Consider the following 57,671-nt stretch of genomic DNA (forward strand, 5'->3'; position numbering starts at 1 on the left):
CTCGTCCAGCAGCAGCAGGCGGGGCGGCGCAGCAGCGCCCGGGCGATCGCCACCCGCTGGCGCTCGCCGCCCGACAGCGCCGTCCCGCGGTGGCCGACCTCGGTGTCCAGCCCGTCGGGCAGCCGCTCCACCAGGGAGGACAGCCGGGTCAGCGCCACCACCCGGCGCAGCTCCTCCTCGCCCGCGCCGGGGGCGGCGTAGCAGAGGTTGTCCCGCAGGGTGCCCGCCATGATCGGCGCGTCCTGCTCCACGTAGCCGATCATGGAGCGCAGCCGCGCCAGCGGCAGGTCGCGCACGTCGACGCCGTCGACGGCGACCGTGCCCTCCGACGGCTCGTAGAACCGCTCGACCAGCGAGAACAGGGTGGTCTTGCCCGCTCCGGACGGGCCGACCAGCGCGGTCAGCCCTCCGGCGGGCACCTCCAGCGTCACGTCCCGCAGCACCGGCGGCCCCTCGCGGTAGCGGAACGTCACCCCGGTGAAGGACACCGAGGCGGGCCGTTCGGGCAGGCCCGCCCGGTGGGCCGGGCCGCTCCGCTCCACCGGAAGCCGCTCCACCTCCTCGATGCGGCGCATCGCGGCCAGCCCGCTCTGCACGCTGCTGACCCCCTGCGCCAACTGCGCGACGAAACCGGTCAGCCGGATCAGGTAGAGCAGGAACGCGACCAGCCCGGAGACGTCGAGCGCGCCGGTGGCCACGCGCGCGCCGCCCACGCCCAGCACCACCAGGAACGCCGCCTGGGAGGTCACCACCGCGGCGACGTCGGTCACCGCCGTCCACCCGGCGGCGCGCACCCCCTCGCGCCGGGCGCGGCGCACCGCCCTGCGCGCCGAGGCGGTCTCGCGCTGCTCGGCTCCGCTGGCCTTGACCGTGCGGAACGCCCCCAGGGAGCGCTCCAGGAGCGCGCCGACCTCGCCCACCGCGCGCTGGGACCGCTCGCTGGCCCTCCTGATCGGCGGCATCAGCAGGGCCGAGCCCGCGCCGATCACCCCGATCACCGCCAGGCACACCAGCAGCAGCGGCAGGTCGATCCACGCCATCAGCACGACCGAGCCGACCGCCACCAGCAGCGCGCTCGCGGAGTCCACCAGCGCCTGCCCGGCCGCCGAACGGATGTGGGTGGTGTCGGAGGTGACCCGGGAGAGCAGGTCGCCGGGCCGCAGCCGGTCCAGCTCGGGCACGCGCAGCAGCAGGATGTGGGAGACCAGGCGCTCGCGCGCCGCCGCGACCATGCTCTCGGCGGTGCGCTGCAACACGTAGGAGCTCATCCCGGCGACCAGTGCGCCGCCCACCACCAGCACGGTGAGCAGCGCCAGCAGCCGGCCCAGCGGGCCGTCCGCGGCGAGCGCGTCGACCACGGCCATGGCCACCAGGGGTTCGGCGAGGGTGCCGACGCCGCCGAGCAGGCCCAGCAGCGCGCCGTAGCAGACGGCCCGGCGGTGCGGCCACAGGTGCGCGGCCAGCAGGCGCAGCGATCGGGGGGCGGACAGGCGCACGGCGGGGTCAGTCGACGGTGATCAGGCGGCTGAAGTAGTCGTAGTCGACGCCCTCCTCGACCAGGCGCCCCTCGGCCTCCACCCAGGCGTGCCCGGCGAACGGCGGACGCCGGGGCACCCCCACGCACCACGTGGCCCAGGTGCCGCGCATCCGGCACAGCAGCGCCACCGCCAGGGACCGTTGCAGGCACGCCTCCAGGCCGGCGCAGCGCAGGCTGACCGCCAGCACCGCGTCGCGGGCCGCCTTGGCCTCCGGGTAGGTCGCGGGGCGCACCGTGCCCCGCAGCCGCCGCAGGGTGGCGCGGATGCGCTCGGGGGAGCGGCGGGCCAGCAGCCGGGCCAGCCCCACCGCGCAGCGCGCCGCCCACCGCTGTCCCAGGGAGAGCCGCACGTCGCTGCGTTGCAGCACCACGTACTCGCTCACCGCGTCACCATCCCGCTCTCCAGCATGCCGGCGACGAGCTCGGCCACGTCGCGTTCGGCGTCCGCGGAGGTGACTTCGTACTCGCTGACCAGGAACCGGACGACCTCGTCGGGCGAGTGCCCGTCGAGCAGCCGCTGGACGATCTGCGCCGCGGTGTCGTTGAGCTGCCAGTACTCGCCGTTGCGGCCGTCCAGCAGCACCAGGCCGTAGTCGGTCTCGGCCATCGAGACGTCCGGCCGCAGCCGGAACTCAGCTCCTGTTGTCTCCACCGTTTGCTCCCTGTAGGACGCGTTCGCGGGAACGCAGCCACAACTCGACGGTGAGGGTCAGTTCCATCCCCCAGTCCGGTCCGCGGTGCGAGTACGGCTGCATGAGCCGCTCCACCAGCGGCTCCGGATCGACCAGGCCCAGTTCGGCCAGTCGTGACTCCCGCCATATCTGGACGAGCCGGTCGCGCTGCCGGGCGAAGCCCTCCGCGGCGAGCGTGGTCCCGTCGGTCTTGGACCGGCGTTGCAGGAACTCCTCCGGGAGCACCCCGGCCATGGCCGCCTTCATGAGGGGTTTGAACTCGAACGGGGTCGTCCGGCCCTCGTGGCGCACCCGCAGGCAGGCCTCCATGACGCGGTCGTCGAGGAAGGGCGACTCCGCGCTGGGCAGGCCGATCCCGCCGACCTGGTGGATCAGCCGCAGGTCCCGGCCCGCGGAGCGGATCGAGGCCAGGTCGGCGTGCCTGCCCCGGGTGGGGGCCAGCGGCTCCAGGGACTCCGCCGCCGCGTCGAAGCGGGCCAGCACGCGCTCCCGGGCCTCGGCGGTCAGCCACGGGCCGCAGTGGGGCAGCACGTCCCAGCCGAAGTCGGCGTTGCGGGGCTCCTCCCCGGTGGCCACGCAGCGCCGGGTGGCGGCGAACCAGGCGCGCAGGTCGCGGCGGTCGGCGAGGGAGGCGACGGTCGTCGCCAGGGACAGGCCGAGCAGCAGGCGGTGGCCGCGCACCAGCGGCAGCGCGGTCAGCGGTCGGCTGCGCAGCAGGTCGTGGTAGAGGGAGGGGGTGCCGCTCAGCATCTGGTCGCCGCCCAGGCCGTCCATGTGCAGGCGGGAGCCGTGCTCCTGGGCCATCCGCAGCCTGCTCAGCACGCGCGGGGCGCTCATCACGGCCACCGACGGCTCGTCCAGCAGGGGCAGCTCCCCGTCCAGTCCGGCGTAGAAGCCGGGCAGGTCGTGGGAGGAGAACACCACGTGCTCCACCGACGGGAAGGAGCGCCGGGCGATCCGCGCCCAGCGCAGGTCGTCGTCGGTGTCCAGGTCGCTGTGGAGGGTCAGGGCGACGACCTTCGCCGAGCCGCGGGAGGCCAGCGCGCACAGCGGGGTGGAGTCCAGGCCGCCGGACAGGTCGGCGCTGACCACTCCGCCGCCGCGGGTGCGCGCGTCCACCGCCTCGGCCAGGGCCTCGCGCAGCAGGGGAGCCCCGGCGGCCACGTCCAGCTCGGCCTCGGGGGGACGCCACCACCGGACCACCCGGTGGCCGCCGCCGTGCAGGTCGAGGTCGAGGTAGTGCCCAGCGGGGACCGGTTCGACGCCGGGCCACACGGACGCCTCGTTGAGCGGGTACGGCAGGCCGTGGAACATCCGCAGCGCGAGGACGTCCGGGGCGGGGGAGACCCCCAGCAGGTCGGCCAGGACGTCGGAGCGGTCCGCGGCGATCCGGGCCGCACCGACGGCGGCGTGGAAGACCCGGCGCAGCCCGGAGGCGCTGCCCTGCACGCGTATCCGGCCGCCCGCCACCGCGACGAGGTGGAAGCTGCCGGGCAGGGCGCGGGCGAGCCGGTCGAGCCCGGACACGTCGTCGAGCCGGTCGAGCTCGGCACGCAGCCGGTCCGGGCTCGCAGCACAGCGTCCGATCACGGCGAGACGCCGCTGCCCCGACTCGACCAGCAGGAACTGGTCGTCCGGGAGCTCGCCCACGATCCAGGGCCGCCCCGAGGGGTGCGCGGCCCGCCGGTGGTGTTCCGGAAGGTGGTCGGCCGCACTCCCAAGAGCACCGACATCAGGGAGAACAGCGAAGTAGGGACTGGTGCGGCCGACCACGGACCCTCCGGTGAAGACAGTGACGGTGTGGGACGGGGATTACAGGTAGCGCGGGAAGATGAGGTAGATCTCCAGGCCCCATTTCCCCTGAATCCAGCCCGTGGACTCCTTGAAACCGCCCGCCTTGGCGATCTGCGGCCGGGTGTACTTCTTGCGCTGGGTCTTCTTTTCCTGCATCGTTCCCTCTTCTCGGAATCGAGGTATACGGATGAGCGCGCTGCGTAACTGCCTGCAGGTAGCACAAAGGCTAGGGGATTCTGTGACACATGGCAACAGGTGAGGTCAGAAAGGATTGGTATGACCAAACTTGACATAAATGAAGAAGGGAATCTGCTGTGCAGAAACGTTCAGAAATTGTGTTTCCGCTGGTGGAGGGCTGTCCCGGGGAAGGGGTCCGGCGGGGTGTCGGCCCCGGCGCGCCGCCGCGCCGGAGGGCTACGGTGGTCGGAGGAGTGCCGCGCCGGCTCCGGTCGCCGCCCGCCGCTGCGGCGCGGCCGAGGGGGCGGCGGGAGGGGCCCGGAAGCGGCCGCGACGCCGTCCGGAACGCGGGACAAAGGCCGTGTCGATGCGGGGAAGAAGGAATTTCGGACAAAAAGGGCAACCCCGGTTGTCCGCCCTGGGAATAGGTCGTCCGGCATTTGGGCGACGGGGCCGAAAAGAGGACCGCGGACCCTGGAGAACCGCGGCTCGGCTGAGCGGTAAGGCGGCCGGAAATCCCTTCGTCCGGGCGGGGCCGGGCTTTTGGCGCGCGGTGCGATTTCCTTGCGGGTGCGGCTCCGCCGCCCCGCGCCGCGGCGGCGGGGCCTCCGGGCAGGAGATACCCTCGGGGCGGAACGACCGAGAGGGGACGGGTGGGCCGGTCATGGGGCGCAAACTCGCCGTGGGGGCGGTGGTCTTCGGCGGCATCACACTGCTCGGGCTGCCGCTGGGGGTGCTGTGGTGGCTGCTGGCGCCGCGTCCCGAGGCGACCGTCACCTCCCAAGGGCTCGCCCGCTACCCGCTCTCCCAGAGCTGGTTCGCCGTCGACGGCTGGTACTCGGTCGTGATGCTGGCCGCCGGACTGGCCGTCGGCTACACCTGCTACCTCCTCCAGCAGCGGGCCTCCCAGCGCCACGGGCTGGACCTGCGGCTGCCCGCCCTGATCGGGGTCGTCACCGGGACCCTGGCGGGCTCCTGCGTCGCCTGGGGCGTGGGCGCGGGACTCGACCTGCGCGCCGCCGACGCCGCCCTGCTGCTGGCCCGCCCCGGCGACGTCGTCCGCACCGGGCTGACCCTGCGCTCCTACAGCGCGCTGCTGCTGTGGTCCTTCAGCGCGGTCCTGCAATACGGGCTGTTCGAGGCCCTCACCCTGTGGCAGGAGGAGCGGGCCGACCCCGGCGACGGCTCCTGAGCCGCCGCGGCCGCCGAGGGGAGGGCCCGCTCCGGGGAGGACCGGGCCGCCCGGTCAGTCGTCCCCCTCGTCGTCCTCGGCGAGGATGCGGTACACGCCCTGGCGCGCCTCGACCAGCAGCCGCTTGGCCCGCTCCACCTGGTCGGCGGTGCCCACCTGGGAGACCTGGGCCGCGGCGGCGGCCAGTTGGGCGGCCAGTTGGGCGAGCTCGGCGTGCGGGGCGTGCGCCTCCTCGTACTCCCGGGCCGCGCTCTCCCAGGGCGGGGTCAGCTCCTCGGCGTGCTCGGCGACGTAGGCCTGCCCCTCCTCGGTCAGCCGGTAGGGGCGGCGCCGCCCCCCCTCGCCGTCGGCGGCGGTGACCAGGCCCTCGTCCTCCAACTGTTGCAGCACCGGGTAGACCGAGCCAGGGCTGGGCCGCCAGGCGCCGCCGCTGCGCTCCTGGCTCTCCTTGATGATCTCGTAGCCGCTCATCGGCCGCTCCGCCAGCAGCAGCAGGATCCCGGCGCGCACGTCGCCGCGCCGGGCGCGCGGTCCGCGGCCGCCGAAGAAGCCGAACGGCCCGCCGGGGCCGCCGAACAGCGGTCCGCCGGGGTGGAGGCCCCAGGGGCCGTGCGGCGGCGGGAACGGCGGCCGGAACCCTCCGGGGCGGCGCGGACCGCGCGCGCTCGCCCGGTGCAGGAAGCGCCTCGGCCGGGGGAGGCGCCGGGCCCAGCCCGGTCCGCCGATCTTCCAGCCCAGGGGTATGAACGTGGTGGCCATCGGGTCTCCTCGAGAGGTCGGCGACTACAACCGAACGATCGACAATTTAACGATATATCGGATATCAGTCGGCGACAATACCCCGAGTGCTGCTTCCACGACGCCGCGGCCCCGCGCCGCCGGGTTTCAGGGGCGGCCGGAGGAGGGTCCCCCGCGGTCCCGGCCGCCGTGCTGCGCGGCCGACGGCAGCGGCAGGCGCTCGGCGCGCGCCCACTCGCCGCACGACCCGTCCCAGCCGAAGTCCCCGCCCACCCCCCGGTCCGCGCAGCCGAACGAGCGCCCGCACGCCGCGGCGAAGGCGGCCAGCCGCACCAGCCGGGGCGGGGCCGCCGGCGGCGCTCCTCTTGCCCGCAGCCCGCGGAACCCCAGCAGCGCGGTCGCCCGCAGCAGCGCCCCGTCGCCGCCGCACGTCTCCAGCTCCGCGCGGGCCTCGGCCAGCAGGACGTCCCCGGCCGCCGAGCGCGGCCCCAGCCGCCCCCCGGTGCCCCGGTAGACCGCGTAGGCCGCGAACCACCCCGCGAACAGCGCGGTGGCGGCCAGCAGCTCCGCGGCGAACCTCCCGGCCACCGCGCTCACCGCCACCACCAGCGCCGCCGCCCCCACCGCCCCCGCAAGACCGCCGGCCGCACGGTAGGCCGCGTGCAGCAGGAAGGGGTAGCCCAGCAGCAGGACCAGCAGCAGCGGTGCGGGGGAGCGGTCCGCCGAGGCCGACGACACCGTCCACCCCACCGCGAACCCCGCGCCCAGTACGCCCGTGACCCCCAGGGCCGCCTGGGAGAGCCACGCCGCCCGCCGCAGCGCCGTCACCCGGCGCAACCGGTCCGGGGCCAGGAACAGCCCCAGCCGGCGCAGCCGCCACAGCGTCGCGGTGACCGCGTCGCCGCACGCCGCCGTGGACGCCAGCCGGTCCACGGGCAGCGGTCGGTCGCTCACCAGGCGCGCGGCGAGCAGCCGCACGAACGGCGCGGCCGACAGCGGGGCGGGGGGCGCCTGCCGGGAGTCCGGGACGCGGGCGACCATGCCGGGGCCCCACGCCGTGATCCGTCCGGCGAGGAACAGCTCGGCCACCGCCACCTCCCCCATCCGCGTGCGGCCTCCGGCGAGCAGGGCCAGCGTGTAGGGGTCCAGGTCACCGGGGAGCACCGCGGGCCGCAGCGGACCGGCCGCGCGCACCCGCGAGTAACGGATCCGGGTCGCCGCATAGCAGAACGTGACGAGCAGGTAGAGCAGGGCCGTGCCCCACACCACCGCGGCGACCATCGCGGACTCCTCGCCTGTGCTGTGTCAACGGGATATTGATCACACTAGGTCGGTTTTCCGCGACGGGAAAGAGCCTGCGCCGCCCCCGCCGGGGACTCAGTCCACGGCACAGATCGGGGCGGTGTCGGCCCCGGTGAGCCGTACCAGGTCGGCGGGGTCCAGCTCCATCTGAAGACCGCGCCGGCCCGCCGACACGTACACGGTCTCGTGCTTCAGCGCCGAGGAGTCCACCACGGTCCGCAGTTTCCTGCGCTGCCCCAGCGGGCTGATGCCGCCGCGCACGTACCCGGTGGCCCGCTCGGCCCTGGCGGGGTCGGCCATCCGCGCCCGCTTGCCGCCCACGGCCGCCGCCAGCGCTTTGGGGTCGAGCCTGCCCGCCACCGGCACCACGCCCACCGTCAGCGTGCCGTCGACCTCGGCGACCAGGGTCTTGAAGATCCGCTCGGGCGACACCCCCAGCGCCGCCGCGGCCTCCTTGCCGTAGGAGTCCGTTCCGGCGACCTCGTAGCTGTGCAGGGTGAACGCCACACCGCCGCGCTCGGCCGCGACCGTGGCCGGAGTTCCCTTACCGCTCAACGCTGCTCGCTTCCCGTGACGTGGACCGGTCAGTTCAGATTGATCACCTGCTGCGGGAAGCGCCCCGCGGGCAGCAGGCGAAGCGCGGACAGCACCCGGTTCTCCCGCCGCAGCAGGTCGACGGCGAGCGCCAGGCGCTCGGCCGCGGAGGGGGCCTCCAGCAGCGCCTGCTTGTCGGGCATGTCCAGAACCAGGGCGTCGGCCACCGCGTAGGCGGCCTCCGGCGGCGTGTCGGGCAGCTCCGCGTCCTCTGCGGCCAGCACCCCGATGCGCTCCAGGCGCTCCAGGTACACCGCGAAGGACCGGGCCGCCCGCTCCCGCCAGACCTCGGCGTCCTCGCCGCTCTCCTCGGGCAGCGCGACGACCCGCGCCCGCAGGTAGGGCGTGTCCTTGTCCGGTTCGATCCACTCCACCACCCGGAACCGCTCCACCCCCGCGACCACCAGGTCCAGGCCGGAGTCGGAGCGGCGCTGCACCGCGCTGATCTCGGCCGTGCAGCCCACCTCGGCGATCTGGTGCGCCCCCCGCTCCCCGACCTCGTGGCCGAGCCGGATGCCCACCACCCCGAAGCGGCGGGGCTGGTCGGCGGGCAGCGCCATCAGGTCGTCCACCAGTCTCAGGTAGCGGTCCTCGAACACGCGCAGGGCCATGGTCAGGCCCGGGTAGAGGACCGAGCCGAGCGGAAAGAGCGGCAGCGCGGTGGACACCGTACAAGTATGCCCGCCGGCGGGGGAGCGGCGTCCCGCGGCGGCGGGCGGCCTCAGGACACGGCCGGTCCCGCCGTCTCCGGGGCCCCGGTCTCCGCGGCGCCCCCCGGGCTCAGGTCGCGGGCGACGAAGGTCTCCACGGCGAACAGGTCGCCGTTGGCGCGGTCCATGACCGTCAGCAGCGTCGACATCGTGGCGACCTCCTCCACCTGCTCCTTGAGGAACCACTGGAGGAACTGCTCGCCGGTGTAGTCGTGCTCCTCGCGCGCGGTCGCGGCCAGCCGGTGGAACTGGTCGGTGACCACGCGCTCCTGGCGCAGGGCGAGCGCGACCGGGTCGCGCGGGGTGTCGAAGTCGTTCTGCACCGCGTCGGTCCCCGGCACCGGGGCCGGGACGCCGCTGTCGAGCAGGAAGCGCAGGATCATCATCGCGTGGTCGCGCTCCTCCAGCGCCTGGCGGTAGAAGAACCCGGCCAGCCGGGGCAGGTCCCGGCCGTCGAACCACGCGGCCAGCGCCACGTACTGCTGCGAGGCGGTGAACTCGTGGCGGAGCTGGTCCGCCAGCAGTTGGTGGAACTTCGAGAGTCCCTGGTGGGACGTGTGGACGTCGATACTCATACCCCGCCGCTGACCGCACGGGCGCAAAGTATGCGGAAGAGAGGACGCGCCCGTCCACAGGCCTCGCGGCCCGGGGAGCCCCGCACGGGGCCGCCCCTACAATGAGGGGCGTGATCTCCCGAATCGATCTCCGAGGCAACCCCGCCGATCCGCGCGACTCGCTGCCGCGCGCCGAGACCGACGTCGCGTCCGCGGTCGAGAAGGTCCGTCCCATCTGCGAGGACGTGCGCAGACGCGGGGTCGAGGCGCTGATCGAACTGGGAGAGCGCTTCGACGGGGTGCGCCCCGCCCACCTCAGGGTCCCCGCCGAGGCCCTGAAGGCCGCGCTCGCCGAGCTCGACCCGGCCGTGCGCGCCGCCCTGGAGGAGTCGATCCGCCGCGCCCGCCTGGTCCACCGCGACCAGCGCCGCACCGACACCACCACCCGGGTCGTCCCCGGCGGCACCGTCACCGAGCGCTGGGTCCCCGTCGACCGGGTCGGCCTCTACGTGCCCGGCGGCCGCGCCGTCTACCCCTCCAGCGTCGTCATGAACGTCGTGCCCGCCCAGGAGGCCGGGGTCGGCTCCCTGGCCGTGGCCTCGCCGCCGCAGGCCGACTTCGGCGGACTGCCGCACCCCACCGTCCTGGCCGCCTGCGCCCTGCTCGGCGTCGACGAGGTCTACGCCGTGGGCGGCGCCCAGGCCGTCGCCATGTTCGCCTACGGGGCGGGCGAGTGCGCCCGCGCCGACATGGTCACCGGCCCCGGCAACATCTGGGTCGCCGCGGCCAAGCGCCTGCTCAAGGGCGTCATCGGCATCGACTCCGAGGCCGGCCCCACCGAGATCGCCGTCCTCGCCGACGACACCGCCAACCCCGGCTACGTCGCCGCCGACCTGATCAGCCAGGCCGAGCACGACGTCGTCGCCGCGTCGGTGCTGGTCACCCCCTCCGAGGAGCTCGCCGACCGCGTCGAGGCCGAGCTGGCCGAGCGGGTGCCCGCCACCAAGCACAGCGAGCGCATCGCCCAGGCCCTCTCCGGTCCCCAGTCCGGCATCGTCCTCGTCGAGGACCTCGACCACGGGCTGGCCGTCGTCAACGCCTACGCCCCCGAGCACCTGGAGGTCATGACCGCCGACGCCCGGGAGGTCGCCGCCCGGGTGCGCAACGCCGGGGCGATCTTCGTCGGCGACCACTCGCCGGTCTCCCTGGGCGACTACTGCGCGGGCTCCAACCACGTGCTGCCCACCGGCGGCTGCGCCTGCCACTCCTCGGGACTGAGCGTGCAGACCTTCCTGCGCGGCATCCACGTCGTCGAGTACGACCGCGCCGCCCTCGCCGACGTCGCCCACCACGTGGTGGCCCTCGCCCAGGCCGAGGACCTCCCCGCGCACGGCGAGGCCGTCACCGCACGCATCCCGCTGGAGGAGCAGGCGTGAGCGACCTCGGACACCCCGGCTTCGGCCTCGACGACCTGCCCCTCCGCGACGACCTGCGCGGACAGGCCCCCTACGGCGCCCCGCAGTTGACGGTGCGGGCCGTCCTCAACACCAACGAGAACCCCTACCCGCCGTCGCAGCGGCTGGCCGAGGCGATCGGCCGCGCCGTCGCCGAGGCCGCCACCGGGATCAACCGCTACCCCGACCGCGACGCCGTCGCCCTGCGCCAGGCGCTCGCCGACTACCTCGGCCACGGCCTGGACGCCGCCAACGTGTGGGCCGCCAACGGCTCCAACGAGGTCCTCCAGCAGATCCTCCAGGCGTTCGGCGGCCCCGGCCGCACCGCCGTGGGCTTCGAGCCGTCCTACTCCATGCACCCGATCATCGCGCGCGGCACCGCCACCCGCTGGGTGTCGGTGCCCCGCACCGCGCGCTTCGAGGTGGACGTCGACGACGCCGTGGTCGCGGTCAAGGAGCACCAGCCCGCGGTGGTCTTCCTGACCTCGCCCAACAACCCCACCGGCACCGCGCTGCCGCTGGAGACCGTCGAGGCGGTCGCCGCGGCCTCCCCCGGCGTCGTCGTGGTCGACGAGGCCTACGCCGAGTTCCGCCGCGAGGGCACCCCCAGCGCCCTGACCCTGCTGCCCGACCACCCCAACGTCATCGTCTCGCGTACCATGTCCAAGGCGTTCGCGCTGGCCGGGGCGAGGCTCGGCTACCTCGCCGCGCACCCGGCCGTCGTCGACGCCCTGCAACTGGTACGGCTGCCCTACCACCTGTCGGCCGTCACCCAGGCGGTGGCCCGCACCGCCCTGGAGTACGCCGACGAACTGCTGGGCGCGGTCGACGCGCTGCGCGCCGAACGCGACGCGCTCGTCGAGTGGCTGCGCGCCCACGGCTTCGAGGTCGCCGACTCCGACGCCAACTTCGTGCTGTTCGGCCGCTTCCCCGACCGTTCCGCGGTCTTCGCCGACCTGCTGGAGCGCGGGGTGCTCATCCGCGAGGTGGGGCCGCCCGAGTGGCTGCGCGTCACCGTCGGCACCCCCGAGGAGATGGCCGTCTTCCGCGACGCGCTGCTCGCGGCGACCGGCCGCGCCTGAGCACGGCCCCGCCACCCACCCCGACCCCGGCGGTCCACCGCCCCCGACGAGGAGAATCCAGACCATGAGCCGCACCGGCCGCGTCGAACGCACCACCAACGAGACCAAGGTCCTGGTCGAGATCGACCTCGACGGCACCGGAGCCGCCGACATCTCCACCGGCGTCGGCTTCTTCGACCACATGCTCCACCAGCTCGCCAAGCACGGCCTGTTCGACCTCACCGTGCGCACCGAGGGCGACCTGCACATCGACTCCCACCACACCATGGAGGACACCGCCCTCGCCCTCGGCGCGGCCTTCCGCGAGGCCCTCGGCGACAAGGCCGGCATCCGGCGCTTCGCCGACGCCAAGGTCCCCCTGGACGAGGCGCTCGCCGAGGTCACCGTCGACGTCTCGGGACGCCCCTACCTGGTGCACTCCGAACCCGAGGGCATGCCCCCGGTGATCGGCCGCGACTACGACACCACGATGACCCGGCACATCTTCGAGTCGTTCGTCGCCCAGGCCCGCATCGCCCTGCACGTCCACGTCCCCTACGGCCGCAACGCCCACCACATCGTGGAGTGCCAGTTCAAGGCGCTGGCCCGGGCCCTGCGCTTCGCCTGCGAGCGGGACCCCCGCGTCACCGGGATCCCCTCCACCAAGGGAGCGCTGTGAGCATCACGCTCCTCGGGGTGCTGCTGATCGGCCTCAGCGGACTGCTGGTCGGCGGCACCCTGGCGACGTGGAAGACCAACCGCGCCCTCGCCGCGGGCCTGGCCGCCTGCGCGGTCCTGGCCCTGGCCGCCGGGGTGCTGCGCCTCGGCTACCTCTGACCGCCCTCACAGGAAGGCACGCCCACCCGTGCAGCCACGTGTCGTCATCCTCGACTACGGATCGGGAAACCTGCGCTCCGCACAGCGGGCCGTGGAGCGAGTCGGCGCCCACGTCACCGTCACCGCCGACCCGCACGCCGCGCTGGAGGCCGACGGGCTCGTCGTGCCCGGGGTCGGCGCGTTCGAGGCCTGCATGAAGGGGCTGCGCTCCGTCAACGGCGACCGCGTCATCGGCAAGCGCCTGGCGGGCAACCGACCCGTGCTGGGCATCTGCGTGGGCATGCAGATCCTGTTCGAGCGGGGCGTCGAGCACGGCGTCACCACCCCCGGCTGCGGCGAGTGGCCCGGCACCGTGGAGCGGCTGGACGCCCCCGTCGTCCCGCACATGGGATGGAACACCGTGGACGTCCCCGAGGGCTCCGCCCTGTTCGCCGGGCTCGACCGCGACACCCGCTTCTACTTCGTCCACTCCTACGGGGTGCGCACCTGGGAGATGGCGGACACCAACCCGTACCTGAAGCCGCCGCTGGTCACCTGGTCCACCCACGGCTCCCCGTTCGTGGCGGCCGTGGAGAACGGCCCGCTGTGGGCCACCCAGTTCCACCCGGAGAAGTCCGGAGACGCGGGAGCCCACCTGCTCGCCAACTGGGTCGCGACCCTCTGACCGGCCCGCCGCCGGAGCGGCCCCGACGTTCTCCCCACCCGTGAAAGGTTCAATCCACATGGCGCCCACACTCGAACTCCTGCCCGCCGTCGACGTCTCGGGCGGCCAGGCCGTACAGCTCGTCCAGGGCAAGGCCGACACCGGGGGCCGCTACGGCGACCCGCTGAAGGCCGCCCTGGCCTGGCAGGACGCCGGAGCCGAGTGGATCCACCTGGTCGACCTGGACGCCGCCTTCGGCCGCGGCAACAACCGGGAGCTGCTGGCCTCCATCGTCGGCAGGCTCGACGTGAAGGTCGAGCTGTCCGGCGGCATCCGCGACGACGAGTCGCTGGCCGCGGCGCTGGCCACCGGCTGCCGCCGCGTCAACATCGGCACCGCCGCGCTGGAGAACCCCGAGTGGTGCGCCAGGATCATCGCCGAGCACGGCGACCGGATCGCCATCGGCCTGGACGTGCGCGGCACCACCCTGGCCGCGCGCGGCTGGACCCGCGACGGCGGCGACCTGTACGAGACGCTGGAGCGCCTGGAGGCCGCGGGCTGCGCCCGCTACGTCGTCACCGACGTCAACAAGGACGGCACGCTCAAGGGCCCCAACCTCGACCTGCTGCGCGACGTGTGCGCGCGCACCGACAAGCCGGTCGTGGCCAGCGGCGGCGTGTCCAGCCTGGACGACCTGCGGGCGCTGGCGTCCCTGGTCCCCGAGGGCGTGGAGGGCGCCATCATGGGCACCGCCCTGTACGAGGGCGCGTTCACCCTGGAGGAGGCCCTGGCCACGGTGCGCGAGGCCGCCCGATGAGCCTGGCGGTACGCGTCATCCCGTGCCTCGACGTCGACGGGGGACGGGTCGTCAAGGGCGTCAACTTCCAGAACCTGCGCGACGCGGGAGACCCCGTCGAACTGGCCCGGCGCTACGACGCCGAGGGCGCCGACGAACTCACCTTCCTGGACGTCACCGCCTCCAGCGGCAACCGCGAGACCACCTACGACGTGGTGCGCCGCACCGCCGAGCAGGTGTTCATCCCGCTCACCGTCGGCGGCGGCGTGCGCAGCACCGACGACGTCGACCGGCTGCTGCGCGCCGGGGCCGACAAGGTCAGCGTCAACACCGCCGCGGTCGCCCGCCCCGAGCTGATCCGCGAGATCGCCCAGCGCTTCGGCAACCAGGTGCTGGTCCTCTCCGCCGACGTGCGCCGCACCGTCGAGGGGACCACCACCCCCAGCGGGTTCGAGGTCACCACGCACGGCGGACGCCGGGGCACCGGCATCGACGCGATCGAGTGGGTCCGGCAGGCCGTGGAACTCGGCGCGGGCGAGATCCTGCTCAACTCCATGGACGCCGACGGCACCAAGGCCGGCTTCGACCTGGAGCTGATCCGCGCGGTGCGCGAAGCGGTGACCGTGCCGCTGGTCGCCAGCGGGGGAGCGGGCGCCGTGGAGCACTTCGCCCCGGCGGTGGACGCGGGCGCCGACGCGGTCCTGGCCGCCAGCGTGTTCCACTTCGGCGAGTTCACCATCAACGACGTCAAGGCGGACCTGCGCGCCAAGGGCCACCCGGTGCGCTGAGCCCGACGGTGCGGGCCCCGGCGCGCAGCACACGCCCCGCGCCGGGGCCCACACCGGACACGGCAGGGCGCCCGCGCAGCGGTCCCGGACCGAGCCGCCCCCCGCACCGTCCTGCGGCGGCCCGCCACGCTGACCGGAAGCGGACGTCCGGTGCGCTGCGGCGGCGGAATACCCGGGCCGTCCACAGCGCTGAACCGACCGGTGTCGTCCGGCAGGCCGCTGGGTACGGTGGGAAACCGTGCGTCCGTCGGGGGACGGCGCTGCTCACCGGCACAGCATCACAGGGGGACGAATGGCACAGGGGTCGGCCAGGCCCGGAATCGACTCTCGGATCCTCACCGAAGGGATGCGCGTCCTGTGGGTCGCGATCCGCACCGAACCGTGGGTCTTCACCGCGGCACTGGTCGGCGCACTGCTGTATGCGGCCGCCGCCGTCACCTCGGCCTCCGTCCTCGGCGCCGTGTCCGAACGGGTCATCCTGCCCGCCATCGCCGAGGGGCGCACCACCGCAGCCGCGGTGGCCGGGGCGGCGGCGGTGGTGTTCGGCGTCGGCGTGCTCCGCGCCCTGGGCCTGGGCGCGCGCCGCCTCTACGCCGGCCTCATGCAGTTCCGCATGCAGGCCCACTACCGGCGCGCGGTCGCCCGCAAGTACCTCCAGCTCCCGCTCTCCTGGCACCAGCGCCACCCCGCCGGGCAACTGCTGTCCAACGCCAACGCCGACGTCGAGGCCGCCTGGCAGCCGCTCGCCCCGCTGCCCATGGCCGTGGGCAGCGTCGCCATGCTGGTCATCGCCGCCGTCGCGATGCTCGTCACCGATCCGGTGCTGGCCCTGGTGGGCTTCGTGGTCTTCCCCGCCCTGGCCGCGGCCAACGTCGTGTTCCAGCGCCGGGTCTCCCCGGTCGCCGCCCGCGCCCAGGCGCTGCGCGCCCAGGTCAGCGAGGTCGCGCACGAGTCCTTCGACGGCGCGCTCGTGGTCAAGACCCTCGGCCGCGAGGACACCGAGACCGAGCGGTTCGCCCGCGCCGCCGACCGCCTGCGCGACGCCCAGATCAGGGTCGGCCGGATGCGCGCCGCGTTCGACCCGCTCCTGGAGGCGCTGCCCAACCTCGGCGTGCTGGCGGTGCTGCTCATCGGCCTGGTCCGCATCGACCTGGGCGCCGCCACCTCCGGCGAGGTCGTCCAGATCGCCTACCTGTTCACCCTGCTGTCGCTGCCGGTGCGCTCCTTCGGGTGGCTGCTCGGCGACCTGCCGCGCAGCGTGGTGGGGTGGCGGCGGGTCCGCGCGGTGCTCGACGCCGAGGGCGGCACCGACTACGGCGACGCCGTGCTCGACGGCGACCACGGACTGGCGGTCAGCGTCCGCGGCCTCAGCTTCTCCTACGCCGACACCTACACCGACCGGCGCGACGACACCGCCCCCGAGAGCGCCCGCGGCCTGGACGCCGCCGACGACGGGCCGACGGCGCGCACCACCGTGCTGCACGACGTCGACCTGGAGCTGTCCCCGGGACGGGTCACCGCCCTCGTCGGCCCCACCGGGGCGGGCAAGTCCACCCTCACCATGCTGCTGGCCCGCCTGGTCGACCCGGACAGCGGCCGGGTGCTCGTGGACGGGGTCGACGCCCGCGACTACGCCCACGGGGAGCTGGCCCGCGCCGTCGCCCTGGTGCCGCAGCACACCTTCATCTTCGACGACACCGTCCGCGGCAACGTCACCCTCGGCGCCGACGTCGACGACGCCGCCGTGTGGCAGGCGCTGCGCCTGGCCTGCGCCGACTCCTTCGTCGCCGCGCTCCCGCAGGGGCTCGACACCCGGCTGGGCGAGCGCGGCACCAGCCTGTCCGGCGGCCAGCGCCAGCGCCTCGCCCTGGCCCGCGCCCTGGTCCGCCGACCGCGGCTGCTCATCCTGGACGACGCCACCTCCGCGGTCGACCCCCAGGTCGAGGCACAGATCCTGGGCGGGCTGCGCGAGGCCGACCTCGCCGGGGCCACCGTCGTGGTCGTGGCCTACCGCAGGGCCACCATCGAACTCGCCGACGAGGTCGTCTACCTCGAACAGGGCACCGTGCGCGACCGGGGCACCCACGCCGAGCTGCTCGCGCGCTCCCCCGGGTACCACCGCCTCGTCACCGCCTACGAGCAGGCCGCTGCACAGCGCAGCGCCGAAGCCGCCGCCCGATCCGCCGACCAGGAGGCCGTCCGATGAGCGCCCCGGCACGCACCCGGGCCTCCCGCGCCGACGCCCGGGAGACCGCCGCCCCCGCCCTGCACCGCTCCACCGACTCGGCGTGGGCCACCCTGCGCCGCGGCCTGGCGCTGTCCCCCGAGTTCACCCGCGGACTGCCGGTGACCGTCGCGCTCGCCGTGGCCGCCACCTTCGGCAAGGTCGTGGTGCCGCTGGCGGTGCAGCAGATCATCGACAACGGGCTGCTCGCCGAGGGCGGCCCCGACATCGGCTTCGTCGTCGGCGCGGTCGCGCTGTGCGCCGCACTGGTCGCCCTCACCGCGCTGTGCTCCTACGTGATGAACACCCGCCTGTACCGGTCCACCGAGTCGGGCCTGGCCACCCTGCGCCGCAAGGCGTTCCGCCACGTCCACGACCTGTCGGTGCTCACCCAGAACAGCGAGCGCAAGGGCGCGCTGGTCTCCCGGGTCACCAGCGACGTCGACCAGATCAGCACCTTCATGCAGTGGGGCGGCATCCTGCTGATCGTCAGCACCGGGCAGGTGGCGATCGCCACCACGCTGATGGCCGTGTACTCCTGGCAGCTCACCCTGCTGGTGTGGGTGTGCTTCACGCCCCTGCTGTTCGGCGTGCGCCAATTGCAGAAACTGCTGTCCAGGGCCTACCTGAAGGTGCGGGAGCGCACCGGCGAGATGCTCGGCGTGGTCGGCGAGACCGTCGTCGGCGCCGCGGTCATCCGCGCCCACGGCACCGAGGAGCGCACCGCCAGGCGCGTCGACGCCACCGTCGTGGCCACCCGCGCCGCCCAGGTCAGGGCGCAGCGCCTGTCCATGGCGATCTCCCCGCTCGCCGAACTCGTCTCCGCGTTCACCTACGCGGTCGTCATCGTCGCCGGCGTGGCGCTGGGCGTGGCGGGTTCCCTCACCGCCGGGCAGTTGGTCGCCTTCCTGTTCCTCATCAACCTGTTCATCATGCCCATGACCATGGCCACGGAGATCTTCAACGAGGCCCAGAACGCGATCGCCGGATGGCGGCGGGTGCTGGGGGTCCTCGACACCGTGCCCGACATCGCCGACCCCGGCCCCGACGGCAAGCACCTGCCGCGCGGCCCCGTCACGATCCGCTTCGACCACGTCGGCTACGCCTACCCCGGCGGCCCCCGCGTCCTCGACGACATCGACGTGGACATCGCCCCCGGCCGCCGCGTCGCGGTGGTCGGGGAGACCGGCTCCGGCAAGACCACCTTCGTCAAGCTGCTCACCCGGCTCATGGACCCCGACGAGGGCACGGTGCTGCTCGACGGCGTCGACCTGCGCGAGGTGGCGTTCTCCTCGCTGCGCTCCCGGGTGGTCATGGTGCCCCAGGAGGGCTTCCTGTTCGACAGCACCCTCGGCGACAACATCCGCTTCGCCCGCCCCGAGGCCACCGACGAGCAGATCCGCGAGGCCGTCGCCGAACTGGGCCTGGGCGACTGGCTGGCCGGGCTGCCGCACGGCCTGGACACCCCGGTGGGCCAGCGCGGCGAGTCCCTGTCGGCCGGGGAGCGCCAGCTCGTGGCGCTGGTCCGCGCCTACGTGGCCGACCCCGACCTGCTCGTCCTGGACGAGGCCACCTCCGCGGTCGACCCGGCCACCGAGGTGCGCATCCAGCGCGCCCTGGACCGCCTCACCCGCGGCCGCACCTCCGTGGCGATCGCCCACCGGCTCTCCACCGCCGAGGCCGCCGACGAGGTGCTGGTCTTCGACCGCGGCCGCATCGTGCAGCGCGGCACCCACCGCGACCTGGTCGCGCGCCCGGGCGTCTACGCGGACCTGCACGCCTCCTGGGTGCGCAGCTCGGCGTGAGCCGGGCGGGGCCGCGGAGGACGCCGGAAGGCTCCGCCCGGCTCAGCCCTCGCGCTCCCGCCACCAGTGCAGCGCCAGCAGCTCGCTGACCAGCGGGTCGACGAGCAGGCGCACGTCCGGGTCGCCGTCCCCCGCGTAGCGCAGGCTCGCCGTGGCCCCCGCGACCTCGCCGCCCACCGCGACGAAGGCCCCGCGCAGCGCCCGCAGGTGGTCGGAGAACCGCTCGTCGAACCGCGACCCGGTGAACAGCAGCGCCCGGTAGTCCTGGATCGCCGCCAGGTAGCGGTCCACGTGCGACCACTCGCCGGTCTCGCAGGCGTGGGCGGCCAGCACGGGGCCGCGCCGCAGCGTCAGCGCGCCGAACCGCGCCGACGGCAGCAGCTCCTCCGGGGCCACCAGCGCCGTCCCGGAACGGCCGCGCAGCACCTCGGCCACCCGGGGCACCCAGGAGGGGGCGCGCTCCCACAGGTCGGTGACGGAGTTCGCGGCGCGGCGCAGCGTCGCCGACGGGTCGGCGACCCCCGGCGGCGCCGCCCTCAGGCGGGCCGCCAGCACCAGCAGCAGCGCCACCGCCTGCTGGTAGGCCACGACCTCCAGCTCCCGGGCGGCCCCGTCCGCCATGAGCGGCGCCACCACGTCGGCGTAGCGGGCCTCGGGCGCCTCGGGGGAGTCGGCCAGCACCACCACCGCGCTGGACTGCGCGTAGCGCTCCAGCGACTCGCGCAGCTCGCGCCGCCCGCTGCCCAGCGCCACCGCCACCACCAGCGTGTCCGGCCCCCCGGGCGGCAGGTGCGCCGCGGTCGCGGACTCGGCGAACGCCCCCAGCCCGGCGGCGCGCAACCGCGCGCCCGCCGCCTGGCACGCGTAGCGGCCCGCCCCCACCCCCAGCAGGACGACCGCGGCGGGCTCGTCGTCCAGCAGGGAGGGCAGCGCCGCGTAGGGGTCGTGGCGGGCCAGGTGGTCGGCCAGCCGGTTCAGGGCCGCGGCCTTGCCGGCCAGGTCGGCCGCGAGCTGTTCGACGGTCACGGGGGCTCCATCCTCGACGGTCTCGACGGTGCGCGGGACGGCGGGAGGCCCGCCGCTCGGCCGCGGCGGCCTCCCCGCACCAGATAAGCACAAACCCCGTCCGCGGCCCCCGCGCGCACGGCCGTAGGCTTGCAGGCATGAGCAGCAGTCCTCCCGAACTGGACCCCGGCATCGCGGCACGGCTCAAGCGCAACCCGGACGGGCTGGTGCCCGCCGTCGTGCAGCAGTACGACACCGGAGAGGTCCTCATGCTCGCCTGGATGGACGACGAGGCGCTGCGGCGCACCCTCACCACCCGGGCCGCCACCTACTGGTCGCGCAGCCGAGGGGAGTACTGGGTGAAGGGCGCGACGTCCGGCAACACCCAGCGCGTCGTCTCCGTCGCGCTCGACTGCGACGGCGACACCCTGCTGGTCAAGGTCGACCAGACCGGCGGGGCCTGCCACACCGGCGACCGGACCTGCTTCGACGCGGACCGGCTGCTGTGAGCGGCGCGACGGCAGCGGCGCCCCCCGCGTCCCGCCGCCGGGAGTACCTGGCCGCGCTCGCGCTCACCGCGCTCGGCGCGGTCGCCCTGCTCGCCGCCTCCGCCCAGGTCTGGGTGAGCGCCCGGGTCGACCTGGCGGGCGACCTCGCCCCCGTCGCCGTCGAGCTGTCCGCGGCCGACCTGGTCCCGGCCGTCTCCGCGCTGGGCTGGGCCGCGCTGGCCGCGCTGGCCGCGCTGGTCGCGACCGGGGGAGCGGCCCGCCGCCTCGTCGGACTCCTGGTGGCGCTGCTGGGGGTCGGCGTCCTCGGCGCCGTCGCGACCGGCCTGCGCTCCTCCGCCCTGGCCGACGCCGCACTGCGGGCGGTCACCGCCGAGGGGACGCTCGGCGCCCTCACCGTGGCGTGGACCTGGCCGGTAGTGGCCACCGTCGGCGCGGTGCTGCTGTGCGCCGCCGGGGTGCTCACCCTGGTCCGGGGTACCGCGTGGCCCGCCATGAGCAGCCGGTACGATCGCCACAGCGCCCCCCGCGCGACCCGCACCGGTACTCCCGCAGAGCTGTGGAGGTCGCTCGACAGCGGCGCGGACCCCACCGATGAGAACGCTGAACCAAAGGAGCGTTGATGGCCGAAGAACACCACGACGACCACGGCAACACCGTTGCCGGCTGGTTCCTCACCATCTCGTGGATCGTCGTCTGGGTCGCGGCCGCGACCGCGATCATCGCCGGCCTGCCCATCGTCACCTGGACGATCATCGGCCTGGCTGCCAGTGTCGTGTGCGCTGTCGTGGCCGGTGTGATGAAGAAGGCGGGCCTGGGCCGCAAGGCGCCCCGCCCCCGCCCGATGACCCGCGAGGAGTACGAGGCCAAGCTCGCGGAGAGCAGCAGCACCGCGGCGGTGTGACCGACCGGTCTCCGGGCTCTCTCCGGGGACCGGCCAGTCCTCATGCCGGTTCGATCGCCGATCGTTACCGGTGCCGGCCGCACAAACGACGAGAAAATCTGGCATGATTCGGTCGTTCGCGGCGCGTATGGAGGGGTACTTCCAACCGTGACACCTGTTGGTTCCTGTCTCCCCGGTCGCGACGCGCTCTGACGATCCGCCGTACACGGAAAGACACACCAAACATGAGCTACGGTCCTCCCGGCCCCCCGCCCCCCGGCGGCTTCGCCCCGCCCCCCGGCTACCCCAGCGGCGGACAGCCTGCCGCCCAGCCCCCCAAGAACTACCTGTGGATGAACATCCTGGGCATCTTCGGATGCATGGGCATCCTCGGCATCATCGGGCTGGTCTTCTCGCTCCAGGTCAACAGCAAGTGGAGCGCGGGCGACTACGCCGGGGCCGAGAGCGCAGCCGGCACCGCCAGGATCCTGGGTCTGATCAGCTTCACCCTCACGGTCATCACCTGGGTGGGCATGATCCTCTACTTCATCTTCGTGATCCTCATGGTGGGTGCTGCGACGACGACCACCTACTCCTACTAGTCGAACCATGCCCGGCCCGAGAGTTCCGGCACGACCACGGCGCCGTCTGCATCCTGCGGCGGCGCCGTTGGCGTTGGGCTTCATGGGGTTGACCGGCGCGGTCGTGGTGCACTTCGTCGACCCCAACGAACCGGGGCACTACCCCGTCTGCGTCTGGCTGGCCCTCACCGGCACCTACTGCCCGGGCTGCGGCACGACCCGGGCGCTGCACGCGCTGACCCACCTCGACATCGTCGGCGCCGCGCAGATGAACATCCTGCTGCTGGCCGCGCTGCCCTTCCTCGCACTCGGCTACCTGCACTGGGTGTACCGGTCCTTCCGGCCCTCCCACCGGCCGCCCCCGCCGTTCCCCCCGTTCCTGGCGTGGGCGGTGCCGGGGATCGTCGTCGCCTTCTGGATCCTGCGCAACCTGCCCTTCGGGGTGCTGCTCGCCCCCGGGGGCGTCCCCGCGCCGATCCTGTCCTGAACGCCTCCCCGCCGGGGCGGCCCGTGCCCGGCGACCTGCGCGCCCGCTGCGCCGGAGCGCCCCGGCGGACGCCAATGCACGGTGCCGGTGTCCGGCTGTCCCCGGGGACGGATACGATCGGGACATACGGCGGGAGTGAGCCCTCTCACTCCCCGTCACCCAGTCGACAGCAAGAAGGGGCCCTCTCACGTGAGCGTGCTCGACGAGATCATCGACGGAGTGCGCGCGGACCTCGCCGAACGCCAGGCCGCCGCACCCTTGGATCAGCTCAAAGAGCAGGCCGCGACCCTACCGTGGCCCAAGAACGTGGTGGCGGCGCTGCGCGCCCCCGGAGTCCAGGTCATCGCCGAGGTCAAGCGCTCCAGCCCCTCCAAGGGCGCGCTCGCCGCGATCGCCGACCCCGCCGCACTGGCCCGCGACTACGCCGCGGGCGGCGCCTGCATGATCAGCGTCCTCACCGAGCAGCGCCGCTTCGGCGGCAGCCTGGCCGACCTGGCGGTGGTCCGCGCCGCGGTGGACACGCCGCTGCTGCGCAAGGACTTCGTGGTCAGCTCCTACCAGTTGTGGGAGGCGCGGGTCTACGGTGCGGACGCCGTCCTGCTGATCGTCGCCGCGCTGTCCCAGGACGCCCTGGTCTCCCTGGTGGAGCGGGCCGAGTCGCTCGGCCTGACCCCGCTCGTCGAGGTGCACACCGAGGAGGAGGTCGAGCGCGCTCTGGACGCCGGGGCCACGGTCATCGGGGTCAACGCCCGCAACCTCAAGACCCTCGAGGTGGACCGCGAGACCTTCGCCCGGCTGTCCCCGCTGATCCCCGACGACAAGATCAAGGTCGCCGAGTCCGGCGTGCGCGGCCCCCACGACCTGCTCGCCTACGCGAGCGCCGGCGCCGACGCGGTGCTGGTCGGGGAGAGCCTGGTGGTCGGACGCAAGCCCCGCGAGGCCGTCGCCGACCTCGTCACCGCGGGCGCGCACCCCGCGCTGCGGGACCGGCGCTGACCGTGGACGCGCTCCGGGCGCCCCGCGCGGCCACCCTGACCCGGCGATGGCGCAGGAGGCCACGCGGGCAGGGCTGCGTGCTGCGCACCGCTCCCGCGGATCCGGTACGGTCCGGGCCGTTCCGTGCATACTGTCGGTAGGTGCGGCACGATCCTCGGTACCGGACAGCGGGTGTGCGTCGATCGCAGGCGGGACCCAGGACCGCAGCCACCTGCCCCGGCCGCCCCGCAGGGCGACCGCAGACCGTCCGCGTGGCCTCGTCACCGAACCCGTGCGGCTGCCTGAGCACGGGTTGCGCGCCGCGACCGACCGTCCACTCACGCCGTGCCCCCGGCGGGGCACCTGGAGACCTGATGAACACGAACAGCGCACATCCCGTGCCTCCCTACCTGAGCGAGGGCGGACACTACGGCCGCTTCGGAGGCCGGTTCAGTCCCGAAGCCCTCGTCGCGGCCCTCGACGAGGTCGCCGTGGCCTGGGACAAGGCCAAGCACGACCCGGAGTTCCAGGCCGAGCTGCACCGGCTGCTCACCGAGTACACCGGCCGGCCCAGCCCGCTGACCGAGGCCCGCAACTTCAGCGAGTACTGCAACGGCGCGCGGATCCTGCTCAAGCGCGAGGACCTCAACCACACCGGCTCCCACAAGATCAACAACGTGCTCGGCCAGGCGCTGCTCACCAAGCGCATGGGCAAGACCCGCGTCATCGCCGAGACCGGCGCGGGCCAGCACGGCGTGGCCACCGCCACCGCGTGCGCCCTGCTCGGCCTGGAGTGCGTGATCTACATGGGCGAGGAGGACACCCGCAGGCAGGCCCTCAACGTCGCCCGCATGAACATGCTCGGCGCCGAGGTCGTCCCGGTCACCGTGGGCAGCCGCACCCTCAAGGACGCCGTCAACGAGGCGTTCCGCGACTGGGTCGCCAACGTCGACACCACCCACTACCTGCTGGGCACCGTCGCCGGGCCGCACCCCTTCCCGTCCATGGTCCGCGACCTGCACTACATCATCGGCGCCGAGGCGCGCCAGCAGGTCCTGGAGCGCACCGGGGCCCTGCCCGACGCCGTCGCCGCCTGCGTGGGCGGCGGCTCCAACGCCATCGGCATCTTCGCGGCCTTCATCCCCGACGAGACGGTGCGGCTGTACGGCTTCGAGGCGGGCGGCGAGGGCATCGGCACCGGTCGGCACGCCGCCTCCATCACCGGCGGCAGCGTCGGCGTCTTCCAGGGCGCCCGCACCTTCGTCCTCCAGGACGAGCACGGCCAGACCGTGCCCAGCCACTCCATCTCCGCCGGACTGGACTACCCGGCGGTCGGCCCCGAGCACGCCTGGCTCGCCGACAGCGGGCGCGCCACCTACGCCCCGGTCACCGACGCCGAGGCCATGGAGGCGTTCCGCCTGCTGTGCCGCACCGAGGGCATCATCCCGGCGATCGAGAGCGCCCACGCGCTCGCCGGGGCGCGCACCATCGGCGCCGAGCTCGGACCGGACGCCACCATCCTGGTGAGCCTGTCGGGCCGCGGCGACAAGGACGTCAACACCGCCGCCGCCTACTTCGGGCTGCTCGGCGACAGGGGGGAGCAGGACCGATGACCGCACTGCAACGCAAGCTCGCCGAGGCCCGGGCCGAGGGAAGGGCCGCGCTGGTCGGCTACTACCCGGCGGGACTCCCCGACGTGGACTCCTCCGTCAGGGTCATCGAGGCGATGGTCGCGGGCGGCTGCGACGTCATCGAGGTCGGCCTGCCCTACTCCGACCCCACCATGGACGGCCCCGTCATCCAGCAGGCCTCCGACGCGGCGCTCGCGGCGGGCACCACCCCCAAGGACGTGCTCGCCGTGGTCCGCGCCACCGCCGAGACCGGCGCGGCGGCCCTGGTCATGTCCTACTGGAACCCGATCGAGCAGTACGGCGTGGACGCGTTCGCCGCCGACATGGCCGCGGCGGGAGGGGCGGGCGTCATCACCCCCGACCTGATCCCCGAGGAGGCCGGACCCTGGATCCGGGCCAGCGACGCCTCCGGGCTCGACCGGATCTTCCTGGTCGCGCCCTCCTCCACCGACCAGCGCCTCAAGCTGACCTGCGACGCCTCCCGCGGGTTCGTGTACGCGGCGTCGCTCATGGGCGTCACCGGCACCCGCGACAAGGTCGCCGCGACCGCCCGGAAGCTGGTGCAGCGGGTCCGCGGGGCCACCCGGGACAGCGGCCTGCCGGTCTGCGTCGGCCTGGGCATCTCCAACGGTGCGCAGGCCGCCGAGGTCGCCTCCTACGCCGACGGGGTCATCGTCGGCAGCGGCTTCTGCCGCCGGGTGCTGGACGCCCCCGACCTGGACACCGCGTGCGCGCAGGTCCGCGACTTCGCCGCCGAGCTCGCCGAGGGCGTGCGTTCGGCCGCTCGGTGAGAATCCGGTGAGAGTTCACCGCTGATCCCGAACCCCGGCCCCCCGGTGCCCACCGGGGGGCTACTGTGCTGAAAAGAGCGCCACTACCAGGGCTTCGGTCGCCATGTGACGAGGCGGACACGCAGAGTAGTAGTCTCTGAGTCGTTCCCGCGGCGTCCGCAGCACGGCGCACGCACACGACGACACGTTCGGGGAGAGGCATGTCGACCGGCACCGAAGAGAACGCCCGGAGCGGCAGCGCGGAGGACACCCGCGGCGACGGACAGAGCACCAGCCCCACCGCCGACTCCCGGTGGCCGGCGGTCCAACCCTGGCTGAGCCTGGCCGCACGGCTGGGCCTGGCCGGAGTCCTGGGCTATGCCGGATACACCAAACTGGTCGTGCCCGCACTCTCGGTGGAGTCGGTGGCGGCCTACGAGCTCTTCAGCGACGGTGTCAACCAGTTCATCGGCTACACCCTGCCGCTGTTCGAGATCGCCCTGGCCCTGCTGCTGCTCACCGGACTGGCCACCCGGGTCACCGGAGCCGTCTCCGCCCTGCTCATGGCGGTCTTCATCGCGGGCATCGCCTCGGCGTGGGCCCGCGGCCTGTCCATCGACTGCGGCTGCTTCGGCACCGGCGGCGCGGTGGACCCCGACGAGACCGCCTACGGCCTGGACATCGCCCGCGACCTCGGCTTCATGGCGCTGGGCCTGTTCCTCGCGGTCTGGCCGCGCTCGCGCTTCTCCCTGGACCGGGTCCTTGGTCTCTATCCGGGCTCCGAACGGCAACGGTAGAACTCCACCGACCCCTCGGCGGCGACCCGCCCCGGACGGCGCGGACACGGACGGCGGCCACGCCCCGGTCCGGCAGACACACTGTTCCAACGAGAAAATGGTGATCGGCTGATGAGCAAGGAGTCGCGGCGCGCCAACCGCGAGCGCCTCAGGCAGGAGCGCATCAAGGAGCAGAAGCGGGCCAAACGCAACAGACTCCTGGCCGCCATCGGCGCCGCGGTTGCCGTGGTCGCCCTCGTCGTGGGCGGCGGCTACCTGATCATGCAGGCGTCGAACGGAACCTCCGCGGAGGAGTACCAGGGGGACCTCGCCCCCCAGACCCTCCAGGAGGACGGCAGCGTCGTCATGGCCCGCGAGGGGGTCCAGGCGCCCGTCGTGGAGGTCTACGCCGACTACCAGTGCTCCCACTGCGCCCGGTTCGAGAAGATCAACGGCACCAACCTCAAGGAGCTGGCGGCCAACGGGGAGGCCATCGTCCACTTCCGCCCCGTGAGCATCTTCGCCGACGCGGGCGCCCCCGCGGGCGCCAACTCGCTGCGCGGCGCGGCCGCGGCACGGGCCGCCGCCGACTACGGCAAGTTCGTCGAGTACAACGACATCCTCTTCGACAACCAGCCCGGCGGGAACCAGGAGGGCTACGCGGTCGAGGACCTCGTCGCGTGGGGCGAGGAGGTCGGCATCACCGACCCCGCCTTCGCCGAGCGGGTACGCTCCGAGAACGAGGTCGTGGAGGAGTTCGTCGAGAACTACTACCCTGAACTCTCGACCAAGGCGCGGGCCGAGATCCCCGAGGACCGGCTCCGGACCATGCGGCTGGGCGATCTGATCGACTGGGGAGAGGACAACGGCGTGGACTCCTCCTTCATGGACGGCAGCTACGTCCGCCAGGTCCTCGACGCCACCGCCGCGGTCAACGCCAAGTACCCCGAGGGAAGGAACGCCTTCGGAGGGACCCCGTCCGTCTACATCAACGGTGAACTCCTGGGCAACGAGACCTACTCCGCGACCGACTTCCCCGAAGCGGTCCGGGCCGCCTCCCCCGGCACGGTCGACACCCGTCCGGCGGCCGGGGACGGCTCCGCGGAGCCCTCGGCTTCGCCGTCCGCCTCCCCTCCCGTCTAAGGAAAACCCGGAGTTATGACGAGTCCGTCAAGCATCACCGCGGGCGCGGCCGACCTCGGCCGCGCCCTCGCGGCTATTCCCAGCCCTGGCATGAACGCCATCGAACTGGGCCCGCTGAGGATCCACTTCTACGCGCTGTGCATCCTCGCCGGGGTCGTCGTCGCGGTCTACTGGAGCGAGCGCCGCTGGGCGGCCATGGGCGGCCGTCCCGGCACGATCATGGACCTGGCGGTTCCGGCGGTGCTCCTCGGACTCGTCGGCGCGCGCCTCTACCACGTCGTCACCGACTACCAGTTGTACTTCGGCCCCGGTAAGGACCCGATGGGCGCCCTGTACATCTGGAACGGCGGCCTGGGCGTCTGGGGCGCGATCCCGCTGGGCGCGGTGGGCGTGTGGTGGGCGGCGCGGCGGCGCGGCCTGTCGCTGTCGCAGTTGTCGTTCGCGATCGCGCCGACCCTCCCGCTCGCCCAGGGCATCGGACGCTGGGGCAACTACTTCAACCAGGAGCTGTTCGGCGGCCCCACCGACCTGCCGTGGGCGCTGCGCGTGACGCCCTACGAGACGGGTGAACTGCGTCACGGAATGGTGCCCGGCGTCGAGACCTACCACCCGACGTTCCTCTACGAGTTCCTGTGGTGCGTGGGCCTGTCCGTCGTGCTCGCCTGGCTGGGGCGGCGCTACGGCGACGCGCTGCGCGGCGGACGGCTGTTCGCGCTCTACGTCATGGGCTACTGTGTGGGACGGTTCTGGATCGAGTACATGCGGGTCGATCCCGCCCACGAGATCCTCGGTCTGCGGCTCAACAACTGGACCTCCCTGCTGGTCTTCCTCGGCGCGCTCGGCTACTTCGTGTGGGCCGGGCGGCGGCTCGACTCGTTCTCCTCGCGGGTGCTGCCCGAGGGCGAGGACGAGGGCACCCAGATGATCGCGGTCGAGCCGGACGAGGAGAGCACGGACAGCGTTCTCGACGACGAGGAGCCGCCGGAGGAGGCGGCCGTACGGTCCGGCTCCCGGGCGCAGACGCAGGACGACGAGGCCTCGACCGAGGCCCCGACCGAGCTCCCGGACCGGGACGACGGAACACGGGACTGACAGACAAGGCCCTCCCCCTCGCGGCGGCGCCGCGAGGGGCCCGCACCCCTTGGACGAGTACGTGAAGCTGCACAACGCCGACTCCACCGGCCACCGGAGCCGTTCGGCACCGGAGCGTCGGAGCCGGAGCGGAGCCGAACACCGGCAGGACGACTACGACGAGTATCCCGACACCGCACAGAGGTCCGCCGGGTCGCGCAGAGAGGCCCGCAGGGGCCGCCGCTCCACCGGGCGGATCAAGCAGGACGCCTCGCGCGGAGGCCGCAGGGCCGCCAGGGCCGCCTCCCGCGGCACGGCCCCGGCACGTTCCGCGAAGTCCTCCGACGGCCCCCGCCGTGCCGCCCGCACCCGCAAGCCCCGGGCCATCGACCAGGTCTCCCGGTTCTCCGCGTCGGCGCTGCGCCGGGTCACCGTGCTGGGCGACCGCCCCGAGCAGGTCGTCTACACCCTCGCCGAGCAGAGCCGGCAGAAGCACGGCACCTACGTGCTGATCGCGCTGCTGGTCATGGCGGTCGTCTCGCTGCTGGCGCTGCTGGCCGCGCTCGTCTTCCAGGTGCTCAACCCGCAGGCGGCGACCAACCGGACCCCCGCCCCCATCGTCGAGCCGCCCGCCGGGCACAGCACCCTGCGCCCGGAGCTGTTCCACGCCCAGGACCAGCAGGACATCTTCGATCCCATCGCCGAGCGCCCCGCCGACGCCGAGCCCCTCACCGAGGAGGAGATCTTCGGGTCGGTCAAGGAGCTGTCCCTCAACGGCATGGAACTGACCCTGCGCGACTCCGAGGTCACCGACGCCTGCACCGCGCTGGTGTGGGGCGAGGAGCTCGCCCAGACCCTGTCCACCGGCTCCTGCACCTCCGCGGCCCGCGGCGTCTACCAGGACACCGACCGGGAGTACGTGGCGCAGTTCACGCTGTTCGACCTGGCCGACGCCGAAGCCGCGAGCGCCACCCTGGAGAGCCTGGAGTCCCAGCGCAGCCCCGGCTTCATCCTGCCCATGGCGGAGGACATCAAGGGCCTGCACACCGGGTACAGCCAGGCCACCGCCCAGGCCATGGGCCACTACCTCGCGGTGTTCTGGGTGGCCCGGGCCGACGGCGCCGAACCCTCCGGCGACGACTCCATGGCCACCCTCAACGTCGCCGCGATGGACGCCGCCCTCGTCGTCTACGAACAGGTCCGCGACGCCAAAGACCAGAAGGACTGACTCCGGCGGCTCTGCGGTTCCCCGGCGGGCCGCCGGGGAGTCCTCTATCCTTCCCTACAGCCCTCCCGAAACCATCAGCTCATCGAAGAGGTCACAGGTGTCACCTACCGAGTCGCCCGTGTCCGGCGCCCCCGGCCGACGCAGGAAGCCCCCCGCGAGCACCCCCCAGGAGCGTTCGGGGCGCAGCCGGGGGACCCGGCGCCGCAAGGGCGGACGGCGCGCGAGCCGGAGCTTCCCCCTGGTGCCGATCCTCGTCGGTGCGCTGGTCGTCGCCGTGATCGCGGTGGCCGTGGTGGTGGTCCTGCGCTTCGTGGGCACCGGCGAGCCGGAGACCGTCCAGGCCGTGCCCTCCCGCTACCAGGTCTACGAGTCCGGCCAGGCCAACGAACTCCTCGCCAACCGCGACGACGACCCCCGCCCCTTCACCGAGCAGGACTTCTTCCCCGAGGGCGACGCCGACATCAGCTCCCGGGACCTGACCTTCACCTTCCGGGGCGGCTCCGTCGACGACAACTGCGCCGAGGCGGTCTGGGGGCCCAAGGCCCTGGCCGCGGTGGAGAGCGCCGACTGCTCGCAGGTGGTGCGCGCCGGCTACGTCTCCGACGACTACATCGGCGTGGCCGCGGTCTTCAAACTCCGCGACATCGAGGCGTCGCGGACCCTCGCCGAGGCCCTGGCCCCCGCCGAGGAGGAGACCGCCGAGGAGGGCGGCTTCCTGCTGCCGCCCGTCACGGAGGAGCCCTTCGACCTGCTCGGCAGCGGGTACAGCTCGGCCGAGGCCACCGTCAACGGCCACTACCTGCTGGTGCTGTGGGTGCAGTCCAAGAGCTCCACCTCCACCGAGGAGACCGAGGTCCTACAGCAGCCGCTGGTCACGCTGAGCCGCTTCGACATGCCGATCTACCAGCGGATCAACGAGCGCAAGAACTTCCTGGAGGCCAACGGGGTCGACACCGGGGACCAGGAGGCCCCGGCGGGAGACGGCACGGGCACCGGCACCGAGGGCATCGGGACCGAGGGCACGGGCATCGGGACCGAGGGGACCGGCACCGAGGGCGCGGGAACCGGCACCGAGGGCACGGGCCTCTCCCAGGGAACCGGATGACCCGCCTCCCATGACCGACCGCACCGCACCGCACGCCCCGCTCGCCGAGCGGGGCGTGCACGCCGTACGCGGCCAGCTCGTCCTGGGTGCCCTCGCCGACGGGCGCTGGTGGACCGCCCGCGACCTGGTGCGCGCCACCGCGGTGGCGCACCGGGTGGTCGCCGACACCCTCGCCGCCGTCGAGACCGAACTGGACCGCGACGGCGACCGAGTCCGCCTGCGCGACCCGGACCGGTACGCGCCCCTCGCCGCGCGCCCCCGCCTGGCCGACCCGGTCGGCCACCTCGTCGCCGCCCACGCCGACGTCGAGGCCGAACTGCGCACGCTGGTCGCCGAGGCGCCCCCGCCCCGCGCGGACCTGGACCACGTGTCCGCCACCGCACGCACCGCACTGCGCCGCGCCCTGCTCCTCACCACCTGCTTCGCCACCGGCGGCGCCCGCCTGCTGTGCGTGGGCGACCACGACCTCACCTCCCTCGCGCTGACCCTGGTGGACCCCGACGCCGCCGCCACCGTGGTGGACATCGACGAGCGCATGCTCGACTACATCGACACCGCCGCGGCCCGGCTCGGCTGCCGGGTCCGCTGCTACTTCGCCGACCTGCGGTTCGGACTGCCCCCGGCGGTGCGCGGCAGCGCCGACCTCGTCTTCACCGACCCGCCCTACACCCCCGAGGGCGTGGAGCTGTTCGTCCGCCGCGGGCTGGAGGGCAGCGCCGACCCCGCCGCCACGCGCGTCCTCCTCGCCTACGGCGCCAGCGAGACCACCCCGGCCCTGGCCGCCCGCGTCCAGCAGCGCCTCACCCGCCTCCACCTCGCCATCGAGGCCCTCTGGCCGGACTTCAACCGCTACCTGGGCGCCGAGGCCATCGGCGCCGCCAGCGACCTGTACCTGCTGCGCGCCACCGCGCGCACCCCCGTGGGACGCGCCGCCGAGTCGGCCGCGCGCATCTACAGCCAGGGCGCCAACGCCCGCGAGTCCGCCGCGGCCCTCACCGCAGCGACCGCGCCCCGCGCCTGGGGCGGCACGCCCCCCGAGGTCTGCGTCGGGGACTGGCCCGAGCCCCTGCCGGAAGGGGTGCGCCGGGTCGGCCTGGACGCCTGGCTGGCCGCCCCGCCGACCGCCCGCAGCGCCGCCGTGAACCTGACCGGCGGCGCCGAGGCGCTCACCGAACGGGTGATCCTCGCCGCACCAGCCGCCGACCTGCACGTCGTGGTGGCCTCGCACGCCCCCCAGGTCCGCGACGCCGCCGGACAGCAGGGGCTGCGCCGGGTCGTCGGTCCCGACCGCCCCCTGCGCTTCCTGCGCGGTGTGCCCGACGCACGCCACACCGTCGTCCGGGTGGGCGCGGCGGCACCCCCCGACGACACCGCCGACCCCGCCGTCTGGCTCGCCCGCCGCCTGCGGCAGCGCGCCCACGGATCGGTCGCCTCGGTCCTGCGCGAGGGGCTGGTGCGGGTCGCCGCCCGCACCGGACGGCCCGTGAACAAGAAGTGGGCCCGCACCCGCGTGGCCGAGGCCCTGCCCTGGCTGGCCGGGCACACCCTGCTGGACCTGCCGCTGCACCGGTTCGCCGCACTCGACGACGCGCTGCACCGGCTCGCCGGCCAACTGCCCTGACCCCGGACGCCCGCCGGGGGCAACCACCGGGGCCGACCGGTCGAGGACGTGTTACAGGCATGTAAGCTGACTCCGGTCGCCGCACGAGCCTTCCCACCGGGAGGTTTCACGGTGCCATCCGCGGGATACACAACCGAAAAGCCGCAGCAACCCGCGCGGCATCGCACACACCCACCCCCCAACCAGGGGATCCCGCGGACGGCCGGCACCGTACCGCGGTGACAGGTGGTCTAGACCTCAAGCTACAGTGGGGGCAGACCACCGAGAAAAGTGAGTCACCGGCGGGTGGCGCACTGTCCGGACGAGCACCGACGGTCACGATGGAGTGTCCCGCGGACCGATCGATCCAATCCGCGTGAATCGGGTGCGGACAGTACGGCACACGCTGACGCAGCAGGGCCAACGTCGTCCCACTGCGCTTTTCGAAAGCACAGAGGAAGAGACGACAGGAGGGTAGATGCCTGCTGGCCAGGTGCGGCGTTCGACGGTCCGACCGAACGCGAAGACCACTTCCGAGGGCCTGTACGACAGCTCCTACGAACACGACTCCTGCGGCGTCGGTTTCGTTGCCGACCTTTCCGGTCGTCGCAGCCACGACATCATCGAGAAGGCGCTCACCGTGCTGCGCAACCTCGACCACCGTGGCGCTTCCGGAGCCGACCCCGACGACGGCGACGGCGTGGGGATCCTCACCCAGATCCCCGACCAGCTCTACCGCGAGACCTGCGGATTCGACCTGCCGGAGGCGGGCGCCTACGCCGTGGGGATCGGGTTCCTGCCCACCGAGGCCGCGGCCCGCCAGGAAGCCGTCGCCGCCATCGGCCGCATCGCCGAGGAGGAGAACCTCACCGTCCTGGGCTGGCGCGACCTGCCCCACGACCCCCGCCACTGCGGCCCCGTCGCCCGCGAGAACATGCCGTTCTTCAAGCAGCTGTTCCTCGCCGGCCGCCCCGGCACCCCCACCGAGAACCTGACCGGCATCGAGCTGGAGCGCCACGCCTACTGCCTGCGCAAGCGCGTCGAACACGAGGTCGGCGTCTACTTCGCCAGCCTGTCGCCGCGCACCATCACCTACAAGGGCATGCTGACCACGCCCCAGCTGGAGCCGTTCTTCCCGGACCTGTCCGACCCCCGCTACGCCTCCGGGCTGGCGCTGGTCCACTCGCGGTTCTCCACCAACACCTTCCCGTCGTGGCCGCTCGCGCACCCCTTCCGCTACATCGCCCACAACGGCGAGATCAACACCGTCAAGGGCAACCGCAACTGGATGCGCGCCCGCGAGGCCACCCTCGCCAGTGACCTCCTCCCCGGCGACCTGTCCCGGATCTTCCCCGTCGTCGACGCCGAGGACTCCGACACCGCCTCCTTCGACGCCGCCCTGGAACTGCTGCACCTGGGCGGACGCTCGCTGCCGCACGCGGTGCTCATGATGATCCCCGAGCCGTGGGAGAACCACACCGAGATGGACCCGGCGGTGCGGGCCTTCTACGAGTTCCACTCCATGCTCATGGAGCCCTGGGACGGCCCCGCCTCCGTCACCTTCACCGACGGCACCCTCATCGGCGCGGTCCTCGACCGCAACGGCCTGCGCCCCGGCCGCTACTGGGTCACCGACGACGGCCTCGTCGTCATGGCCAGCGAGGTCGGCGTCCTCGACATCGACCCCAAGCGCGTCGTCCGCAAGGGCCGCTTGCAGCCCGGCCGCATCTTCGTCGTCGACACCGCCCGCGGCCGCATCCTCGAGGACGAGGAGGTCAAGGCCGAGCTCGCCGCCGAGCACCCCTACGCCGAGTGGCTCGCCGACAACGTCGTGCGCCTGGCGGAGCTGCCCGAGGCCGAGGCCGCCCCCGTCGACGACATCGTCCACCACCAGCGGGTCTTCGGCTACACCGAGGAGGAGCTGCGCGTCCTGCTCACCCCCATGGCGCGCACCGGGGCCGAGGCCATCGGCTCCATGGGCACCGACACGCCCGTCGCCGTGCTGTCCAGCCGCCCCCGCCAGCTCTTCGACTACTTCTCGCAGAACTTCGCGCAGGTCACCAACCCGCCGCTGGACGCCATCCGCGAGGAGCTGGTCACCAGCCTCAGGACGGCCCTGGGCGCCGAGGAGAACGTCCTGTCTCCCGACCCCGAGGACTGCCGCCGCATCGTGCTGGACACCCCGATCATCCAGGAGGCGGAACTCGCCGCCATCGTCCGCGCCGGCGGACCCGACGGTGACCCCGCCTTCCGCGTCCACACCGTCCGGGGCGTCTACCCCGCCGCGGGCGGCGGCACGGCCCTCACCGCACGCCTCGACGAGATCTGCGCCGAGGTGTCGCAGGCCATCGCCGAGGGCGCGCACATCGTCGTCCTCAGCGACCGCGGGGCCGACGCCGACCACGCCCCCATCCCGTCGCTGCTGCTCACCGGCACCGTCCACCACCACCTGGTCCGCGAGAAGACCCGCACCGAGGTGGGCCTCGTGGTCGAGGCCGGCGACGTCCGCGAGTGCCACCACGTCGCCCTGCTGCTGGGCTACGGCGCGTCCGCGGTCAACCCCTACCTCGCCCTGTCCACCGTCCGCGACCTGGCCGCGCGCGGCGTCATCAGCGGCGTCGACCCCGACACCGCCGCCCGCAACACCGTCAAGGCGTTCGGCAAGGGCCTGCTGAAGATCATGTCCAAGATGGGCGTGTCCACGGTCAGCTCCTACACCGGCGCCCAGATCTTCGAGGCCCTCGGCCTCGGCCAGGAGGTCATCGACCGGGCCTTCGTCGGCACCACCTCCCGCCTGGGCGGCATCGGCTTCGACGTCCTCGCCGAGGAGGTCCGCGCCCGCCACGCCGCCGCCTACGCGCCCAACGCCGCCGCCCACCGCCGGCTGCCCGTCGGCGGCGAGTACCAGTGGCGCCGCGAGGGCGAGCCGCACCTGTTCAACCCGGAGACCGTCTTCAAGCTCCAGCACGCCACGCGGACCCGGCGCTACGAGATCTTCAAGGAGTACACCTCCAAGGTCGACGAGCAGGCCGAGACCCTCATGACCCTGCGCGGCCTGTTCAAGTTCAAGGAGGGCGTGCGCGAGCCCGTGCCGATCGACGAGGTCGAGCCGGTCTCGGAGATCGTCAAGCGCTTCTCCACCGGCGCCATGTCCTACGGCTCCATCTCCGCGGAGGCCCACGAGACCCTCGCCATCGCCATGAACCGGCTCGGCGCCAAGTCCAACACCGGCGAGGGCGGCGAGGACCCGCGCCGCTACGTCCCCGACGCCAACGGGGACCTGCGGCGCAGCGCCATCAAGCAGGTCGCCTCCGGCCGCTTCGGCGTCACCTCGCACTACCTGACCAACGCCGACGACATCCAGATCAAGATGGCCCAGGGTGCCAAGCCCGGCGAGGGCGGCCAGTTGCCCGGCCACAAGGTCTACCCGTGGGTCGCCGACACCCGGCACTCCACCCCCGGCGTCGGCCTGATCTCCCCGCCGCCGCACCACGACATCTACTCCATCGAGGACCTCGCCCAGCTCATCCACGACCTGAAGAACGCCAACCCCTCGGCGCGCATCCACGTCAAGCTGGTCTCCGAGGCCGGAGTGGGCACCGTGGCCGCGGGCGTGTCCAAGGCCCACGCCGACGTGGTCCTCATCTCCGGGCACGACGGCGGCACCGGGGCCTCCCCGCTCACCTCCATCAAGCACGCGGGCACCCCCTGGGAGCTCGGCCTGGCCGAGACCCAGCAGACCCTGCTGCGCAACGGGCTGCGCGACCGCATCGTCGTGCAGGTCGACGGGCAGCTCAAGACCGGCCGCGACGTCGTCGTCGCCGCCCTGCTGGGCGCCGAGGAGTTCGGCTTCGCCACCGCGCCGCTCGTGGTATCCGGCTGCGTCATGATGCGCGTGTGCCACCTGGACACCTGCCCGGTGGGCGTGGCCACCCAGAACCCCGAGCTGCGCAAGCGCTTCAGCGGCAAGCCCGAGTTCGTGGTGAACTTCTTCGAGTTCATCGCCCAGGAGGTCCGCGAGTACCTGGCCGCCCTGGGCTTCCGCAGCCTCGACGAGGCGATCGGCGCCGTCGAGATGCTCGACACCCGCGACGCCGTCGACCACTGGAAGGCCGCCGGACTCGACCTGTCCCCGATCCTGCACCAGGTGGAGCCGTGGGAGGGCGACCACCGCCGCCAGGTCCGCGCCCAGGACCACGGCCTGGACAAGGCCCTCGACCTCACCCTCGTCCAGTTGTCCGAGGGCGCCCTGGAGTACGGCACCCCGCTCAAGCTGGACCTGCCGGTCCGCAACGTCAACCGCACCGTCGGCACCATGCTCGGCCACGAGGTCACCAAGCGCTACGGCGCCGAGGGGCTGCCCGACGACACCATCGACATCACCTTCACCGGCTCGGCGGGACAGTCCTTCGGGGCGTTCCTGCCCCGCGGCATCACCCTGCGCCTGGTCGGCGACGCCAACGACTACGTCGGCAAGGGCCTGTCCGGCGGACGCATCGTCGTGCGCCCCGCCGACGGGGTCCAGTTCGTCCCCGAGGAGAACATCATCGCCGGCAACGTCATCGCCTACGGCGCGACCTCCGGCGAGCTGTTCCTGCGCGGCGTCGTCGGCGAGCGGTTCTGCGTCCGCAACTCCGGTGCGCTGGCCGTCGTCGAGGGCGTGGGCGACCACGGCTGCGAGTACATGACCGGCGGGCGCGCCGTCATCCTGGGACGCACCGGACGCAACTTCGCGGCCGGCATGTCCGGCGGCATCGCCTACGTCCTCGACCTGGACGAGCGGCGCGTCAACACCGAGATGGTCGACATCGACCCGCTCGACGACACCGACCGCGCCTTCCTGGAGGACGTGCTGACCCGCCACCACGCCGAGACCGGCTCCACCGTGGCCCAGCGCATCCTCGCCGACTTCGACATCGCCGTCGAACGCTTCGCCAAGATCATGCCGCGCGACTACAAGCGCGTCCTGAACGCCCGAGCCGAGGCCGAACGCGAGGGACGAGACGTGGCCGAGGCCATCATGGCCGCTGCCCGGTCCTGACACCAGCAACGAGAAAGGAGGGACAGAGATCCATGGCCGACCCCAAGGGCTTCCTCAAGATCACGGACCGGGAGCTGCCCCGGCACCGCCCGGTGGAGATCCGCATCCAGGACTGGCGCGAGGTCTACGAGGACTTCGACCGCGGCACCCTCATCAAGCAGGCGTCGCGCTGCATGGACTGCGGCATCCCGTTCTGCCACAACGGCTGCCCGCTGGGCAACCTCATCCCCGAGTGGAACGACCTGGTCTACCGGCACGACTGGCGTGAGGCGATCGAGCGGCTGCACGCCACCAACAACTTCCCCGAGTTCACCGGACGCCTGTGCCCCGCCCCGTGCGAGTCCGCGTGCGTCCTGGGCATCAACCAGCCCGCCGTCACCATCAAGAACGTCGAGGTCTCCATCATCGACCGCGCCTGGGAGGAGGGCTGGGTGCGGCCCCAGCCGCCCGCGGTGCGCACCGGCAAGAAGGTCGCCGTGGTCGGCTCCGGCCCCGCCGGACTGGCCGCCGCCCAGCAGCTCACCCGCGCCGGGCACACGGTGACCGTCTACGAGCGCGCCGACCGCATCGGCGGCCTGCTGCGCTACGGCATCCCCGAGTTCAAGATGGAGAAGCGGCACCTCGACCGGCGCCTCGCCCAGATGCGCGCCGAGGGCACCGAGTTCCGCACCGGCGTCAACGTCGGCGTGGACCTCAGCGTCGAGCAGCTCCGCGCCGAACACGACGCCGTCGTCCTCGCCGGCGGCGCCACCGCCTGGCGCGACCTGCCCATCAAGGGCCGCGAGCTCAACGGCGTCCACCAGGCCATGGAGTACCTGCCGCAGGCCAACCGGGTGCAGGAGGGCGACTACGACACCCCGCCGATCAACGCCCGGGGCAAGCACGTCGTCGTCATCGGCGGCGGCGACACCGGGGCCGACTGCGTCGGCACCGCCCACCGCCAGGGCGCGGCCTCCGTCACCCAACTGGAGATCATGCCCAAGCCGCCCACCACGCGGCCCGCCCACCAGCCGTGGCCGACCATGCCGATGCTGTACAAGGTCACCAGCGCCCACGAGGAGGGCGGCAAGCGCCTGTACTCGGTCAACACCCTGGAGTTCCTCGGCGACGACGAGGGCAACGTGCGCGCCCTCAAGCTCGTCGAGGTCAACCGCACCGACAAGGGCTTCGAACCGGTGCCCGGCACCGAGCGGGAGCTGCCCGCCCAGCTCGTCACCCTCGCCCTGGGCTTCCTCGGCCCGCAGCGGGAGGGCATGCTGGAGCAGCTCGGCGTGGAGCTCGACGCGCGCGGCAACGTCAAGCGCGACGCCGACTACGCCACCAGCGTCGAGGGCGTCTTCTGCGCCGGGGACATGGGCCGCGGCCAGTCCCTCATCGTGTGGGCCATCGCCGAGGGCCGCAGCGCCGCCGCCGCGGTCGACGCCTACCTGACGGGCAGCACCAACCTGCCCACCGCCATCCCGCCGACCGCGCGGCCGCTGACCGTCTGAGCCGGCGCGGCGCGCAGCGACACGGAGCCGGAGGCCGCCCGGGCGGCCCCCGGCTCCCCGGCGTTCCCCGCGCCGGGCCGGCCGTCCGGCCCGGCGCGGGGAACGCACTGCCGGCCCGCCGCGGCCCGGGCAGCCCGCAGCAGACTCCCCGAGCTGCACCGACGCGACGGTCCGCGTCTCCCGTCCAGGTTTGAACCCCTGCCCCGGCGGCACCAAGTCCACCATGGACACCTCATGGGACACGCTCCACGCCGCCGAACACTTCGTCGCCCGCAACGCCCGGCTCCTGGACCGCTACCGCTACGCCCACCACTTCCAGAGCGAGCCGCCCCACGCCGCCCGCGCCGTCCTCGACGCCCACCGCAACGTCGACGGCGGGTACGGCAACGCCCTCGACCCGGAGCTGCGCGGCCACGGCAGCCAACCGCTCGCCACCGCGCTGGCCCTGCGCCTCCTCGACGAACTCGGCGCCCTGCCCGCCGACACCGCCCGGGCCGCCTGCCGCTACCTCACCAGCGTCACCCGGCCCGACGGGGGAGTCCCACCCGTCCTGCCCGCCGTGCGCCACACCGAGGCCGCGCCCTGGTGGCGCGAGCACCGCGACTTCGCCAGTGCGCTCAACCCCACCGCGACCATCGCGGGCCTGCTCCACAAGCACCGCGTCACCGACCCCTGGCGGGACCGCGCCTCGGCCTTCTGCTGGAGCCGCATCTCCGCGCTGAACTGGACCGACCCCGAGGAGGCCGACGCGGTCTGCACCTTCCTCCAGTACGCCCCCGACCAGGAGCGCGCCCGCGCCGAACTCGCCCGCCTCGCCCCGATGATCCGCGCCGTCGTGCCGCTCGACCCCGCCGCCCAGGGGCGGGCGCACACCCCGCTCGACCTCGCCCGCCGCCCCGACGACCTGGCCCGCACCCTCTTCACCGACGCCGAGATCGACGCCCACCTCGACGCGCTCCAGGCGGCCCAGCAGCCCGACGGCGGCTGGCCGCTGCGGCGGCCCTGGGCCGCCGGCCCCGACGCCGAACGGCGCGGCGCCCTCACCGTGTCCCGCCTGCTCACCCTGCGCGCCTACGGCCGCCTCCCGCAGCCCGCCCCCCGCATGCTGTCCCGGTCCGCCCCCACGGCCGGCGCATGAACGCCCCATGCCTGGGCAGGGGGCCACCGAAGCGCACCGCCCGACGGGAGGAGCATCCCATGTCCGGCACACTCGACGGAGTCACCGTCGCCGTGCTCGTCGCCCCCGAAGGAGCCGAGCAGGTCGAACTCACCTCTCCCTGGGAGGCCGTCCGCGAGGCGGGCGGACACCCCCGCCTGGTCTCCACCACCGGCGGGCGCGTCCAGGCGTTCCACCACCTCGACCGGGCCGACACCTTCGCGGTGGACGCGACCGTCGACCGGGTCGGCGCCCGCGACTTCGACGCGCTGCTGCTGCCCGGAGGGGTGGCCAACCCCGACTACCTGCGCACCCACGAGCGCGCCGTCGCCTTCGTCCGCGAGTTCTTCGACACCGGGCGCCCCGTCGCCGCGATCTGCCACGCCGCCTGGGTCCTCGTCGAGGCCGACGTCGTCCGCGGCCGGACCCTCACCTCCTACCCCAGCCTGCGCACCGACCTCACCAACGCCGGAGCCGTCTGGGTGGACCGGCCGGTCGTCGTCTCCGCCGACGGCCCCAACGCACTGGTCACCAGCCGCGGCCCCAAAGACCTGCCGGTTTTCAACAAGGCTCTGGTCAGCGCGTTCGCCGCCACGACGGTCTCGTGACGCCTACTTGCAACCTGGTTTAGACCAATCGGCCCCAGAAAAGCTCTAAAGTGTTACACGTGACACGTCGAGCAAAGATCGTCGCGACCCTTGGACCGGCCACTTCGAGCCCGGAAACCCTCCGCAGGCTCGTCGACGCCGGTCTGGACGTAGCGCGACTCAACCTCAGCCACGGTACCCACGCCGACCACAGCGCCAACTATGCCAACGTCCGCGCCGCCGCCGAGGCCAGCGGACGCAGCGTCGGCATCCTCGCCGACCTCCAGGGACCCAAGATCCGCCTCGGCACCTTCGCCGACGGCCCCGTCACCCTCAACCCCGGCGACGAGTTCACCATCACGGTCGACGACGTCCCCGGCGACCGCCACCGGGTCTCCACCACCTACAAGGGACTCCCCGGCGACGTCCGTCCCGGCGACCGCGTCCTCATCGACGACGGCCGCGTCGTCCTCGAGTGCGTCAAGAGCTCCAGCACCGACGTCCACACCCGGGTCATCATCGGCGGCCAGGTCTCCGACCACAAGGGCCTCAACCTCCCCGGCGTCGCCGTCGCCGTCCCCGCCCTGACCGAGAAGGACGAACGCGACCTGCGCTGGGCCCTCGAACAGGGCGTCGACCTGGTCGCGCTCTCCTTCGTGCGCAGCCCCGCCGACGCCGAGGACGTCCACCGGGTCATGGACGAGGTGGGCGTGCGCGTCCCGCTCATCGCCAAGATCGAGAAACCCCAGGCGGTGGAGCGCCTCCAGGACATCATCGAGGCGTTCGACGGCGTCATGGTCGCGCGCGGCGACCTCGGCGTCGAGCTGCCCCTGGAGAACGTTCCGATGGTGCAGAAGCGCGCCATCGAACGCTGCCGCGACAAGGCCAAGCCGGTCATCGTCGCCACCCAGATGCTGGAGTCCATGATCAACGCCCCCCGGCCCACCCGGGCCGAGGCGTCCGACGTGGCCAACGCCGTCCTCGACGGCGCCGACGCCGTGATGCTCTCCGGCGAGACCAGCGTCGGCAAGTACCCCGTGGAGACCGTGCAGACCATGGCGCGCATCATCGCCGCCGCCGAGCAGGAGTCCCTGCGCGCCTCCCACATCCTCAACCGCGTTCCCGAGACCGTGGGCGGCTCCATCGCCCGCGCCGCCGCGGAGGTGGGCGCCACCGTCGGAGCCAAGGCCCTGGTCGCCTTCACCAGCAGCGGCGAGACCGCGCGCCGCCTGGCCCGCTACCGCTCGCCCATCCCGCTGCTGGCCTTCACCACCGAGTCCTCCACCCGCGCCCAGCTCTCCCTCACCTGGGGCGTGGACACCCACCTCGTGCCGTGGGTGGACAACACCGACGACATGGTCCGCCAGGTCGAGACCGAACTGCTGGACATGGGCTACCAGAAGGGCGACAAGGTCGTCATCGTCGCCGGCAGCCCGCCCGGGACCCAGGGGTCCACCAACATGCTGCGCGTGCACCGCATGGGCGACGCCATCACCAACCGGTGACCCCGTGCCGTCGCGTCCGCTCCCCGGCGGGGTGACCACGCCGCGCCCCGTCCGGGGAGTCCGGCCCCGCCCCGGCGAGGAGGGGGCGTCTCAGGAGCGGTGCTCGCGGCCCTCGCCCCGCTCTCCCACGACCACCCGGTCCAGCGGCATGTCCCAGGGCAGCAGCCGCCACGGGCTCGTCGGATCGGTCGTCAGCAGGCCCAGCGCGGCCCACATCCGGTCGGCTCCCGCCGCGGCCGGGCCGTCCTGCTCCAGCAGGAAGCCGGCGTGGAAGGCCGCCGACAACTGGCTCCACCCGCCGAACCGGCGTTGCAGATCCGCGGCCACCCGGCGCAGCAGCCCCTGCGTCTCCACCGGGCTCAGCCAGTCCAGCGTGGCGCCGCCGCAGATCAACGGGACCAGGTACACCGCCCGCCACCACTGGTAGGCGCCCACCACCACCGAGTCGGCGGGCTCGCGGGCCCCCGCGACCTCGCGCAGCCGCGCCACCTGCTCGGCGGTGAGCACCAGCGTCTGCTCGGGCTGGCAGCCGTCGGAGCGGCGGCTGCGCGCCACCCCCGACCGCAGGTCCACGACCAGGTCGGTCTCGGGGGCGGCGTGCAGTTCCGCCCAGAGGCCCTCGATCTTCGCCAGCAGCCCTGCCCGGTCGGTGACGCCCAGCTCCCGGGCGAACGTGCGGCGGTAGCGCGACCGCAGTTGCGGACGGACCACCACGTCCCACGGCTCGGCCAGCGCCACGCGGAACGGCGCGGCCACCGCGGCCGCCCAGCGCTCGGTGCTCAACGGCGCGTCCGGATCCTTGGTCCGCAGCGCCGGGGCCTCGTAGGCGCCCACGACCAGCTCCGCGAAGGTGCCGACGAGCAGCGCCGCCGTGGGCAGCAGCGACCACCCGGGGAGGCCGGCGGCGACGAGCACCACGGTGAGCAGCGCCAGGGGGGCCATCAGCCACGGCAGGCGGCGCTTGGACGCCCAGGACACCACGGCCCACGCGCCGATCGCCAGCGCGCCCACGACCCCGGCCACCGCGGTGAACACCCGTCACTCCTCTCCTCGCCGCCGTCCGTGGCAGGACACACGGAAGAATCCAGTGCTTCCAGGATCGACGACCCCGGGCGGCGACAGGAACCAAAGCGGCATGTTGTACTCAGGTTGTGGCCGTGATGTGACCCGCTATGCCCGGAAGCGGGGAGAAGGTGCAGGTAGCGTCACTGCCCGGAGACGCAGACGGCAGGAGCCCCGGTGTTCCGCGCCGACCGCGCGACGGATTCCGGACCTCCGAAGCGGCCCGCCGGGCCGGGCCCGGCCCCGAAGGCAGGCACCGGGCCCCGCAAATCCCCGGCCCTCCGCCGCGGAAAACACGGCGGGAATCCGCGCGCCCTCCCGGTCCGCGGGGCTTTCCCCTGCGGCCGACGGGGCGGCGCGGCGCGGAGCAGAACAGGCCGCAGACCGGTTTTCCGCAATGGCGGAAGGCGGCGTCGGAACGCCGGGGAAAGCGGCGGACGCCGACCGGGGGAGCGGTACGGGAAAAAGGCGCACGGAGCCGTTTCCGGCGGACGCCTCCCGGCAATTCCCGCCCTGAGGGGAGCACCGTTGCGCGACGGTGCGGAAAAACGTCCGGAGCGGTGCCGCCGCGAGCGTCGTCGGCGGTCCGGGGCAAGGCGCGGGCCCCGGGAGGGGCAGGACGGCGCGGCACGCCCCCGGAGCCGCCGGTCCGCCGCCCGGGGCGCGGAAGGAGTGCGGGGAAAAGAGGACGGCAGACAAGAAAGCCGCCTCTGGCGGGCGGCTTTCGCGTGCGAAGGGGAAGAGTACCCCGGGTCGGATTCGAACCGACACTGTATGGATTTTGAGTCCACCATCTCTACCGATTGGATTACCGGGGCGCTGTCGAATCTGGTCGTCCTGGAGGAGCTTTTCCGGGATTCCCGCGTTCCTCCGGGGACGGTCCGGCCAGGGGCTGGCGGCCCCGGACGGTGCAGACTATCTTAGCGGATCTCTGTACCCTCTTGTCTGTGACGCAGACGCAGACGCAGAGCCGCGTGGTGATCGCGGAAGACGAGGCCCTGATCCGACTGGATCTGAAGGAGATGCTGGAGGAGGACGGCTACGAGGTCGTGGGAGAGGCCGGGGACGGGGAGGCCGCCGTCCGCCTCGCCACCGAGCTCCGCCCCGACCTCGTCATCCTCGACATCAAGATGCCCGTCCTGGACGGGCTGTCCGCCGCCGAGCGGATCGCCGCCGAGCGGATCGCGCCCGTGGTCATCCTGACCGCCTTCTCCCAGCGCGACCTGGTGGAGCGGGCCCGCGACGCCGGAGCGATGGCCTACCTGGTCAAGCCCTTCACCAAGAGCGACCTGGTGCCCGCCATCGAGATGGCGGTGAGCCGCTACGCGGAGATCACCGCCCTGGAGGCCGAGGTCAGCGGGCTCAACGAGCGCCTGGAGACCCGCAAGATCGTCGAGCGCGCCAAAGGGCTGTTGCAGAGCCGGCACGGCCTCAGCGAACCCGAGGCGTTCCGGTGGATCCAGAAGAACTCCATGGACCGCCGACTCACGATGCGCAAGGTGGCCGAGACCGTGCTGGAGACCCTCGGTGACCAGTGACCGCCCCCCGGGGGAAGCCCCCCGGTCCCCGCGGGGCTGTTGTGGGGCCGGCCGCGCCCAGCGGCCGGCCCTTCCGTGTTTCTCCTGGAAAAGCGAGTCAACGGCAGGACAGTTCCGATTGCGTCACGGTTGCGCACGAAGCAATGACGTTTGGATCACGTGGCTTAAGTGATCCTGAATAAACCGCCTAAATCCCGCTAAACTCGCGCCACCGAAACAACCAGCTTGGCCCATGGGTGAGCCCCGGGGCCTCCTCGATATGCGCAAGGGAGCGCGCACGTGCGCAGACGCCTCGTGACTGTCCTCCTCGCCGTGGTCGCCGCCATCCTGGCGACCCCGGCCGGGGCGGTGGCAGACACCCAGGGCGGTGAGACGCTCAACGGTCAGATCCGCAAACCCGAGACCGTGGAGGGAATCGACATCACGGTCTTCCAGGGGGACGAGGAGATCGGGACGGCGACCACCGACTCTGAGGGAAGATGGGAAGTGGAGCTGCCCGGACCGGGCGACTACCGCGTTGTGCTGGACGAGGAGTCCGTGCCCGACGAGTTCGTCGTCGCCGAACGGCCCGGCACCGAGCACACCGACGTCCAGGTCAGGCCCGGACAGCAACGCACCGTGATCTTCGTCCTCGAGTACCCGGGACAACAGGAGTCCACGCCGTCGCCCACGCAGAGCGAGGACGACTCCGCCGGGGAGTCCTCGGGCAGCGGGGAGGACGGCACCGAGGGCGTGGCGGCCGCGCCGGGCGTCTCCGCCAACTCCTCCTTCGGCACCAAGGTCCTCCAGCTCACCGTCGCCGGACTGCTCTACGGGCTGATCATCGCCATCTCCGCGGTCGGCCTGTCCCTGATCTTCGGCACCACCGGGCTGACCAACTTCGCCCACGGCGACATGGTGACCTTCGGCGCGCTCATGGCGCTGCTGTTCAGCGGCATGACGCTCTTCGCCGACGTCCACACCGCGATCACCGGCCTGCTGTCGGACGTGTGGCTGCTCGGCCCGGTCCTGGGCTTCGTGTTCCGGCCCATGGTGCTCGCCACCCTGGTGGCGATCCTGCTGGGCGGGCTGCTGGGCGCGGTGCTGGAGCGGTTCGTCTGGCGGCCGCTGCGCAGGCGCAACGTGGCGCTGATCCAGATGTTCATCGTCTCCATCGGCCTGGCCATGGTGCTGCGGCACGTCCTGCTGGTGGCCTTCGGCGGCAACCGGATCACCTACCCCGACTTCCAGCTCCAGGAGGCGATGCGGCTGGGACCGGTCGCGATCACCCCCCGCGACCTGACGATCATGGTCCTGTCGGTGCTGGTCCTGGTGGGAGTGGCCGCCCTGTTGCAGTTCACCCGGGTCGGCAAGGCGATGCGGGCGGTCTCCGACAACCGCGACCTGGCCGAGTCCTCCGGGATCAACGTGGACCGGGTGACGCTGTACGTGTGGACGCTGGGCGGCGCCCTGTCCGCCCTGGGCGGCGTCTTCTACGGCCTCAACCAGGTCGTCTACTGGCAGATGGGCTTCCACCTGCTGCTGCTGATGTTCGCCGCGGTCATCCTCGGCGGCCTGGGCACCGCCTACGGCGCGATGGTGGGCGGCCTGGTCATCGGCCTGGTGGCGCAGTTGTCCACGCTGTGGTTCCCGTCGCAGCTCATGAACGCCTGGGCGCTCGGGATCATGATCATCATGCTGCTGGTCCGGCCCCAGGGCATCCTGGGACGGCGCGAGCGGGTCGGCTAGGAGAGGAACGATGGATATTCTGCAGGTCCTCGCCGATGCCACGCGGTCGGCGATCGGTCCGGTGGCCGCCGTCTACGCGCTTGCCGCCATCGGACTGAACATGCACTTCGGCTACACCGGCCTGCTCAACTTCGGCCAGGTCGGCTTCATGCTGGTCGGCGGCTACGGCGTCGCGGTCAGCGTGAGCACCTTCGGCCTGCCCCTGTGGGCGGGCATCCTGGTCGGCATCGCCTGCGCGGTCGCGCTGGCGCTGCTGCTGGGCGTCCCGACGCTGCGGCTGCGCGCCGACTACCTGGCGATCACCACGATCGCGGTGGCCGAGGTGGCGCGCCTCGTCTACCGGGCGGAGTTCCTCCGCGACATCACCGGCGGCGTCTACGGCCTCCAGGGGTTCGCCGGCGGCTTCTACGACCTCAACCCCTTCCCCTCCGGCCGCTACGGCTTCGGATGGCTCGCCTTCAACGCCCGCGACCTGTGGATGATGACGGTCGCCTGGGGGCTGGTGCTGCTGGCCAGCGTGCTGATGTGGCTGCTGGTCCACAGCCCGTGGGGACGGGTCATCAAGGGCATCCGCGAGGACGAGGACGCGGTGCGCAGCCTCGGCAAGAACGTCTTCGTCTACAAGATGCAGAGCCTCGTCCTGGGCGGCGTGTTCGGCGCGCTGGCGGGCGCGATGCTCGTGGTCAACCAGCAGACGATCACCCCCGACCAGTTCATGCCGCAGGTGACGTTCTACCTGTGGGCGATCCTGCTGCTGGGCGGGGCCGGGCGCACCCTGGGGCCGGTGCTGGGATCGGTGGTGATGTGGTTCCTGCTCACGGCCTCCGACAGCGTGCTGCGCCAGCTCACCTCCTCCGGGGTGATCACGTTCATCACCAACTCGGAGATCGGCGGCATCCGGCACGCGCTGGTGGGCGTGGCGCTGGTGGTGCTCATCGTCTTCCGGCCGCAAGGGCTCATCGGCAACCGCAAGGAGATGCTGGTCAATGTCAAGTGACGTGAACGGGGCCGCGGCCGACCGGATGGCCGGGGTGGAGCCGGTACCGGGGGTGGCCAAGCCGGACCCGATCCTCGTGGTCGACGGGGTGCGGCGCTCCTTCGGCGGCCTGACCGCGGTCGACGTGGACCACCTGGAGGTGCAGCGGGGCACGATCACGGCGCTGATCGGCCCCAACGGTGCGGGCAAGTCCACCCTGTTCAACCTGCTCACCGGATTCGACCGGGTCGACGCGGGGGAGTGGCACTTCGACGGCACGCGGCTCAACGGCCTGGGCGGGCACCGGGTGGCCCGCAGGGGGATGGTCCGCACCTTCCAGTTGACCAAGGCGCTGACGCGGCTGACGGTCATGGAGAACATGCTGCTGGCGGCGCCGCGGCAGACCGGTGAGCGCATGCTCGGCGCGTTCGCGCGCCCGGTGTGGCGCGCCCAGGAGGCGGCCAACCGGGAGCGGGCCGAACATCTGCTGGAGCGGTTCAAGCTGCTGGCCAAGAAGGACGAGATGGCGGGCAGCCTCTCCGGCGGACAGCGCAAGCTGCTGGAGATGGCCCGCGCGCTCATGGTCGAACCGTCGATGATCATGCTCGACGAGCCGATGGCGGGGGTGAACCCGGCACTGGTGCAGTCGCTGCTGGAGCACATCACCGCGCTGCGCGACGAGGGCAGGACGGTACTCTTCGTCGAGCACGACATGGACGTCATCATGGGCATCAGCGACTGGATCGTGGTGCTGGCCGAGGGGAAGGTGATCGCCGAGGGCCGGCCCTCGGACATCCGCGCCGACCAGCGGGTGATCGACGCCTACCTGGGCGCCGGGCACGACGATTCCGAGCAGGAGCCGCCGACCGACAGCGGGGGAAGCCATGAGTGAGCAGGAGCGGGGCGCGACGCCGGACGAGGCGGCGGCCCACCAGCAGGCGCGCGAGGAGGTCCTGGAGCGCGCCGCGGCCGAGGAGGTCGGCGCCGACAGCGACTACCTGGTGGTGGCGCGCGACCTCGTGGCCGGATACGTGCCCGGGGTGAACATCCTCAACGGCTGCACGCTGACGCTGTCCGAGGGCGAGATCGTGGCGATCATCGGCCCCAACGGCGCGGGCAAGTCGACGCTGATCAAGACGGTGTTCGGGCTGATCCCGGTGCGCAGCGGCAGCCTGTCGCTGCGCGGGCAGAGCATCGTGGGACTGCCCGCGCACGAGCTGGTGAAGCGGGGCGTGGGCTACGTCCCGCAGACGCGCAACGTGTTCCCGTCGCTGACGATCGAGGAGAACCTCCAGATGGGCGCCTACCTGCGGCCCAAGCAGGTGCCCGAGCGGTTCGAGGCGGTCGCCGAGCTGTTCCCGCTGCTGGCCAAGCGGCGCAAGGCGAAGGCCGGGTCGCTGTCGGGCGGCGAGCGCCAGATGGTGGCCATGGGCCGGGCGCTGATGATGAACCCGTCGGTGCTGCTGCTCGACGAGCCGACCGCCGGCCTGTCGCCGATCTACCAGGAAGAGGTCTTCCAGCGGGTCAAGCAGATCAACGCCACCGGGGTCTCGGTGCTCATGGTGGAGCAGAACGCCCGGCGCTGCCTACAGATCTGCGACCGGGGCTACGTGCTGGACCAGGGGCGCAACGCCTACACCGGCACGGGCCGGGAGCTGCTGAGCGACCCGAACGTGATCGAGCTGTACCTGGGGACGCTGGCCAAGGCCTGAGCCGCCCCCGCCGCGCGGAGGGGTTCCGGAGGACGTCCGGGACCCCTCCTCCGTTGTCCGCGGCCCTCCCCCCGCTGCGGTCCGGGGCCGGGGCGCCGGAGGAGCGGGCCGGGACAGCGGGGCGGGCGCCAGGGGGCCGGAGGAGCGGGTCGGCGGACACGGGAAGGGCCCGGAACCTGCGGTTCCGGGCCCGGTGCGTGCGGGAGACGGGGAGGACTACTCCTCGCCGCCGCTCTGGACGTACTCGAAGACCGTGTACTCGCCGTCCTCGAACCCGTAGATCATGAACGAGGCGGCGGTGACGTCGCCGTTCTCGTCGAAGTCCAGCGGGCCGCTGACGCCGTCGAAGTCGATGTCGGCGCCCTCGGACAGCAGGTCGCGGCACTCCGCGAAGGAGGTGCACTTCTCGCCGTCACGGGTGACGTCGATCATCTCGGACACGAAGTCGGAGGGCGCGGTGCTGCCCGCGGCCTCGGCGGCCAGAGCGATCGTGATGGCGCAGTCGTAGACCTGCGCGGCGTACTGGTAGTCCTCCAGGTCCGGGGCGAACTCGGCGAGGGCCTGGTCGAACTCGGGGGCGTTCACGCCGGGGGCGGTGCCCTTGAAGCCGTCCAGGACCGACGGGTCGCCCTCGTCGACGGAGGTGTTCAGGGTCGTGGAGTTCATGCCGTCGGCGCTGTACATCTGGTCGGCCTTGATGCCGGCCTCCAGCAGGCCGGAGATGGCCTGCACGCCCTCCTCGAAGGAGACCAGGACGACCGCGTCCGGCTTGGAGTCGGCGATGGCGTTGACCGCGGCGTCGAAGTTGGTCGCGTTGGGGTCGTAGCTCTCCTTGGCCGTGATCTCCGCACCGCTGGCCTCCAGGGCCTCGGCCACGGAGTTGGCCAGGCCCTCGCCGTAGTCGTCGGCGCGGTAGGCGATGGCGACGCTCTGGTGGCCGTCGGCGAGGATGGTCTCGGCGAGCACCGGACCCTGCATCAGGTCGCTGGGGGCGGTGCGGAAGTAGTAGCCGCCGTCCTCGTAGGTGCTGAGGGCGGGCGAGGTGTTGGAGCCCGAGCACTGCACGACCTCGGCGCCGGTGACGGAGTCGATGATCGCCATGGTCATGCCGGAGGCGGCGGCACCCAGGATGGCGTCCACGCCCTGGTCGAGCAGGCGGTTGGCGGCCTCGTTGGCCTGGGCTGCGTCGCCGGCCTCGTCGCCGCCCACGAGCTCGGGAAGCTGGGTCCCCAGCACACCGCCGGCGTCGTTGATCTCCTGGATCGCGTACTCGGCCGCGGTGATCTGCGGCGGGCCGAGGAAGGAGAGGTCGCCGCTCTCGGGGAAGATGTAGCCGAACTGCAGCGCGTCGCCGCCGCCTTCCCCTCCCTCGCCGCTCTCGCCGCCACCGCCGCACGCGGTGAGTCCCAGGGCCAGCGCCGCGACCGCGGCAGTAAAGCCCAGCGCCTTCGTCTTAGGCATCCATCTCTCCATTCAACCCGCGTTGATCGCGTGTGAATCTCCACGTCTGCCCTGCCGCCATGTTCGGGCGGGCTTAACCATGGGCGTTAGCGGAGCTTAACGCCGGAATCTGAGGTTGAGGAAGATGGTCCGGTGTGTCGCTGCGGAGTCGGGTTCATGCTGTTACTTACCTGTAGCCGAATATTTGGCTGGTAATAGGGGCTTTTACGGAGAGTTGTGTGACGGAGGCTTCACGTGGTGGCGAAAGGGCTTCGGGCGGCGAAAACCCGGAAATAGTGCCGGTCTGGAAAACGCCGGAGAATTCGGGGTCAGAAAGCGGCGACGAGCGCGGTGAGGAGGGGGGCGACCAGCAGGGCGGGCAGCAGGTCGGCGACGGGCAGGTCCTCGCGGATGCGCAGCAGGCGCAGCGCCACGCCGACGAGCAGCAGCCCTCCGGTGGCGGTGAGCGCGGCGATGTGGGCGTCGGGCAGGACGCTGCCCAGGGCCACCCCCAGCAGGGTGAAGGCGCCCTGGTAGACGAGGACGGCCAGGACCGAGGCGAGGACGCCCGGCCCCAGGGCCGCGGCGAAGGCGATCGAGGCGAAGCCGTCCAGGGCGGCCTTGAGGGCGAGCTGGTCGATGCCGTTGCCCAGGCCGTCGCTGAGCGCGCCGAGGATGGCCAGGGGGCCGACCAGGAAGACCAGGGAGGAGCTGACGAAGCCCTCCACGAAGCGCTCCGAGGCGCTGGCCGCGCCCCCCTCCGCGGTGCCGGAGCCGGGGGAGGCGGCGACCGCCGCGGCGGAGCGGCGGGTCAGCACGGCGCGCAGCGTGCGGCCGAGCTGCTCCAGGCGCTGCTCGATGCGGAGCAGGGAGCCGACGATGCCGCCGAGCAGCAGCGAGCCCAGCACGATGAGGGTGGGGGCGGCGCCGCCGACCGCCGCGGCGAGGTCGGCGGAGAGCACCTCGGCGGTGTTGAGCGCGGCGATGAGGAGCACCACGAGCCCCAGCGCGTCGGTGACCACGGTCCGGGTGCGCTCCGGGAGGCGGCCGCCGAGGGCCAGGCCCAGGCCCGAACCCACGACGATGGCGATGACGTTGACGAGCGTGCCCAACCCGGGCATCCGATCCTCCGATGTCTTCTGGTGCGGACGGGGCGGCGCGCCGCGCGCCGCCCCGGTGGCGGTGGTGCCGGGCGGGCTCAGCGCGGGGGCGCGTCGCGCAGCATGCAGGTCAGCCGGGAGGTGCACACGCGCCGACCGGTGTCGTCGGTGATCTCGATGTCCCAGGTGGCCAGGGTGCGGCCGCTGTGGACGGGCACGGCCACCCCGGTGACGTGGCCGGAGGTGGCGCTGCGGTGGTGCGTCGCGTTGATCTCGATGCCCACGGCGACGCGGTCCGGCCCGGCGAGGAGGGCCGATCCGATCGAGCCGAGCGTCTCGGCGAGCACGCAGGAGGCGCCGCCGTGCAGCAGGCCGTAGGGCTGGGTGTTGCCCTCGACGGGCATGCGGCCGACCATGCGCGTCGCGGAGGCCTCCAGCAGCTCCACGCCCATCCGCTCGGCCAGCGCGCCGAGGGGGATGGAGCCGAGGAGTTCGGTCTGCTTCTGCGGGTCCAGTGCCATGGGACGAGCTCCGTGTCGGGAAGTGGATCGGACGTGCTCCGCCGGGGGCCGCGAAATTGTCCCCCCGGCATCCTAGGATTCGTCGTGTGGTGAACACACAGGCGACCCCCGAGCAGACCCGTTCCTCCGAGGCCGGCGAGGGGGGTGGACGCCCTCGGCTGCTGTTGGTGGACGGCCACTCCATGGCCTTCCGCGCCTTCTTCGCCCTCCCGGCGGAGAAGTTCGTCAACAGCGCGGGCCAGGCGACCAACGCCATCTACGGCTTCACCTCGATGCTGGTCAAGCTGCTGCGCGACGAGCAGCCCACGCACATCGCGGTGGCCTGGGACCGCTCCGAGCCGACCTTCCGGCACGAGGAGTACGCCGACTACAAGGCGGGCCGCGCCGAGACCCCGCCGGAGTTCCCCGGCCAGGTCGGGCTGCTCCAGGAGCTGCTGGGCCTGATCGGCGTCACCAGCCTGTCGGTCGCGGGCTACGAGGCCGACGACATCATCGCCACGCTGGCCGTCCGCGGGCTCGACCGCGGCATGGAGGTGCTCATCGCCTCGGGCGACCGCGACACCTTCCAGTTGGTCGGCGCCGACTGCACGGTGCTGTACCCGGGCAAGAGCCTGTCGGACCTGGTCCGCATGACCCCCGAGGCGGTCGAGGCCAAGTACGCGGTGCCGCCCGAGCGCTACCGCGACCTCGCGGCGCTGGTGGGGGAGAAGTCCGACAACCTGCCGGGGGTGCCCGGGGTGGGGCCCAAGACCGCCGCCAAGTGGCTGGCCAAGTACGGCTCCCTGGACGAGCTGGTGGCCCGCGCCGACGAGATCGGCGGCAAGGCCGGGCAGAACTTCCGCGACCACCTCGACGACGTGCTGCGCAACCAGCGCCTCAACCGGCTCGAGACCGACGTCGACGTCGGCCTCGACGTGGCCGAGATGACGCTGGGCGCCTGGAACCGCGACGGCGTCAACCTGCTCTTCGACAACCTGGAGTTCGCCTCGACCCTGCGCGACCGGCTGTTCGCGGTGCTGGGCGAGAGCGAGGCCGCCGGAGAGGCCGCGGACGTCCCCGACGAGGGGTTCGCCGTCGAACTGGTCGAGGTCGCCCCCGGCGGGCTCGCCGCGTGGCTGGCCGCCGAGACCGCGGCCGGAGCGCGCACCGGGCTGGCCGTCGAGGGGACCTGGGGGCGCGGCAGCGGCGACGTCGTCCGGCTGGCCGTCGCGGCGCCGTCGGGCCGGGCGGTCTGCCTCGACCCGGCGCGGCTGGACCCGGCGGACGAGGCCGCGCTCGCCGCGTGGCTGGCCGACCCGGCCAGCCCCAAGGCCCTGCACGACGCCAAGGGGCCGATGACGGCGCTGCGGGCCCGCGGCTGGGAGCTGGCCGGGCTCGACTCCGACACCGCCATCGCCGCCTACCTGGCGATGCCCGGGCGGCGCAACTTCGACCTGGCCGACCTGTGCACCCGCTACCTGGGCCGGGAGCTGACCGAGTCCGGCGCCGAGGGCGCCCAGCTCACCCTCGACCTCGACGGCGTGGGCGACGACCAGGAGGCGCAGCGCCGCGCGCTGGCCACCCGCGCGCTGGCCACCCTGGAGCTAGCCCTGGCCCTGGACGCCGAGCTCGCCCGGCGCGGCGCCGACGGGCTCCTGCGCGACCTGGAGATCCCGCTGGCGGGGGTGCTGTCCCGGATGGAGTCCGCGGGCATCGCCGCCGACCTCGACTACCTGCACGCGCTGGAGGAGGAGTTCGCCGCCGCGGTGCGCCAGGCGGTGGACGAGGCGCACCGGGTGGTGGGCCGCGAGTTCAACCTGGGCTCGCCCAAGCAGCTCCAGCAGATCCTCTTCGACGAGCTGGGCCTGCCCAAGACGAAGCGGATCAAGACGGGCTACACCACCGACGCCGACGCGCTGGCCTGGCTGGCGGCCCAGACCGACAACGAGCTCCCGGTGATCCTGCTGCGCCACCGCGACCAGACCAAGCTACGCACCACCGTCGAGGGGCTGATCAAGACCGTCGCCGAGGACGGGCGCATCCACACCACCTTCAACCAGACGGTGGCCGCCACCGGACGGCTCAGCTCGGCCGACCCCAACCTACAGAACATCCCGGTGCGCACCGACGCGGGCCGGCGCATCCGCCGCGCCTTCGTCGTGGGCGAGGGCTACGAGTACCTGCTCACCGCCGACTACAGCCAGATCGAACTGCGGATCATGGCGCACCTGTCGCAGGACGAGGCGCTGATCGAGGCGTTCCAGAGCGGCTACGACTTCCACGCCCAGATCGCCGCGCGGGTCTTCCACCTGCCCGTGGACCGGGTCGACGGCGAGGCGCGGGCCCGGATCAAGGCCATGAACTACGGCCTGGCCTACGGGCTGAGCGACTACGGGCTGTCGCAGCAGCTCGGCATCACGCCCAAGGAGGCGCGGGTCCTCATGGAGGACTACTTCGCCCACTTCGGGAAGGTCCGCGACTACCTGGAGGCCGTGGTGGCCCGGGCGCGGCGCGACGGCTACACCGCCACCATGCTGGGACGCCGCCGCTACCTGCCCGACCTCAACAGCGACAACCGGCAGCGCCGCGAGATGGCCGAGCGCATGGCCCTCAACGCGCCCATCCAGGGGTCGGCGGCCGACATCATCAAGCTCGCGATGCTGCGGGTGGACCGGGCGCTGCGGGAGAACGGCCTCGCCTCGCGCATGCTGCTCCAGGTCCACGACGAGCTGGTGCTGGAGGTCGCGCCCGGCGAGCTGGACACGGTGCGGGAGCTGGTGGTCGAGCACATGTCCGGCGCCCAGGAGCTGCGGGTCCCGCTGGCCGTGTCGGTGGGGGTGGGCCCCAACTGGCACGACGCGGCGCACTGAGCGGGCGGCCCGGCCGCGCACGTCCGGGAGAAGGCCTCCCCGCCCCCGGGGGCCCGGCGGTAGGATCCCGGAGGAGGACGGCGACCGGGAACGAGGAGGCGCGATGGGGGACCCGCACGGCGCCCCCGCCGTGGAGCTGCGCGAGGAGGAGCTGGTGTGGCGCTTCTCCCGCTCCTCGGGGCCCGGCGGGCAGCACGTCAACACCTCCGACACCCGGGTCTCGCTGTCGCTGGACGTCACCACCACCGCGGTCCTCACCGAGGCCGAGCGCGAACGCGCCCTCCGCAGGCTGGGGCCGCGGCTGGTCGACGGGATGCTGACGGTGTCGGTGCAGGACTTCCGCTCCCAGGCGCGCAACCGCGAGGCGGCCCGCCAGCGGCTGGCCGCACTGCTGGGCGAGGCCGCGCGGCCCCCGGCGCGCGGCAGGCGCCCCACCCGCCCCACGCGCGCGGCGAAGGAGCGCCGGCTGCGGGAGAAACGCCGCCGCTCCGCCCTCAAGCGCGCCCGTTCGGGGCGTTACGACGACTAGATCACCCGAGACGGAAATTTTACTCACCCGAAACCTTCAAAGACGGGGCTCCTGCTTGTAGCATCCGTGGTGGAGTGCGGCCAAGATCACGCAGAGGCGAGTCCACTCCCCCCTTTTTCTCTCCGGCCTCAGAAACATGACGAAACAGGATTGATTCCGGCGCTCACCCCTGCTTCCGATTGACCAAGGGGCAGTCGTCTCATAGGCTGGTGTGAGCGTTGTGGATTCGCATGCACACACTCGATTCGGGGTTCGCCCAGGGTCGGGGGAGGCTCGACCGGCCGCCGTGCGGATCGTGAGGCCAGTCACACCCCAGTGTGGCGGACCTTCCGTCCGGACCACGCCGTTCGAATCCGAATCAATGTGTTCTCACAGCGTGTCCAAGCTTCTATCCATGTCCGTACCGGAGTCCACCCACACATGACGAGCAGCACCGAGGCCACCTCGACACCGCAGGTAGCGGTCAACGACATCGGTTCCGAGGAAGCCTTCCTCGCCGCGATCGACGAGACCATCAAGTACTTCAACGACGGTGACATCGTCGAAGGCACCATCGTGAAGGTCGATCGAGACGAGGTCTTGCTCGACATCGGCTACAAGACCGAGGGTGTGATCCCCTCACGCGAACTCTCGATCAAGCACGACGTCGACCCCAACGAGGTCGTCGCCGTCGGAGACCATGTCGAGGCCCTTGTCCTGCAGAAGGAGGACAAGGAAGGCCGCCTCATCCTGTCCAAGAAGCGCGCCCAGTACGAGCGCGCCTGGGGCACGATCGAAAAGATCAAGGAGGAGGACGGCGTCGTCACCGGCACCGTCATCGAGGTCGTCAAGGGCGGTCTCATCCTCGACATCGGCCTGCGCGGCTTCCTGCCCGCCTCCCTCGTCGAGATGCGTCGCGTGCGTGACCTTCAGCCCTACGTGGGACGCGAGCTCGAAGCCAAGATCATCGAGCTTGACAAGAACCGCAACAACGTCGTCCTGTCGCGCCGTGCCTGGCTGGAGCAGACCCAGTCCGAGGTCCGCCAGACCTTCCTCAACACCCTGCAGAAGGGCCAGATCCGCAAGGGTGTGGTCTCCTCGATCGTCAACTTCGGCGCGTTCGTGGACCTCGGCGGTGTCGACGGTCTGGTGCACGTGTCCGAGCTGTCCTGGAAGCACATCGACCACCCGAGCGAGGTCGTCGAGGTCGGCCAGGAGGTCACGGTCGAGGTCCTCGACGTCGACATGGAGCGCGAGCGCGTCTCCCTGTCGCTGAAGGCCACCCAGGAAGACCCGTGGCAGCAGTTCGCCCGCACCCACCAGATCGGCCAGGTCGTCCCCGGCAAGGTCACCAAGCTGGTGCCGTTCGGTGCGTTCGTCCGGGTCGAGGAGGGCATCGAGGGCCTGGTGCACATCTCCGAGCTGGCCGAGCGCCACGTGGAGATCCCCGAGCAGGTCGTCCAGGTCGGCACCGAGATCTTCGTCAAGATCATCGACATCGACCTCGACCGGCGCCGCATCAGCCTGTCGCTCAAGCAGGCCAACGAGAGCGTCTCGCCGGACCAGACCGAGTTCGACCCGACTCTGTACGGCATGACCGCCGAGTACGACGAGCACGGCAACTACAAGTACCCCGAGGGCTTCGACCCCGAGACCGGCGAGTGGATGGAGGGCTACGAGGCCCAGCGCGACGAGTGGGAGCGCCAGTACGCCCTGGCGCAGGCCCGCTTCGAGGCGCACCGCAAGCAGGTCCAGGAGGCGCAGGCCGCCGAGGCCGAGGCTGCCCAGGCGCAGTACCA

General features: G+C 72.8%; 52 protein-coding genes and 1 tRNA gene (1 of these 53 only partly in view). 37 read left to right on the forward strand and 16 right to left on the reverse strand.

Annotated features, from left to right (window positions below; translation table 11 throughout):
* From AC529_RS13370 to AC529_RS20160, 5 genes are all read right to left on the reverse strand, one after another.
* On the reverse strand, nt 1–1,496 hold a 1,496-nt coding region (locus AC529_RS13370; RefSeq protein ID WP_232306729.1), incomplete at its 3' end, for an ABC transporter ATP-binding protein.
* A gap of 7 nt (nt 1,497–1,503) precedes the next feature.
* Nucleotides 1,504–1,920, reverse strand: coding sequence for a lasso peptide biosynthesis B2 protein (locus tag AC529_RS13375; RefSeq protein ID WP_068757172.1), 417 nt, complete (start codon nt 1,918–1,920; stop codon nt 1,504–1,506).
* Nucleotides 1,917–2,189 carry a lasso peptide biosynthesis PqqD family chaperone gene (locus AC529_RS13380; protein ID WP_068757174.1) on the reverse strand — a complete coding sequence of 91 codons (273 nt, stop codon included), beginning with the start codon at nt 2,187–2,189 and terminating at the stop codon, nt 1,917–1,919. Before AC529_RS13380 ends, AC529_RS13375 begins: the two co-directional genes overlap by 4 nt.
* The gene (locus AC529_RS13385) at nt 2,170–3,879 is read right to left on the reverse strand and encodes an asparagine synthase-related protein (RefSeq protein ID WP_232306730.1); all 1,710 of its coding nucleotides are present in this window, start codon (nt 3,877–3,879) and stop codon (nt 2,170–2,172) included. Before AC529_RS13385 ends, AC529_RS13380 begins: the two co-directional genes overlap by 20 nt.
* A gap of 162 nt (nt 3,880–4,041) precedes the next feature.
* Nucleotides 4,042–4,179 carry a keywimysin-related RiPP gene (locus AC529_RS20160; RefSeq protein WP_157080207.1) on the reverse strand — a complete coding sequence of 46 codons (138 nt, stop codon included), beginning with the start codon at nt 4,177–4,179 and terminating at the stop codon, nt 4,042–4,044.
* A gap of 685 nt (nt 4,180–4,864) precedes the next feature.
* Between AC529_RS20160 and AC529_RS13390 the strand changes: the two genes are divergently transcribed.
* Entirely contained in the window at nt 4,865–5,392 is a 528-nt protein-coding gene (locus AC529_RS13390; RefSeq protein WP_068757178.1) for a hypothetical protein, read from the forward strand.
* Nucleotides 5,393–5,446: 54 nt separating this feature from the next.
* On the opposite strand, the gene AC529_RS19695 is transcribed toward AC529_RS13390, so the two are convergent.
* The 5 genes from AC529_RS19695 to AC529_RS13415 all read right to left on the reverse strand — a co-directional run bounded on the left by AC529_RS19695 (nt 5,447) and on the right by AC529_RS13415 (nt 9,311).
* Nucleotides 5,447–6,151 (reverse strand): PadR family transcriptional regulator, encoded by a 705-nt coding sequence (locus AC529_RS19695; protein WP_083948205.1) that lies wholly within the window; start codon nt 6,149–6,151, stop codon nt 5,447–5,449.
* A gap of 126 nt (nt 6,152–6,277) precedes the next feature.
* Nucleotides 6,278–7,411 (reverse strand): TIGR04222 domain-containing membrane protein, encoded by a 1,134-nt coding sequence (locus AC529_RS13400; RefSeq protein ID WP_068757180.1) that lies wholly within the window; start codon nt 7,409–7,411, stop codon nt 6,278–6,280.
* Nucleotides 7,412–7,507: 96 nt separating this feature from the next.
* Nucleotides 7,508–7,987, reverse strand: a complete 480-nt coding sequence (gene ybaK, locus AC529_RS13405) for a Cys-tRNA(Pro) deacylase (RefSeq protein ID WP_068757182.1) — start codon at nt 7,985–7,987, stop codon at nt 7,508–7,510.
* 29 nt (nt 7,988–8,016) lie between these two features.
* Nucleotides 8,017–8,694: an LON peptidase substrate-binding domain-containing protein gene (locus AC529_RS13410; RefSeq protein ID WP_068757183.1), complete on the reverse strand. Its 678-nt coding sequence runs from the start codon at nt 8,692–8,694 to the stop codon at nt 8,017–8,019.
* A 53-nt stretch (nt 8,695–8,747) separates the two neighbouring features.
* Complete coding sequence (locus AC529_RS13415; protein ID WP_068757184.1) at nt 8,748–9,311, reverse strand: ferritin; 564 nt, start codon at nt 9,309–9,311, stop codon at nt 8,748–8,750.
* A gap of 110 nt (nt 9,312–9,421) precedes the next feature.
* On the opposite strand from AC529_RS13415, the gene hisD reads away from it, so the two are divergent.
* From hisD to AC529_RS13455, 9 genes are all read left to right on the forward strand, one after another.
* Nucleotides 9,422–10,726 (forward strand): histidinol dehydrogenase, encoded by a 1,305-nt coding sequence (gene hisD, locus AC529_RS13420; protein ID WP_068757185.1) that lies wholly within the window; start codon nt 9,422–9,424, stop codon nt 10,724–10,726.
* Complete coding sequence (locus tag AC529_RS13425) at nt 10,723–11,826, forward strand: histidinol-phosphate transaminase (protein WP_068757186.1); 1,104 nt, start codon at nt 10,723–10,725, stop codon at nt 11,824–11,826. Before hisD ends, AC529_RS13425 begins: the two co-directional genes overlap by 4 nt.
* A gap of 64 nt (nt 11,827–11,890) precedes the next feature.
* On the forward strand, nt 11,891–12,484 hold the full coding sequence (hisB, locus tag AC529_RS13430) for an imidazoleglycerol-phosphate dehydratase HisB (RefSeq protein WP_068757187.1): 594 nt from the start codon (nt 11,891–11,893) through the stop codon (nt 12,482–12,484).
* Nucleotides 12,481–12,642 carry a hypothetical protein gene (locus AC529_RS20525; protein ID WP_198156419.1) on the forward strand — a complete coding sequence of 54 codons (162 nt, stop codon included), beginning with the start codon at nt 12,481–12,483 and terminating at the stop codon, nt 12,640–12,642. Before hisB ends, AC529_RS20525 begins: the two co-directional genes overlap by 4 nt.
* A gap of 28 nt (nt 12,643–12,670) precedes the next feature.
* Nucleotides 12,671–13,306, forward strand: a complete 636-nt coding sequence (gene hisH, locus AC529_RS13435) for an imidazole glycerol phosphate synthase subunit HisH (protein WP_068757188.1) — start codon at nt 12,671–12,673, stop codon at nt 13,304–13,306.
* A 58-nt stretch (nt 13,307–13,364) separates the two neighbouring features.
* Nucleotides 13,365–14,102 (forward strand): bifunctional 1-(5-phosphoribosyl)-5-((5-phosphoribosylamino)methylideneamino)imidazole-4-carboxamide isomerase/phosphoribosylanthranilate isomerase PriA, encoded by a 738-nt coding sequence (gene priA, locus AC529_RS13440; protein ID WP_068757189.1) that lies wholly within the window; start codon nt 13,365–13,367, stop codon nt 14,100–14,102.
* Nucleotides 14,099–14,869, forward strand: a complete 771-nt coding sequence (gene hisF / locus AC529_RS13445) for an imidazole glycerol phosphate synthase subunit HisF (RefSeq protein WP_068757190.1) — start codon at nt 14,099–14,101, stop codon at nt 14,867–14,869. Before priA ends, hisF begins: the two co-directional genes overlap by 4 nt.
* Nucleotides 14,870–15,161: 292 nt before the next feature.
* The gene (locus tag AC529_RS13450) at nt 15,162–17,075 is read left to right on the forward strand and encodes an ABC transporter ATP-binding protein (RefSeq protein ID WP_068757192.1); all 1,914 of its coding nucleotides are present in this window, start codon (nt 15,162–15,164) and stop codon (nt 17,073–17,075) included.
* A complete protein-coding gene (locus AC529_RS13455; protein ID WP_068757196.1) occupies nt 17,072–18,898 on the forward strand; it encodes an ABC transporter ATP-binding protein in 1,827 nt (608 codons plus the stop codon). Before AC529_RS13450 ends, AC529_RS13455 begins: the two co-directional genes overlap by 4 nt.
* A gap of 42 nt (nt 18,899–18,940) precedes the next feature.
* Here AC529_RS13455 and AC529_RS13460 read toward each other — a convergent pair whose 3' ends face one another.
* On the reverse strand, nt 18,941–19,924 hold the full coding sequence (locus AC529_RS13460; RefSeq protein WP_068757198.1) for a sugar isomerase: 984 nt from the start codon (nt 19,922–19,924) through the stop codon (nt 18,941–18,943).
* Nucleotides 19,925–20,061: 137 nt separating this feature from the next.
* Between AC529_RS13460 and hisI the strand changes: the two genes are divergently transcribed.
* From hisI to pyk, 19 genes are all read left to right on the forward strand, one after another.
* A complete protein-coding gene (gene hisI / locus AC529_RS13465) occupies nt 20,062–20,412 on the forward strand; it encodes a phosphoribosyl-AMP cyclohydrolase (RefSeq protein WP_068757199.1) in 351 nt (116 codons plus the stop codon).
* Entirely contained in the window at nt 20,409–21,032 is a 624-nt protein-coding gene (locus AC529_RS13470; RefSeq protein ID WP_068757200.1) for a Trp biosynthesis-associated membrane protein, read from the forward strand. Before hisI ends, AC529_RS13470 begins: the two co-directional genes overlap by 4 nt.
* The gene (locus tag AC529_RS13475; RefSeq protein WP_068757201.1) at nt 21,032–21,313 is read left to right on the forward strand and encodes an HGxxPAAW family protein; all 282 of its coding nucleotides are present in this window, start codon (nt 21,032–21,034) and stop codon (nt 21,311–21,313) included. The genes AC529_RS13470 and AC529_RS13475 overlap by 1 nt, the downstream gene beginning before the upstream one ends.
* Before the next feature lie 224 nt (nt 21,314–21,537).
* Entirely contained in the window at nt 21,538–21,894 is a 357-nt protein-coding gene (locus AC529_RS13480) for a CD225/dispanin family protein (RefSeq protein WP_068757203.1), read from the forward strand.
* A 67-nt stretch (nt 21,895–21,961) separates the two neighbouring features.
* Nucleotides 21,962–22,360: a DUF2752 domain-containing protein gene (locus AC529_RS13485; RefSeq protein WP_332307063.1), complete on the forward strand. Its 399-nt coding sequence runs from the start codon at nt 21,962–21,964 to the stop codon at nt 22,358–22,360.
* 189 nt (nt 22,361–22,549) lie between these two features.
* A complete protein-coding gene (gene trpC / locus AC529_RS13490; protein ID WP_068757207.1) occupies nt 22,550–23,356 on the forward strand; it encodes an indole-3-glycerol phosphate synthase TrpC in 807 nt (268 codons plus the stop codon).
* Nucleotides 23,357–23,709: 353 nt separating this feature from the next.
* A complete protein-coding gene (gene trpB / locus AC529_RS13495) occupies nt 23,710–24,948 on the forward strand; it encodes a tryptophan synthase subunit beta (RefSeq protein WP_068757209.1) in 1,239 nt (412 codons plus the stop codon).
* The gene (trpA, locus tag AC529_RS13500) at nt 24,945–25,757 is read left to right on the forward strand and encodes a tryptophan synthase subunit alpha (protein ID WP_068757210.1); all 813 of its coding nucleotides are present in this window, start codon (nt 24,945–24,947) and stop codon (nt 25,755–25,757) included. The genes trpB and trpA overlap by 4 nt, the downstream gene beginning before the upstream one ends.
* 200 nt (nt 25,758–25,957) lie before the next feature.
* Nucleotides 25,958–26,533, forward strand: a complete 576-nt coding sequence (locus tag AC529_RS13505) for a MauE/DoxX family redox-associated membrane protein (protein ID WP_068757211.1) — start codon at nt 25,958–25,960, stop codon at nt 26,531–26,533.
* A gap of 111 nt (nt 26,534–26,644) precedes the next feature.
* Nucleotides 26,645–27,655: a DsbA family protein gene (locus tag AC529_RS13510; RefSeq protein WP_068757217.1), complete on the forward strand. Its 1,011-nt coding sequence runs from the start codon at nt 26,645–26,647 to the stop codon at nt 27,653–27,655.
* Between the two features lie 15 nt (nt 27,656–27,670).
* The gene (gene lgt / locus AC529_RS13515; protein WP_068757227.1) at nt 27,671–28,747 is read left to right on the forward strand and encodes a prolipoprotein diacylglyceryl transferase; all 1,077 of its coding nucleotides are present in this window, start codon (nt 27,671–27,673) and stop codon (nt 28,745–28,747) included.
* 49 nt (nt 28,748–28,796) lie between these two features.
* Nucleotides 28,797–29,954: a hypothetical protein gene (locus AC529_RS13520; protein ID WP_068757228.1), complete on the forward strand. Its 1,158-nt coding sequence runs from the start codon at nt 28,797–28,799 to the stop codon at nt 29,952–29,954.
* A 118-nt stretch (nt 29,955–30,072) separates the two neighbouring features.
* Nucleotides 30,073–31,059 carry a hypothetical protein gene (locus tag AC529_RS13525; protein WP_232306731.1) on the forward strand — a complete coding sequence of 329 codons (987 nt, stop codon included), beginning with the start codon at nt 30,073–30,075 and terminating at the stop codon, nt 31,057–31,059.
* A gap of 10 nt (nt 31,060–31,069) precedes the next feature.
* Complete coding sequence (locus AC529_RS13530; RefSeq protein ID WP_068757229.1) at nt 31,070–32,680, forward strand: bis-aminopropyl spermidine synthase family protein; 1,611 nt, start codon at nt 31,070–31,072, stop codon at nt 32,678–32,680.
* Between the two features lie 457 nt (nt 32,681–33,137).
* Nucleotides 33,138–37,700: a glutamate synthase large subunit gene (gene gltB, locus AC529_RS13535; RefSeq protein WP_068757230.1), complete on the forward strand. Its 4,563-nt coding sequence runs from the start codon at nt 33,138–33,140 to the stop codon at nt 37,698–37,700.
* 32 nt (nt 37,701–37,732) lie between these two features.
* Nucleotides 37,733–39,190, forward strand: coding sequence for a glutamate synthase subunit beta (locus tag AC529_RS13540; protein ID WP_068757232.1), 1,458 nt, complete (start codon nt 37,733–37,735; stop codon nt 39,188–39,190).
* A 223-nt stretch (nt 39,191–39,413) separates the two neighbouring features.
* Entirely contained in the window at nt 39,414–40,328 is a 915-nt protein-coding gene (locus AC529_RS13545) for a prenyltransferase (protein WP_068757606.1), read from the forward strand.
* 59 nt (nt 40,329–40,387) lie between these two features.
* Nucleotides 40,388–40,954 carry a type 1 glutamine amidotransferase domain-containing protein gene (locus AC529_RS13550; protein ID WP_068757234.1) on the forward strand — a complete coding sequence of 189 codons (567 nt, stop codon included), beginning with the start codon at nt 40,388–40,390 and terminating at the stop codon, nt 40,952–40,954.
* A 59-nt stretch (nt 40,955–41,013) separates the two neighbouring features.
* On the forward strand, nt 41,014–42,438 hold the full coding sequence (gene pyk / locus AC529_RS13555; RefSeq protein WP_068757235.1) for a pyruvate kinase: 1,425 nt from the start codon (nt 41,014–41,016) through the stop codon (nt 42,436–42,438).
* Nucleotides 42,439–42,528: 90 nt separating this feature from the next.
* Here the strand turns inward: pyk and AC529_RS13560 are convergent, their stop codons facing one another.
* Together AC529_RS13560 and AC529_RS13565 are read right to left on the reverse strand one after the other, a co-directional pair.
* On the reverse strand, nt 42,529–43,473 hold the full coding sequence (locus tag AC529_RS13560) for a DUF1266 domain-containing protein (RefSeq protein WP_068757240.1): 945 nt from the start codon (nt 43,471–43,473) through the stop codon (nt 42,529–42,531).
* Between the two features lie 771 nt (nt 43,474–44,244).
* Nucleotides 44,245–44,318 (reverse strand) — tRNA-Leu (locus AC529_RS13565).
* 156 nt (nt 44,319–44,474) lie between these two features.
* Here AC529_RS13565 and AC529_RS13570 point away from each other — a divergent pair.
* The 5 genes from AC529_RS13570 (at nt 44,475) to AC529_RS13590 (ending at nt 49,454) form a co-directional block, all read left to right on the forward strand.
* The gene (locus AC529_RS13570; protein ID WP_068757241.1) at nt 44,475–45,038 is read left to right on the forward strand and encodes an ANTAR domain-containing response regulator; all 564 of its coding nucleotides are present in this window, start codon (nt 44,475–44,477) and stop codon (nt 45,036–45,038) included.
* 279 nt (nt 45,039–45,317) lie between these two features.
* Nucleotides 45,318–46,766, forward strand: a complete 1,449-nt coding sequence (locus AC529_RS13575; protein WP_198156420.1) for a branched-chain amino acid ABC transporter permease — start codon at nt 45,318–45,320, stop codon at nt 46,764–46,766.
* Between the two features lie 10 nt (nt 46,767–46,776).
* Nucleotides 46,777–47,763, forward strand: coding sequence for a branched-chain amino acid ABC transporter permease (locus AC529_RS13580; protein WP_068757244.1), 987 nt, complete (start codon nt 46,777–46,779; stop codon nt 47,761–47,763).
* Nucleotides 47,753–48,634 carry an ABC transporter ATP-binding protein gene (locus tag AC529_RS13585; RefSeq protein WP_232306732.1) on the forward strand — a complete coding sequence of 294 codons (882 nt, stop codon included), beginning with the start codon at nt 47,753–47,755 and terminating at the stop codon, nt 48,632–48,634. The genes AC529_RS13580 and AC529_RS13585 overlap by 11 nt, the downstream gene beginning before the upstream one ends.
* A complete protein-coding gene (locus tag AC529_RS13590; RefSeq protein WP_068757247.1) occupies nt 48,627–49,454 on the forward strand; it encodes an ABC transporter ATP-binding protein in 828 nt (275 codons plus the stop codon). The genes AC529_RS13585 and AC529_RS13590 overlap by 8 nt, the downstream gene beginning before the upstream one ends.
* Nucleotides 49,455–49,670: 216 nt before the next feature.
* On the opposite strand, the gene AC529_RS13595 is transcribed toward AC529_RS13590, so the two are convergent.
* The 3 genes from AC529_RS13595 to AC529_RS13605 all read right to left on the reverse strand — a co-directional run bounded on the left by AC529_RS13595 (nt 49,671) and on the right by AC529_RS13605 (nt 52,515).
* The gene (locus AC529_RS13595; RefSeq protein WP_068757249.1) at nt 49,671–50,915 is read right to left on the reverse strand and encodes an ABC transporter substrate-binding protein; all 1,245 of its coding nucleotides are present in this window, start codon (nt 50,913–50,915) and stop codon (nt 49,671–49,673) included.
* A gap of 308 nt (nt 50,916–51,223) precedes the next feature.
* Nucleotides 51,224–52,015: a DUF554 domain-containing protein gene (locus tag AC529_RS13600; protein ID WP_068757250.1), complete on the reverse strand. Its 792-nt coding sequence runs from the start codon at nt 52,013–52,015 to the stop codon at nt 51,224–51,226.
* Nucleotides 52,016–52,092: 77 nt separating this feature from the next.
* Nucleotides 52,093–52,515 carry a PaaI family thioesterase gene (locus tag AC529_RS13605; protein ID WP_068757252.1) on the reverse strand — a complete coding sequence of 141 codons (423 nt, stop codon included), beginning with the start codon at nt 52,513–52,515 and terminating at the stop codon, nt 52,093–52,095.
* An 86-nt stretch (nt 52,516–52,601) separates the two neighbouring features.
* Between AC529_RS13605 and polA the strand changes: the two genes are divergently transcribed.
* From polA to rpsA, 3 genes are all read left to right on the forward strand, one after another.
* Nucleotides 52,602–55,364, forward strand: coding sequence for a DNA polymerase I (gene polA / locus AC529_RS13610; protein WP_068757253.1), 2,763 nt, complete (start codon nt 52,602–52,604; stop codon nt 55,362–55,364).
* Nucleotides 55,365–55,467: 103 nt separating this feature from the next.
* Complete coding sequence (gene arfB / locus AC529_RS13615; protein WP_068757255.1) at nt 55,468–55,893, forward strand: alternative ribosome rescue aminoacyl-tRNA hydrolase ArfB; 426 nt, start codon at nt 55,468–55,470, stop codon at nt 55,891–55,893.
* A gap of 420 nt (nt 55,894–56,313) precedes the next feature.
* On the forward strand, nt 56,314–57,671 hold the 5' portion of the coding sequence (gene rpsA, locus AC529_RS13620) for a 30S ribosomal protein S1 (protein WP_068757256.1). Its footprint extends 109 nt past the window's final position; only the first 1,358 of its 1,467 coding nucleotides appear in the window; the start codon lies at nt 56,314–56,316; the stop codon falls past the right edge of the window.

Origin of the sequence: Thermobifida cellulosilytica TB100, from assembly GCF_001517975.1 — a bacterium.
Lineage (GTDB): Bacteria > Actinomycetota > Actinomycetes > Streptosporangiales > Streptosporangiaceae > Thermobifida > Thermobifida cellulosilytica.

Coding starts and splice junctions, on each gene's coding strand:
- hisF (WP_068757190.1), top strand. CDS start 14,099: ATGAGCCTGGCGGTACGCGTCATCCCGTGCCTCGACGTCGACGGGGGA.
- AC529_RS13450 (WP_068757192.1), top strand. CDS start 15,162: ATGGCACAGGGGTCGGCCAGGCCCGGAATCGACTCTCGGATCCTCACC.
- AC529_RS13415 (WP_068757184.1), bottom strand. CDS start 9,311: ATGAGTATCGACGTCCACACGTCCCACCAGGGACTCTCGAAGTTCCAC.
- AC529_RS13605 (WP_068757252.1), bottom strand. CDS start 52,515: ATGGCACTGGACCCGCAGAAGCAGACCGAACTCCTCGGCTCCATCCCC.
- hisI (WP_068757199.1), top strand. CDS start 20,062: ATGAGCAGCAGTCCTCCCGAACTGGACCCCGGCATCGCGGCACGGCTC.
- AC529_RS13480 (WP_068757203.1), top strand. CDS start 21,538: ATGAGCTACGGTCCTCCCGGCCCCCCGCCCCCCGGCGGCTTCGCCCCG.
- AC529_RS13600 (WP_068757250.1), bottom strand. CDS start 52,015: ATGCCCGGGTTGGGCACGCTCGTCAACGTCATCGCCATCGTCGTGGGT.
- trpB (WP_068757209.1), top strand. CDS start 23,710: ATGAACACGAACAGCGCACATCCCGTGCCTCCCTACCTGAGCGAGGGC.
- AC529_RS13400 (WP_068757180.1), bottom strand. CDS start 7,411: ATGGTCGCCGCGGTGGTGTGGGGCACGGCCCTGCTCTACCTGCTCGTC.
- AC529_RS13585 (WP_232306732.1), top strand. CDS start 47,753: ATGTCAAGTGACGTGAACGGGGCCGCGGCCGACCGGATGGCCGGGGTG.
- gltB (WP_068757230.1), top strand. CDS start 33,138: ATGCCTGCTGGCCAGGTGCGGCGTTCGACGGTCCGACCGAACGCGAAG.
- priA (WP_068757189.1), top strand. CDS start 13,365: ATGGCGCCCACACTCGAACTCCTGCCCGCCGTCGACGTCTCGGGCGGC.
- AC529_RS13475 (WP_068757201.1), top strand. CDS start 21,032: ATGGCCGAAGAACACCACGACGACCACGGCAACACCGTTGCCGGCTGG.
- AC529_RS19695 (WP_083948205.1), bottom strand. CDS start 6,151: ATGGCCACCACGTTCATACCCCTGGGCTGGAAGATCGGCGGACCGGGC.
- AC529_RS13590 (WP_068757247.1), top strand. CDS start 48,627: ATGAGTGAGCAGGAGCGGGGCGCGACGCCGGACGAGGCGGCGGCCCAC.
- AC529_RS13595 (WP_068757249.1), bottom strand. CDS start 50,915: ATGCCTAAGACGAAGGCGCTGGGCTTTACTGCCGCGGTCGCGGCGCTG.
- AC529_RS13580 (WP_068757244.1), top strand. CDS start 46,777: ATGGATATTCTGCAGGTCCTCGCCGATGCCACGCGGTCGGCGATCGGT.
- AC529_RS13510 (WP_068757217.1), top strand. CDS start 26,645: ATGAGCAAGGAGTCGCGGCGCGCCAACCGCGAGCGCCTCAGGCAGGAG.
- AC529_RS13540 (WP_068757232.1), top strand. CDS start 37,733: ATGGCCGACCCCAAGGGCTTCCTCAAGATCACGGACCGGGAGCTGCCC.
- AC529_RS13505 (WP_068757211.1), top strand. CDS start 25,958: ATGTCGACCGGCACCGAAGAGAACGCCCGGAGCGGCAGCGCGGAGGAC.
- AC529_RS13530 (WP_068757229.1), top strand. CDS start 31,070: ATGACCGACCGCACCGCACCGCACGCCCCGCTCGCCGAGCGGGGCGTG.
- AC529_RS13455 (WP_068757196.1), top strand. CDS start 17,072: ATGAGCGCCCCGGCACGCACCCGGGCCTCCCGCGCCGACGCCCGGGAG.
- lgt (WP_068757227.1), top strand. CDS start 27,671: ATGACGAGTCCGTCAAGCATCACCGCGGGCGCGGCCGACCTCGGCCGC.
- AC529_RS13545 (WP_068757606.1), top strand. CDS start 39,414: ATGGACACCTCATGGGACACGCTCCACGCCGCCGAACACTTCGTCGCC.
- AC529_RS13550 (WP_068757234.1), top strand. CDS start 40,388: ATGTCCGGCACACTCGACGGAGTCACCGTCGCCGTGCTCGTCGCCCCC.
- AC529_RS20160 (WP_157080207.1), bottom strand. CDS start 4,179: ATGCAGGAAAAGAAGACCCAGCGCAAGAAGTACACCCGGCCGCAGATC.
- AC529_RS13390 (WP_068757178.1), top strand. CDS start 4,865: ATGGGGCGCAAACTCGCCGTGGGGGCGGTGGTCTTCGGCGGCATCACA.
- trpA (WP_068757210.1), top strand. CDS start 24,945: ATGACCGCACTGCAACGCAAGCTCGCCGAGGCCCGGGCCGAGGGAAGG.
- arfB (WP_068757255.1), top strand. CDS start 55,468: ATGGGGGACCCGCACGGCGCCCCCGCCGTGGAGCTGCGCGAGGAGGAG.
- hisB (WP_068757187.1), top strand. CDS start 11,891: ATGAGCCGCACCGGCCGCGTCGAACGCACCACCAACGAGACCAAGGTC.